A 57,671-nucleotide genomic window follows, 5' to 3' on the forward strand; every position below is an offset into this window, starting at 1 on the left:
CGCGGCCCGTGGGGTGCGCCGCCGCGAGCTGTTCCGTACCGCCGCCGTGGACATCGTCGGCTCCTACGGGACCGAGACCCAGCCCGCCGAGGCCGACCAGGGCGCCCTGGTGGACCGGGTCGGCGGTGCGGTCTCCGACCTGACGGCCGCCACGCTCGCGGGCACCTTGCGCGCGGTCGTCCGCGACACCTGGGGCGACACCCTGCCGACCCGGTTCGCCGTCATCGGCATGGGGCGCTTCGGCGGCCACGAACTCGGCTACGGCTCCGACGCGGACGTCCTGTTCGTGCACGAGCCCCGCAACGGCGTGCCAGAGCAGTCCGCCTCCGAGGCCGCGAACAAGGTCGTCTCCGAGATGCGCCGCCTGCTGCAGATCCCGAGCGCCGACCCACCACTGCTGATCGACGCCGACCTGCGCCCGGAGGGCAAGTCCGGCCCACTCGTACGGACGTTGAAGTCCTACGAGGCGTACTACCGCCGCTGGTCCCTGGTCTGGGAGTCGCAGGCGCTGCTGCGGGCCGAAGTCGTCGCCGGTGACGAGGACTTGGGGCGGCGTTTCATCGAGCTGATCGATCCGCTGCGGTATCCGGCGGAGGGGCTCGGTGACGATGCCGTGCGGGAGATCCGGCGGCTGAAGGCGCGGATGGAGTCCGAGCGGTTGCCGCGTGGAGCCGACCCGAAGCTCCACACCAAGCTGGGGCCGGGGGGTCTGTCGGACGTCGAGTGGACGGTGCAGCTCTTCCAGCTGCAGCACGGGTGGGCGGAGGCCGGGCTCAGGACGACCCGGACGCGGGAGGCGCTTGCGGCGGCGTGTGCGGCTGGACTCATCGCCGGTGAGGATGCCGAGATCCTCGATGAGGCCTGGGTGTTGGCCACGCGGGTGCGTAACGCCGTGATGCTGGTGCGGGGGCGGGCCGGGGACACGTTTCCGTCCGACCCGCGTGAACTCGCCGCGGTGGGGCGGTACTTGGGGTACGGGCCGGGGCATGTGGGGGACATGCTGGATGACTATCGCCGTACGGCGCGCAGGGCGCGGGCTGTTGTGGAGACGTTGTTCTACGGGGCGTGAACCGTTTTCGGCTGCGGCGCCGTGGGGGCTGGTCGCGCCCGCGCGGCGGTAGCCGCAGATTCAACACTGCCCCGCGCCCCTTTCACGCGGGTCATGGCGACCCCTGTCAGGACGATCGCCATGCCGATCAGCACCCTCAACCCCACCGTCTCGTCCAACAGCGCCGCACCTAGCGCCACCGACACCACCGGCAACAGGTAACCCACCGTCGCCGCCGCTGTCGCACCCTCGTCGGCTACCAAACGGTAGTTGAGATAGAACGTCACGCCCGTTCCCAGCACGCCCAACGCCGTGACCGCCACGAGTGCCGTGACGTCGGCGTCCACCGGCCCCGCCACCGGCAGGGACAGCGTCGTCCACCCCGTCGCCACGAACAGCTGCGCCGCCGACATCGCCATCGGCGCCCGCTTGTCGGTCAGCTTGCGGGCCATGTACGCGAAGGCCACCGCGTAGCTCGCCGCCGCCCCCAGCAACGCCAGCGCGCTCCAGCTCAGCAGGCCCGAGCGGTGCCAGGGAGCGAAGATCAGGACCGTGCCGGCGAAGCCGAGGAGCAGGCCGGTCAGGCGTACGGGGTGCAGGCCGCGGTCGGTGCCCAGGAGGAGGCCGATCAGCAGTGACCACAGGGGAGTTGTGGCGTTGAGGACGCCCGCGATGCCCGAGTCGAGATGCTGCTCGCCGACCGCGAACAGCGCGAACGGGATCGCGTTGCAGAACAGCGCGGCCACGACCAGATGACCCCAGGTGGCCCGTGTGCGGGGGAGCCGCTGGCCGGCCCGGCGGGCCAGGGCCAGCAGGGTCAGGGTGCCCAGTGCGCAGCGGGCGATGGTGATCTGGGCGGGGGAGAGGCCGTGGTTGAGGGCGAGTTTGATCCAGAGGAAGCCCGAGCCCCACAGAAGGGCCAGGGCCGCCATGCGGAGCGTGGAGGCGGGAGACATGTCTCTACGGTCCGGGAGAAGACGTGTGAGGACAAGTGAAGGGTTCTTGATGTGTTGTTAAGCTTGGCTACATGCTGGATGTGCGTCGGATGCAGGTGCTGCGGGCCGTGGTCAGCAGCGGGTCGGTGACAGGGGCGGCCGCCGTGCTGGGGTACACGCCCTCGGCGGTGAGTCAGCAGATCGCCGCGCTGGAGAAGGAGGCGCGGACGGATCTGCTGGAGCGGGTGGGGCGGGGGGTGCGTCCCACGGCCGCCGGGCTGCTGCTGACCGAGTACGCGGACACCATCAGCCGCCAGGTCGCCGAGGCGGAGACGGCCCTGGCCGATCTGCTGGCCGGGCGGACGGGACGGCTGTCGGTGCGGTACTTCGCCACCGCCGGGGCGTCTCTGGTCGCTCCGGCCGTGGCGCGGCTGCGGACGGACCATCCCGGCGTACAGGTCGAGCTGAAGCTCATCGACCCGGAGGACCCCTTGCCGGACGTCCGGGAGGGGCGGGCGGACCTGGCGCTGGTGGTGGGGTCACGGGCCTCGGCCCACGACGGCGTACGGCTGCTGCATCTGCTGGACGACCCGTATCTCGCGGTACTGCCCGAGGGGCACCCGCTGGCGGCTGCCGAGGTGCTGGAGATGACCGACCTCGCCGGGGAACCCTGGGTCGGCAGCGAATGGCCCGGACCGTGTCTCGACGCCCAGCTCCGCGCCTGCGACGCCGCCGGGTTCCGGCCGCGGTTCGTGGTCGAGAGCGAGGACTACGTCACCGCGCAGGGGTTCGTCGCGGCGGGGCTGGGGGTGAGCATGATCCCCCGGCTGGGACTGGGGGTCGGCCTGCGGCCAGGGGTGGTCGTACGGGAGCTGCGGGGACCGGAGCCCTCGCGGTCGATCTACGCGGCGGTCCGGGAGACGGCCCCGCCGCAGCCGGCGTTGCGGGCGTTCATCGCCGCGATGCGGGCTGCGGCCGAGGCCGGGGCTGCTTGACGGGCGGCACCAGCTGCGGCAGGCGGTACGGCAGGGCGCCGTACCAGAGGCGGGCGACCGTGAAGCCGAAGGCCAGGCAGATCATGCCGCCGACCGCGTCGAGCCAGAAGTGGTTGGCCGTGGCGACGATGACCACCAGCGTGGCCGCCGGGTAGAGCAGGCCCAGGACCTTCACCCACGGGACCGAGGCCAGCGCGAAGATCGTCAGGCCGCACCACAGGGACCAGCCGATGTGCATGGACGGCATCGCGGCGTACTGGTTCGACATGTTCTTCAGGTCGCCGGAGGCCATCGAGCCCCAGGTCTGATGGACCAGGACCGTGTCGATGAAGTCGCCGCCGTTCATCAGCCGGGGCGGGGCCAGCGGATACAGGTAGTAACCGACGAGGGCCACACCGGTCGTGGCGAAGAGGACCATGCGGGTCGCCGCGTAGCGGCCGGGGTGGCTGCGGTAGAGCCAGACGAGGACACCCAGCGTCACCACGAAATGCAGCGTCGCGTAGTAGTAGTTCATGCCGACGATCAGCCAAGTCACCGAGTTCACGGCGTGGTTGACCGACTGCTCGACCGCGATCCCCAGGTCGTTCTCGACCCGCCAGATCCAGTCGGCGTTGCGCAGCGCCTCGGCCTTCTGCTCCGGGACCGCGTTGCGGATCAGTGAGTAAGTCCAGTAACTCACCGCGATCAGCAGGATCTCGAACCAGAGGCGGGGGCGGCGCGGGGCGCGCAGCCGGCTCAGGAGGCCCGGCCTCGTTCCGGCCGCGACAGGCTGTGGAACGGCCTCTTCGCGGCCTTCCAGTGTCGTCACGGTCGTCTCACCCATGGACACAGAGTCTGCCAGAAAAGCCCTTGCCCCCAGATCATCCCTCCGGCCGGTCCTGGTCGCACGTTCTACGGCGGGACGAGTCCTCGGACTCCTACCAGCGCATGCCTCGAAGCCCCCGATTCTCCGCCTCAGGGACGAGTGCGGTTCCTACGGGACGAAACAGGCGCCGAAGCCGTCGACCCCCGCACCACCAGCTCCGGCATGAACACGAACTCGCTGTGCGGCGCCGGCGTCCCGCCGATCTCCTCCAGCAGCGTGCGCACCGCGGCCTGGCCCATCGCCGGCACCGGCTTGCGCACGGTGGTCAGCGGCGGGTCGGTGAAGGCGATCAGCGGCGAGTCGTCGAAGCCGACCACCGAGACGTCCTTCGGCACCTCCAGACCGAGCTGCCGGGCCGCCCGTATCGCGCCCAGCGCCATCATGTCGCTCGCGCAGACCACGGCCGTGCAGTCGCGGCCGATCAGCGCCGTGGCGGCCGCCTGACCGCCCTCCAGGGTGTACAGCGAGTGCTGGACGAACTCCGTCTCGACGGTGTCCGTGGCCAGGCCGAGCTGGTCCTGCATCGCGCGGACGAAGCCCTCGATCTTGCGCTGGACCGGGACGAACCGCTTGGGGCCGAGGGCCAGGCCGATCCGTGTGTGCCCCAGCGACACCAGATGCGTCACCGCCAGCGTCATCGCCGCACGGTCGTCGGGGGAGATGAACGGCGCCTGCACCTTCGGCGAGAAACCGTCCACGAGCACGAACGGCACGCCCTGGCCGCGCAGCTGCTCGTAGCGCTGCATGTCGGCGGAGGTGTCCGCGTGCAGTCCGGAGACGAAGATGATGCCCGCCACGCCCCGGTCGACGAGCATCTCCGTGAGCTCGTCCTCGGTGGAGCCGCCGGGCGTCTGGGTGGCGAGGACCGGTGTGTACCCCTGTCGCGTCAGCGCCTGCCCGATGACCTGGGCGAGCGCCGGGAATATGGGGTTCTCCAGCTCCGGGGTTATCAGGCCCACCAGGCCCTCACTGCGCTGCCGCAGACGCACCGGGCGCTCGTAGCCCAGCACGTCGAGTGCGGCCAGCACGGACTGGCGGGTGGTGGCGGCGACGCCCGGCTTCCCGTTGAGGACCCGGCTGACGGTCGCTTCGCTCACCCCCGCTTGCGCAGCGATGTCAGCAAGCCGTGTGGTCACGGGGTTGGACTGTACCGGCCAGGTCTGCCCTTGCACACCAAATGGACGTCGCGGCCGACCTGTTGGCCGGCCGGGTCCGGGTTGCCGCGTCATCGCGCCCCCTCATGAAAGTCTTGGCAAGAGCTTGCAGAGTCTTGCACAACCCACCCTGTGCCGCCCCACCGCTGGAAACAAGCGTCTCACGGTGGTTGCCCACAGGTCACGCGCGGATAACTTCAGCGACGTCTTGCACTTTTTTGCTGCAAGGTCTTTCGCAACGCTTACATCGCTGTTACGTTCGGCCACGCCCGGCGGCGGCAACGGCGCGGTCGGCAAGTCGGCAGTGGATGGCAGACGGGGCCACCCCTGCACCGCAGGACGGCGGACGGGACCGCCCCCTGCACTACACGGGCTTTCACCCTCAAGGAGAACTCATGCGGCGTGGCATAGCGGCCACCGCGCTGGTGGCGTCCCTCGCCCTCACGGCGACGGCCTGCGGCGGGGACGACGACAGCAGCGACTCGAGCGGTCCGACCACCATCACCTGGTGGGACACCTCCAACGCCACCAACGAGGCGCCGACGTACAAGGCCCTCATCAAGGAGTTCGAGGCCGCGAACAAGGACGTCAAGGTCAAGTACGTCAACGTCCAGTTCGACCAGGCGCAGAACAAGTTCGACACCGCCGCCGGTGCCTCCGGTGCCCCGGACGTGCTGCGCTCCGAGGTCGGCTGGACCCCCGCCTTCGCCAAGAAGGGCTACTTCCTGCCGCTCGACGGCACCGAGGCCCTCGCCGACCAGAGCAAGTTCCAGCCCAACCTGATCGAGCAGGCCAAGTACGACGGCAAGACCTACGGCGTCCCGTTCGTCACGGACACCCTCGCGCTCGTCTACAACAAGGAGCTCTTCGCCAAGGCAGGCGTCGAGGCACCCAAGACCTGGGACGACCTGAAGAAGGCCGCCGCCACCATCAAGGACAAGACCGGCGTCGACGGCTACTGGGGCTCCACCCAGGCCTACTACGCCCAGTCCTTCCTCTACGGCGAGGGCACCGACACCGTCGACGCCGCCGCCAAGAAGATCACGGTGAACTCGGACGCCGCGAAGAAGGCGTACGGCACCTGGCTGAGCCTCTTCGACGGCAAGGGCCTGCACAAGGCCGACACCACCGCCGACGCCTACGCCCACATCCAGGACGCGTTCGTCAACGGCAAGGTCGCCGCGATCATCCAGGGCCCGTGGGAGATCACCAACTTCTACAAGGGCTCCGCGTTCAAGGACAAGGCCAACCTCGGCATCGCCACCGTCCCGGCCGGCTCCACCGGCAAGGCGGGCGCCCCGACCGGCGGCCACAACCTCTCGGTCTACGCCGGCTCCGACGCCGCCCACCAGAAGGCCGCGCTGAAGTTCGTCAACTTCATGACCTCCGCGAAGTCCCAGTCGACCATCGCGCTGAAGAACTCCACGCTGCCCACCCGTGACGACGCCTACACCGCCGAGGTCAAGGCCGACCCGGGCATCGCCGGCTACGGCCAGGTCCTGCCCGCCGCCCAGCCGCGCCCGGCGCTGCCCGAGTACAGCTCCCTGTGGGGCCCGCTGGACACCGAGCTGCCGAAGATCGCCGGCGGCAAGGAGTCCCTGGACAAGGGCCTGAGCAACGCCGAGACCGCCATCGCCAAGCTGGTGCCGGAGTTCAGCAAGTAAGCCCGAGCGGCCGCCGGATCTCCCGATCATGGGGGGAGGGATCCGGCGGCCATCGGCTGTGGCCGCCGTACACCCCTTGAACCGCCGAATTCCGAGAAGGTTGTCGAACCATGACAGTCGCCATCGATCGCGCGACCGGCAAGCGCCGCGATGACCGCGGGCCACGCTCCGGGCCGGTGCAGCGCCTGAAGCGCAGCTGGCAGAAGTACTGGTACGCGTACGCCATGATCGCCCCCGTGGTGATCGTCCTCGGCGTCCTCGTGCTCTACCCGCTGGCGTACGGCCTGTACCTCACCCTCACGGACGCCAACAGCCTCAACTCGGCCCGCACCATCGGCGTCAACCACATCGACGCCACCTACAAGTTCATCGGGTTCGACAACTACGCCGAGATCCTCTGGGGCGACCTCGCCTACGACCGCTTCTGGTCGCACTTCATCTGGACGATCTTCTGGACCGCCGCCTGTGTGGCCCTCCACTACGGCATCGGACTCGGCCTTGCCCTCCTGCTCAACCAGAAGCTGCGCGGCCGGACCTTCTACCGGCTGATCCTCGTCCTGCCGTGGGCCGTGCCCACCTTCGTGACGGTGTTCGGCTGGCGGTTCATGCTCGCCGACGGCGGCATCATCAACAGCTTCCTGGACACGCTGCACCTGCCGACGCCGCTGTGGCTGGAGGACACCTTCTGGCAGCGGTTCGCCGCGATCATGGTCAACACCTGGTGCGGTGTGCCGTTCATGATGGTCTCGCTGCTCGGCGGACTGCAGTCCATCGACGACTCCCTGTACGAGGCAGCCGAGATGGACGGCGCGAACGCCTGGCAGCGGTTCCGGCATGTGACGCTGCCCGGCCTGAGGTCCGTCAGCTCCACCGTCGTACTGCTCGGCGTCATCTGGACGTTCAACCAGTTCGCCATCATCTTCCTGCTGTTCGGCAACACCGCGCCCGACGCGCAGATCCTCGTCACCTGGGCGTACTTCCTCGGCTTCGGACAGCAGCCGCGCGACTTCGCCCAGTCCGCCGCCTACGGCATCCTGCTGCTGGGCATCCTGATCGTCTTCACCTCCTTCTACCGCCGCTGGCTGAACCGCAATGAGCAGCAGCTCGCGATCTGAGGCAGGAGCTCCCATGAGTACGACCACCGCCCCGAACTCCGCCGGCGCGACCAAGGCCGGGCCGGCGCGGAAGACGGGACCGAGCATGGCGCGCGGGCGCGGCCGGCGCAGCCCTCTCGCCTCGCTTCTCTCCCACGGCCTGCTGATCGTCGCGAGCCTCGTCGCGCTGTTCCCGATCGCCTGGCTGGTGTACCTGTCCCTCGGCCCGGACAAGGACGACTACCTCCACCCGGGCGGCATCTGGGACAAGATGACGCTGGACAACTACTCGTTCGTCCTCCAGCACACCGCGTTCTTCGACTGGCTGAAGAGCTCGCTGATCGTCTCCCTCGGCACCACGGTCATCGGCGTCCTCGTCGCGGCCACCACCGGCTACGCCGTCTCGCGCATGCGGTTCCCGGGCTACAAGAAGTTCATGTGGGTGCTACTGGTCACCCAGATGTTCCCGATAGCCGTACTCATCGTGCCGATGTACCAGTTGCTGTCGGAACTCCAGCTCATCGACAGCTACTTCGGTCTCGTCCTCGTCTACTGCGCTACCGCGGTCCCCTACAGCGCCTGGCTGCTGAAGGGCTACTTCGACACCATCCCCTTCGAGATCGACGAGGCCGGACGCGTCGACGGGCTCACTCCCTTCGGCACGTTCTTCCGGCTGATCCTGCCGCTCGCCAAGCCGGGTCTCGCGGTCGCCGCCTTCTACAACTTCATCACCGCGTTCGGTGAGGTCGCCTTCGCCACCACCTTCATGCTCGACGACCAGAAGTACACCTTCGCCGTCGGCCTGCAGAGCTTCATCAGCGAGCACGACGCCCAGCGGAACCTGATGACCGCGGCGGCGGTGCTGATCGCGATACCGGTGGCGGCGTTCTTCTACCTCGTGCAGAAGAACCTGGTGACCGGCCTGACGGCGGGTGGAACGAAGGGGTGACAGCCCCGCGCCCCTTGTGGGGGCGCTGCCCCCACACCCCCTCAAACCCGAGGCGGCCGCGGTGTCCATCCGACCCCGCTGACACCGCGGTCGTCTCGCCATCACCGTATGCACACCTGACCCCATGACCTCATTACGTACCAAGGACGCCATGAGCCAGCAGCACTCCGCCCTCGCCCCGGCCCCGAACCCCGCCAAAGTCCAGCGCGGCGACTGGTGGCGGGACGCGGTGATCTACCAGGTCTATCCGCGCAGCTTCGCCGACAGCAACGGCGACGGCATGGGCGATCTGGAAGGCGTACGCTCCCGACTCCCGTACCTGCGCGACCTCGGCGTGGACGCCGTGTGGCTCAGCCCCTTCTACGCCTCCCCGCAGGCCGACGCCGGCTACGACGTGGCCGACTACCGGGCCGTGGACCCGATGTTCGGCAACCTGCTGGACGCGGACGCGCTGATCCGGGACGCGCACGAGCTGGGCCTGCGGATCATCGTCGACCTGGTTCCCAACCACTCCTCGGACCAGCACGAGTGGTTCAAGCGGGCGCTGCGCGAAGGGCCCGGCTCGCCCTCGCGGGAGCGCTACCACTTCCGCCCCGGCAAGGGCGAGAACGGCGAACTCCCGCCCAACGACTGGGAGTCCATCTTCGGCGGCCCGGCGTGGACGCGGGTCACCGAGCCCGACGGCACCCTGGGCGAGTGGTACCTGCACCTCTTCGCGCCCGAACAGCCCGACTTCAACTGGGAACACCCGGCGGTCGGCGACGAGTTCCGCTCCATCCTGCGCTTCTGGCTCGACATGGGCGTCGACGGTTTCCGTATCGACGTGGCGCACGGCATGGTCAAGGCGGAGGGCCTGCCGGACATCGGCGGCAGCGGCGATCAGCTCAAACTGCTGGGCAACGATGTCATGCCGTTCTTCGACCAGGACGGCGTCCACGCGATCTACCGCCAGTGGCGCACGATCCTCGACGAGTACTCCGGAAGTAAGAAGGGGCCCGAAGGGCCTTCCGCAGAAGGGCGGGGGTGGGAGACGGGCGGGCGCATCTTCGTCGCCGAGGCCTGGACGCCGACGGTCGAGCGCACCGCCAACTACGTCCGCCCGGACGAGCTCCACCAGGCCTTCAACTTCCAGTACCTCGGCACCGAATGGGACGCGGAGGAGCTCCGCAAGGTGGTCGACCGCACCCTGGACGCGATGCGCCCGGTGGGCGCCCCGGCGACCTGGGTCCTCTCCAACCACGACGTCACCCGCCACGCCACCCGCTTCGCCAACCCGCCGGGCCTGGGCACCCAGATCCGCACGGCGGGCGACCGGGAGCTGGGCCTGCGGCGCGCTCGTGCGGCCACTCTGCTGATGCTGGCGCTGCCCGGCTCGGCCTACGTCTACCAGGGCGAGGAACTGGGCCTCCCCGACGTGGTGGACCTCCCCGACGAGGTCCGCCAGGACCCCGCGTACTTCCGGGGCGAGGGCCAGGACGGCTTTCGCGACGGCTGCCGGGTGCCGATCCCCTGGACGCGCGAGGGATCGTCGTACGGCTTCGGCGCGGGCGGCAGCTGGCTGCCGCAGCCGGCGGAATGGGCCGAGCTGAGCGTGGAGGCCCAGACCGGGGTCGAGGGCACGACCCTGGAGCTGTACCGCACCGCCTTCGGCATCCGCCGCACCCACCCTGACCTGGGCGCCGGCGAGTCGGTGGAGTGGCTGCGGGCACCGGAGGGCGTACTGGCCTTCCGGCGCGGCGAGTTCGTCTGTGTCGCGAACACCAGCGGCGAGTCGGTGACGACCCCGTCGTACGGCCGCGTGCTTCTGGCGAGCGGCGAGATCACCGAGGCGGACGGCGAGACGAAGGTCCCGTCGGACACGACGGTGTGGTGGACGACGGCCTGACGGTTGTTCGCCCCCGGAGAGGGCCCGCTGCCTGTCGAGGCGGCGGGCCCTCTCCGGTTGCCATGAAATCCCTTGCTGTGAGTTTCAAGACCCTTGCTGTAAACCTTGCGTTAGGGGTACGTTCGCGCCGGCGCCGGGCAAAGACGCCCGGCCGTCACGCAAGGAGCCCCCACGTGATACCGAGATGGTCCGCAAGCGCATCCCTCACCGCGCTCGCCGCAGCCGCGGCCCTCATCACCCCCGCCGGGACGGCATACGCCTCCCCGCCCGGCACCAAGGACGTCACCGCCGTCCTCTTCGAGTGGAACTTCGCCTCCGTCGCCAAGGAGTGCACCAACACCCTCGGCCCCGCCGGTTACGGCTACGTCCAGGTCTCCCCGCCCGCCGAGCACATCCAGGGCGCGCAGTGGTGGACGTCGTACCAGCCTGTCAGCTACAAGATCGCCGGACGCCTCGGCGGCCGTACGGCCTTCCAGGACATGGTCAACACCTGCCACGCGGCCGGCGTGAAGGTCGTCGTCGACACGGTCATCAACCACATGTCGGCGGGCAGTGGCACCGGCACCGGCGGTTCGTCGTACACGAAGTACAACTACCCGGGCCTGTACTCGTCGTTCGACTTCGACGACTGCACGAGCCAGATCACCAACTACCAGGACCGCTGGAACGTCCAGCACTGCGAACTGGTAGGTCTCGCCGACCTGGACACCGGGGAGTCCTACGTCCGCGGCGCCATCGCCGGATACATGAACGACCTGCTGTCGCTCGGGGTGGACGGCTTCCGTATCGACGCGGCCAAGCACATGGACGCCGCCGACCTGGCCAATATCAAGTCCCGGCTGAGCAATCCGTCGGTGTACTGGAAGCAGGAGGTCATCTACGGCAGCGGAGAGGCCGTCCAGCCCACCGAGTACACGGGCAACGGGGACGTCCAGGAGTTCCGCTACGCCTACGACCTCAAGCGCGTCTTCAACAACGAGAACCTCGCCTATCTGAAGAACTACGGCGAGGGCTGGGGCTATATGAACAGCTCCGTCTCCGGTGTCTTCGTCGACAATCACGACACCGAGCGCAACGGCTCCACGCTGAACTACAAGGACGGCGCGAACTACACCCTCGCCAACGTCTTCATGCTCGCCCACCCGTACGGCGCCCCGGACATCAACTCCGGGTACGAGTGGTCCGACACGGACGCCGGCCCGCCCAACGGCGGCTCGGTGACGGCCTGTTGGCAGGACGGCTGGAAGTGCCAGCACAAGTGGCCGGAGATCATCCGCATGGTCGCCTTCCGCAACGCCGTGCGCGGCACGGCCGTCACCAACTGGTGGGACAACGGCGGTGACGCGATCGCGTTCGGGCGGGGCGGCAAGGGGTTCGTGGCCGTCAACCATGAGTCGGGCAGCCTGAGCCGGACGTACCAGACGTCGCTGCCCGCGGGGACGTACTGCAACGTTCAGAACAACACGACGGTGACCGTGAACTCCAGTGGGCAGTTCACAGCCACGCTCGGCTCGAACACGGCTCTGGCGATCTACGCCGGGAAGTCGAGCTGCTGAGCTTCGGTCCACCCGTTCTGAAATCTCTTTCCGTTACTTTCACGGCTCTTGCTGTAAACCTTACGGCGGCGATACGGTCGCGCGGGGTCGGACCCACGTAGAGCCGTAATCACAAGGAGCCCATCTGTGATACCGAGATGGCCGACGCCGTCGAGGCGCCGTACCGCCCACGTAGGACGGGTCGCCGCGGTCACCGTGACCGCGCTGGCCGCAGCGCTCGTCCAACCCCTCGCGGCGCAGGCGGACACTCCGCCGCCGCCACCGTCCGACGCCAAGCTCGCCTCGGCGCCCGCCCGGCACGACTCCACCCGTGAGCAGTTCTACTTCGTGCTCCCGGACCGCTTCGCCAACGGTGACACCGGCAACGACAAGGGCGGCCTCACCGGCACCCGCCTCACCACCGGCTACGACCCCACCGACAAGGGGTTCTACCAGGGCGGCGACCTCAAGGGTCTGACCAAGAAGCTCGACTACATCAAGGGCCTGGGCACCACCGCCATCTGGATGGCCCCGATCTTCAAGAACCAGCCCGTGCAGGGCACCGGGGCCAACGCCTCGGCCGGCTACCACGGGTACTGGATCACCGACTTCACTCAGGTCGACCCGCACTTCGGTACCAACAAGGACCTCGAAACCCTCATCTCCAAGGCGCACGCCAAGGGCATGAAGGTCTTCTTCGACGTCATCACCAACCACACCGCCGACGTCGTCGACTACGAGGAGAAGTCCTACGACTACCTCTCCAAGGGCGCGTTCCCGTACCTGACCGAGGACGGCGAGCCCTTCGACGACAGCGACTACGCGGACGGCGAGCGGGACTTCCCGGACGTCGACGCCGACTCCTTCGCGCGTACGCCGAAGGCCACCAGGAACAACAAGGTTCCGTCGTGGCTCAACGATCCCACGATGTACCACAACCGCGGCGACTCCACCTTCGCCGGTGAGAGCGCCGAGCAGGGCGACTTCTCCGGCCTCGACGACCTGTGGACCGAGCGTCCCGAGGTCGTCCACGGCATGGAGAAGATCTACGAGAAGTGGGTCCGCGACTTCGACATCGACGGCTTCCGGATCGACACCGTGAAGCACGTCGATCTGGAGTTCTGGACCCAGTGGGCCACCGCCCTCGACGCATACGCCGCCGAGCAGGGCCGCGACGACTTCTTCATGTTCGGCGAGGTCTACTCCGCCGACACCTCGATCACCTCGCCGTACGTCACCCGGGGCCGCCTCGACGCCACCCTCGACTTCCCCTTCCAGGAGGCGGCACGGCAGTACGCCTCCCAGGGCGGCAGCGCGCGGACGCTCGCGAAGGTCTTCGGCGACGACTACAAGTACACGACCGACAAGGCCAACGCGTACGAGCAGGTCACCTTCCTCGGCAACCACGACATGGGCCGCATCGGGTACTTCCTGAACCAGGACAACCCGAAGGCGACGGACGCCGAGCTGCTGGCCAAGGACGAGCTCGCCAACGAGCTGATGTTCCTCAGCCGAGGCAACCCGGTCGTCTACTACGGCGACGAGCAGGGCTTCACCGGTGCCGGCGGCGACAAGGACGCCCGCCAGACCATGTTCGCGTCGAAGACGGCCGACTACCTCGACGACGACGAGATCGGCACCGACCGCACCCACGCGAGCGACGCCTACGACAAGAGCGCGCCGCTGTACCGGCAGATCGCCGAGCTCTCCGAGCTCCGCAAGGCCAACCCGGCCCTCGCCGACGGTGTGCAGACCGAGCGGTACGCGGCCGACGGCTCCGGCGTCTACGCGTTCTCGCGGACCGACGCGAGGACGGGCGTCGAGTACGTCGTCGCCTTCAACAACGCAGGCGAGGCCAAGTCGGCCACCTTCGCGACCGGTTCGGCCGGGATGACGTTCCGCGGGATCTACGGCGGCGACGCGTCCCTGAAGAGCGCCGCCGACAAGAAGATCACCGTCTCCGTCCCCGCCGGTTCCGCGATCGTCCTGAAGGCGGCCGGCAAGCTCGCCAAGCCCGCCACCGCGCCGGCCCTCACCCTGAAGGCGCCCGGCACCGGCGCCACCGGCACGGTCGAGATCGGCGCCGACGTCGACGGGGGGCAGCTCAACCGGGTCGTCTTCGCCGCTCAGGTCGGCAACGGCAGGTGGCGGACGCTCGGCACGGCCGACCACGCCCCCTACAAGGTCACGCAGTTCATCGGGAAGGACGTACCGGCCGGAACGGCGCTGCGCTACAAGGCAGTTGTGATCGACTCCGCCGGGCGGACCGCTTCGGCGACGGCCGGGTCCACCACCGGCACCCCGCCCGCCGAGGAGATCCCCACCGCCTCCTCCCGCGACTACGCGATCGTCCACTACAAGCGCACCGACGGCGACTACGCGAACTGGGGCCTGTACGCCTGGGGCGACATCGCCGACGGCGAGGCCACCAACTGGCCGGACAGCCACCCCTTCATCGGCCGTGACGCCTACGGGGCCTTCGCCTACGTCAAGTTGAAGCCGGGCGCCTCCGACGTGGGCTTCCTGGTCATCGACAAGGACGGCAACAAGGACGTCTCCGCCGACCGCACGATCGACGTCACCAAGACCGGCGAGGTCTGGATCGAGCAGGGCAGAACGGATGTACTGACGGAGCGGCCGGAGTACCCGGAGCAGGACAAGAGCAAGGCCGTCATCCACTACCACCGGGCCGACGGGAACTACGACGGCTGGGGTCTGCACGTCTGGACGGGCGCCGCGAACCCCACGGACTGGTCGAACCCGCTTCAGCCGGTGAAGACTGACGCCTATGGCGCGGTCTTCGAGGTACCGCTCACCGACGGTGCCGGCAGCCTCAGTTACATCCTCCACAAGGGCGACGAGAAGGACCTGCCCAGCGACCAGTCGCTGGACCTCAGGGCGAACGGCCATGAGGTGTGGCTGTTGAGCGGCCAGGAGAAGTACCTGCTGCCGCAGCCCGCGGGCTCCGCGGCCGCCGTCGACCTGACCACCTCCAAGGCGGTCTGGATCGACCGGAACACGGTCGCCTGGAACGGCTCCGAGGCCGCCGTCTCCACCCAGCTGCTCTACAGCCGCAACGGCTCGATCGTGGCCGAGGAGGGCGCGCTGACCAGCGACGACGAGCGCTGGCTGCGGCTGTCCAAGACGTCCCTGACCGACGCCCAGAAGGCGAGGTTCCCGCATCTGAAGGACTACACCGCCTGGACCGTCGACCCGCGCGACCGCGACCGCGTGCGTGAGGCCCTCAAGGGCCAGATCGTCGCCTCCCAACGGGCCGTGAACGGCGCCGTCCTCGCGGCGACCGGTGTGCAGATCGCGGGTGTGCTCGACGACCTGTACCCGGAGGCGACCAAGGCCGACCTCGGACCGACGTTCAGCAGGAGCGGCCGTCCGACGCTTGCCGTCTGGGCGCCGACCGCACAGTCCGTGCAGCTGGAACTCGACGGCTCCACGGTCAGGATGAAGCGCGACTCCGCCACCGGCGTCTGGTCCGTCACCGGCCCCAGGTCCTGGAAGGGCAAGGAGTACCGGTACGTCGTCAAGGTCTGGGCGCCCAGCGTCCGGAAGGTCGTCACCAACAAGGTCACCGACCCCTACTCGGTCGCCCTGACCACCGACTCCGAGCGCAGCCTCGTCGTCGACCTGGCCGACAAGTCCCTCGCCCCCGGCGGCTGGACGACCTACGCCAAGCCCAAGGCCGTACCGATCAAGGACGCGCAGATCCAGGAGCTGCACGTCCGGGACTTCTCCGTCGCCGACAGGACCGCGAGCAACCCGGGAACCTACCTCGCCTTCACCGACAAGAACAGCGACGGCTCCCGGCATCTGAAGGAGCTCGCGAAGTCGGGCACGTCGTACGTGCACCTCCTGCCGGTCTTCGACATCGCGACCATCCCCGAGAACAAGGCCGACCAGGCGACCCCGGACTGCGACCTGGCCTCCTACCCGGCCGACTCCGACAAGCAGCAGGAGTGCGTGGCGAAGTCCGCCGCGAAGGACGCCTACAACTGGGGCTACGACCCGTACCACTACACGGTCCCCGAGGGCTCCTACGCCACCGACCCGGACGGCACCGCGCGCACGGTCGAGTTCCGGAAGATGGTCAAGTCCCTGAACGAGGACGGCCTCCGCGTCGTCATGGACGTCGTCTACAACCACACGACCTCCAGCGGCCAGGCCGGCACCAGCGTCCTCGACAAGGTCGTCCCCGGCTACTACCAGCGGCTCCTCGCCGACGGTTCGGTCGCCAACAGCACCTGCTGCTCCAACACGGCGCCCGAGAACGCCATGATGGGCAAGCTGGTCGTGGACTCGATCGTCACGTGGGCCAAGGAGTACAAGGTCGACGGGTTCCGCTTCGACCTCATGGGCCACCACCCGAAGGCCAACATCCTGGCGGTCCGCGAGGCCCTGGACGGGCTGACCCTCGCCAAGGACGGCGTCGACGGCAAGAAGATCATCCTGTACGGCGAGGGCTGGAACTTCGGCGAGGTCGCCGACGACGCCCGCTTCGTGCAGGCCACGCAGAAGAACATGGCCGGCACCGGCATCGCCACCTTCTCCGACCGCGCCCGTGACGCGGTGCGCGGCGGCGGCCCCTTCGACGAGGACCCGGGCGTCCAGGGCTTCGCGTCCGGGCTGTACACCGACCCCAACTCCTCGGCCGGCAACGGCACTCCGGCCGAGCAGAAGGCCCGTCTGCTGCACTACCAGGACCTCATCAAGGTCGGGCTGAGCGGCAACCTCGCGAAGTACACCTTCACCGACACCGACGGCAAGGAGGTCACCGGCGCCCAGGTCGACTACAACGGCCAGCCGGCCGGATACGCGGAGGCTCCCGGCGACGCCCTCGCCTACTCCGACGCCCATGACAACGAGTCGCTGTTCGACGCGCTGACGTACAAGCTGCCCGCCACCACGGGCGCGTCCGACCGCGCCCGCATGCAGGTCCTCGCCATGGCGACGGCCGCCCTCTCGCAGGGGCCGTCGCTCTCCCAGGCGGGCACCGACCTGCTGCGCTCGAAGTCCCTGGACCGCAACTCCTACGACAGCGGCGACTGGTTCAACGCCATCCACTGGAGCTGCATGGACGGCAACGGCAACGGCAACGGCTTCGGACGCGGGTTGCCGATGGCCGCCGACAACGAGTCCAAGTGGCCGTACGCCAAGCCCCTGTTGGGCTCGGTCAAGGTCGGGTGCGAGCAGATCGAGGGCACCTCGGCGGCGTACCGGGATCTGCTGAGGATCCGTACGACGGAGGCCGATTTCTCTCTCGACACGGTCGCGCAGGTGCAGTCGAAGCTGTCCTTCCCGCTGTCCGGCAAGGAGGAGACGCCCGGCGTGATCACCATGGAACTCGGTGACCGCGGTGATCTCGTCGTGGTGTTCAACGCCACCCCGCAGGCCCAGGAGCAGCAGGTGGCCGCTCTGGCCGGGACGGCGTATGCGCTGCACGAGATCCAGGCGGAGGGCGCGGACTCTACCGTCAAGGAGTCCTCGTACGAGCGGGTTTCGGGCACGTTCACCGTTCCGGCACGGACTGTGGCCGTATTCTCCCGCAAGCCCTGACAACGGCCTAACCTTGGTGGGGCGGACCCGGGCCCGGGTCCGCCCCGTCGTGTTGTCCAAGGGCGCTGAACACATGGACGTCAACGGAGACCTGACTGGCACGACCGTGATGGTCGTGGACGATGCGGAGGCGAGCCGGTTCGCCATGGGGACGCTGCTGAGCCGTGCCGGCCACCGGGTCGTGCCGGTCGCCAGCGGCGGTGAGGCGCTCGCCGAACTCGACGTACGGCTGCGCAAGGGCACCCTCCCCGACGTGGCCCTCGTCGACGTGGGCCTGCCGGACATGAGCGGCTTCGACCTGTGCCGCCTGTTCAAGGAGCGGCCCCACACCGCCGGGCTGCCCGTCGTGCACTTCTCGGCCGCCAGTGTGGCCCCGGTCAACCGCTGCGAGGGCCTGGACGCGGGGTTCGAGGCCTATCTGAAGGTGCCGGCCGACCCGCTGGAGATCGAGGCCGTCGTCCGGGCCGCCGTGCGCAACGCACAGGTGCGGGCCGGGGACCGGGCCCTCGTACGGCGGCTGACCCTGCTGTCGGAGACGATCGTCACCATCCAGGCGGCCCGCACCCTCCAGGAACTCACCGACGCGTCCGCCGAGGGGGTCTCGCGGCTCACCGGCACACCCGCCGCCGCTTTCGTCCTCGACCAGGACGACCGGCTGTACCGCGGTCTGTCGCGGGACCGCATCCCGGTCGCGCTGCCCGACGACGGAGCCAACCGGGCGGTGGCCGCCCTGCTGCAGCGGCTCACCCGGGGGCAGGGCGGGGTGCAGCTCACGACCGTGCCCGCGCCGATGTGGCCGGCCGGCTACTTCCGGCCCGGCGTGGAGCACGACGCCCGGCTGGCGCTCGTCCGCACGCAGGACGGCAGGGCCGTGGTGTGCCTCGCGGCACCCGCGCGCGGGATGCGCCGCGCGGGCGCCGAGAGCGACGCCCTGCTGGCCCAGCTGACCCAGGCCACCGCGTTCGCCGCCGATCCGCTGCTCATGTACCAGGTGGAGCGACGTGTCGCCCTCACGCTCCAGCACAGCTTCCTGCCCCAGCCGCACAAGCTCCCCGAGCTGCCGGGCATGGACGTCGTGGTCCGCTATGTGCCCGCGTCCCGGGAGACCGAGATCGGCGGCGACTTCTACGCGGTGCTGAGGACCGACGAAGGGGTGCTGGCCGCGGTCGGGGATGTCGTAGGGCACTCGCTGGACGCGGCGACGGTCATGGTGGAGATCCGGCACGCGCTGCGCGCCTACGCCGTGGAGGACAGCGACCCGGCCGTGCTCGCGGAGCGCCTCGACCGGATGCTCCAGCGCTACCACCCCGATCTCACGGCCACTGTCTGTCTGGCGCTGATCGACCCCGGCACCGGGCGCACCCTCATCGCGAACGCGGGACACATCCCCCCGCTGATCGTCCGGGACACCGGCAGCGCCGACTACGTCAAGGCGGCCGGCCCGCTGCTCGGCGTCGGCCTGCCCCACCCGCCGGTCACCGAGCTCTTCCTGGAACCCACCGACCGGCTCCTCATGGTCACCGACGGTCTGATCGAGACCCGGGGTACCGACCTGTCGGCCTCGATGGAACACCTCCGCGCGGCCGCCGCCGGCTCCCTGTCCGGCCTCGACGCCCTGTGCGACACCCTCCTCGCCTCCTTCGGCCACGACCGGGAGGACGACATCGCGATGCTGGCACTGCGACTAGGCTGAACCCAGCTGACCTGGAACAGGAGTGCCCATGCCGCAGATCACCGTCGACCACTCCCGGACGATCACCGCCGTCTTCGACCGGGCCGGTTTCGCCCGGGCCCTGCACGAGGCGACGGTCGAGATCGCGGCGGCGAAGCCGGAGGCGTGCAAGACGCAGTTCCGGGAGAGCGAGTACACGGCTTTCGGGTACGAGGACCCCGATGAGCACGGCCACGCCGTCGTCCACGTCACCCTCGGGCTGCTCGCCGGGCGCACCGACGAGACCAAGGAGAAGCTGACCGAGGCCGTCCTGGAGCTGCTGCGCAAGTACATCGAGGACGAGCCGGGCATCGTGCTGCACGCCTCCGCCGAGGTGCGCGACCTCGACCCGTCCTACCGCAAGTTCTAGGAGGCGAGGGCGATCAGCCGGCCCACCAGGTCGGCGAACGGCCCGTCGGTCGGCTCGTCCTGGAGCATGACCCGCACCAGCGCGGCCATCTCCTCGTCATAGGCCGCGCTCACCGCGGCCAACGCGGCGAAGTCATGGACGAGTTGAACCTCCAGCTCGCCGCGCGGGATGCGCCGGCCGTCCAGCCAGATCAGCGCGGTCGACTCGGCGAGCGAGATCCAGGAGCGGACGACCAGCTCCAGTCGCGCGGGCGGCTCGGCCACCCGCAGATGCGAAAGGATCTGCTCGTACGCGGCCTGCCGTACGGAGTCGATGAGCGCGTTGGTCGCCGACGAGCCCACGGCCGGGCCGCCCCGCATCAGCGCCGCGAAACCGGGGCCGTGCTCGTCGACGAAGTCGAAGAAGCGTCGCATCACCCGCAACAGACGGGCGCCCAGCGGCCCTTCGTGCGCCTCGACGAACCGGCCCGCCAGATCGTCGGCCGCCCGCTTCAACGCGGCCTCGTACAGGCTGAGTTTGCCGGGGAAGTAGTGGTAGACCAGCGGCCGCGAGATGCCCGCCGCGCTCGCTATCTCGTCGATGGACACATCGTCGGGTGAGCGTTGGCTGAACAGTTCGAGGGCGACGCCGATCAACTGCTGCCGCCGCTCCTCGACTCCCATTCTTCGCCGTACCCCGGTAGTCATGCGAACACCTTACCGATCGGATCCGGCCCGGAACGGCCCGGTCCGGCCACGGGTGTTCACATATCCAGCACAATCCGCTCACTTCGCGACCGCGAAACGCAGATGAGCATCGAATCAGCGCGCTCCCCGTCCGTCAGCAACTCGTCCCGGTGGTCCACCTCGCCCTCCAGCACCCGCTGCCGGCAGGTCCCGCAGAAACCCTGCTCACAGGAGTACAGGGTGTTCGGCAGCTCGGCCCGCACGGCCGCCAGTACGGAGGAGTCCGCCGGTACCGTCAACGTCCGCCCGCTGCGCCGGAGTTCGACCTCGAAGGCGGTGCCCGGGGCGGCGGCGCGGGGCGTGAACCGCTCCAGGTGCACCTGCGGGAACCGCTCCTCGACCGCGGCCATCAGCCCCTCGGGTCCGCAGCAGTAGACGGCGGCACCCTCCGGCACGTCCAGCGCGTCGAGTTCGGGCGCCCCGACCACGGCGGTCACCTGATCCAGCGCCTCCAGCTCCTTGAGGAACGGCATCGACTCCCGTGTCCGCCCGCAGTACAGCAGCCGCCACCGCGCCCCGTCCGGCAGCGCCCGCACCATCGACAGGACCGGCGTGATCCCGATCCCGCCCGCGACGAAGACGTACGACGGAGCCTCGACCAGCGGGAAGCGGTTCCGCGGCCCCCGCACCTCCAGCTCCATGCCCTCGGTGATCTGCTCGTGCACCTCGCGCGAACCGCCCCGCCCGTCCGCCACCAGCCGGGTCGCCACCGTGTACGACGAGGTGTCCGCCGGGTCCCCGCACAGCGAGTACTGCCGGACCAGGCCCGACGGCAGAACGAGGTCCAGGTGCGCGCCGGGTGCCCAGCCGGGCAAGTCCCGCCCCTCCAGACGCAGTTGCACGACCCCCTCGGCGACCTCCTCGCGGGCGGCAACCAGCAGCCGCAGCGCCCGCGAGCGAGGGCGCCCGGAGACGGGCTCGTCGAGCGCGGGCATCGGCCACAGGGGCGAGGCCTGGATACGGCGGCGCATCGCCCGCCGGGTGAGGAAGGCGGCCCCGGCGACGACCGCGACGGTCAGCGGTCTGGGCATCACGCGGTGCTCTTCTCGGCGGCGACGGCGGCGGGGGAGGAGGCCAGATAGGCGACGGCCTGCTCGGTGCAGCCCTCCTGTGAGGGGTGGTAACCGCGGCTGAGATAGCGGGGGACGGACTTCAGCAGGTCCCCGGTCGCGGGCAGCGTGCCCTGCCGGCCCTTCAGATAGAACTGCTTGAAGCTCGCCCTGCCGTCGACCAGCGTCGGGTCGTTCTCCATGAAGAACCGCGCCCCGCGCTGCCACAGGAACACCAGCACCGCGAACGCCACGCCCCAAGTCCGCACCCGGCGCCGGTAGTTGCCGTCCACGTGCATGAAGAGGTCGAAGGCGACCGACCGGTGCTCGACCTCCTCGGCGCCGTGCCAGCGCAGCAGGTCCAGCATGGTCGGATCGGCGCCCCGCCGGTCCAGCTCCTCGGCGTTCAGCACCCAGTCGCCGAGGAAGGCGGTGTAGTGCTCGATGGCCGCGATGATCGCCACCCGCTCCAGGAGCCACCACTTGCGCGGCCTGCCCGGCGGCAGGGTCCGGTCACCGAGCAGCTTCTCGAAGAACCAGTCGATCTGCGCGGTGTACGGCGTCGGATCGAGGCCCTGCTCCTTCAGATGCGGCAGGACCTCGTCATGGGCCTGGGAGTGCATGGCCTCCTGGCCGATGAACCCGATGACGTCCTCGCGCAGCCGCTCGTCCTCGATGAGCGGCAGCACCTGCTTGTAGACGTGCACGAACCAGCGCTCACCGGCCGGCAGCAGCAGATGGAGCACATTGATGGTGTGCGTGGTGAAGGGATCGCCGGGCACCCAGTGCAGCGGGGTGTCGTCCCAGGAGAAGGACACCTTGCGGGCTTTGAGGTGCACCCGTTCCTGCGTGTTAGACATGGCGTCAATGTACTGGCGGGTAAGTCTGCGAGGAACCCCCGTGCGAGGACTTGTTGACGCCGGTGTCAGCTAGCGCAGCGCGTCGATCGACCGCCCGCTGTCCAGCGTCCCCTTCAGCCCGGCCTGGGTGCCCTCCTTCGTCCTCACCGCGAGGAGGTTGCCCTGTGCCGAGCCCTTGACGGCGCCCGTCGCGCTGATCGACGCCGTGTCCTTGCTCCCGGCGGCCAGCAGATACCAGGAGCCGTCCCCCGACTTCCACAGCACCCCCGCCAGGACGTTCGGATCACGCGGCCCGCACGCCGGCACGTTCTCGGCCTTCGCCGCGACCGCCCCGTACGCCCCGCCCGGCGTCCGGAACTGCGCCAGCACGCGCGTACCGCCGCCGCGCCAGGTCTCGGCGCGCGTACACAGCCATTGCGCCGTCCCGCTCGCGTCGGGCAGCGACTGCTGGGCGTACGCCCAGGCGTTCACGGTCCGCACACCCGCGGAACGCATCGCCGACAGCGAGCAGGCGTACGGCGCCCAAGTGCGCAGCGCCGCAGCGCCGGACGCCTCGCGGGTCTCGCCGGGACGGCCGGTGGTGAGGCGGGCCGGGACCAGTTCGCCGAGGTCGCTCAGCAGGCGGGTGCCGCCCTGGTCGGTCAGCTGCAGGACGTTCCAGGAGGTGCAGCTGCCGTTCTGCTGGGAGGGGCCGGCCAGCGGTGCGGTGATGCCGTCCTTCAGATCCAGGTCCATCGCACCGGAGGACGGCTTCATCAGGTCCCGCTCGGCGGCCTTCTTCACCCAAGGTGCCGTCAGATAGCGGACGTTGCCGTCGGCACGGCCCAGCACGACCGCGCCCGCCTCCGCCGAGGACGCGCCGTCGACCCGCGCGAAGTCCAGGGCGGCGCCCTGTGTGCCGTCCTTCGGTTCGGCGTAACGGGCGATGCGCAGACCGTCGTAGAGAATCACCACGCGCGCGTTGTCGACACTGCCGGCGTAGAGGAGCTGAGCCGGTCCGGAAGGGCCGCCGGACGGGGTGCCCGGAGTGGCCGAGACCTGGACCGTCTCGCCGGGGCGGGCCCAGACGGCGAGGGCGCGGCGCAGCAGGGCGGTGTCCTCGGTGAGGTCGCCGCGGGCCGGCCAGACGGAGAAGTCGTTGCGCGAGGCGGCCTGCCAGGCGGTGGCCGGAACCCGGATCACCTGGGCCGGGTCGAGGGCGGCCTGGGCGGCCGGGTTCTGCGCGTACGGCGGGGCGGCGGCGCCGTCGGGGCCCCAGCCGTCGCCCGGCAGCCCGAGCAGCGCCCCGCACACGGCGACGGCCGCGACGGCGGCGAGCGCGGCCTTCATGTGCTGGCGGCGGCGCATCAGATCGGTGGGGCGGGCCTGCAGCGAGCAGGGGTCGAACTCGGGGGAGTCGAGGAGCGCGTACTGGGCCGCGACGGTGTCGGCCTCCTCCAGCATCAGGTCCGGCTCCTCGACCCCGGCCGCCGCCAGCACCCGGCGGACATCGCCGTCCGGGAGCCGCTCCAGGCCGCGCAGGACGTAGGCGGCGCGGGCCGGGGCGGACAGGGCGGACAGCTGCTGGTCCAGGGCGAGCTCATCGGCGCCGCCCGAGCGCGGGAAGAGCCTCAGACCCCACACCTGGGGGAGCAGCGGCGGCAGCTGGGAGCGCTTGGGGCGTGCCTTGAAGGTGAGCGGCAGGCCCGCCTCCAGCGCCGAACGCAGCACCTGGAGCCGGACGAAGGCGTACCCGGGGTCGCCGTCCCGGCCGGTCGACTGGGCCGGGATCACGGGTGTGGAGGCTCGGCCCCGCGGCAGCGCGCGCTGGGTGAGGGCATGCGCGGTCAGGACCCGCCGATTGCGGCCGAGACTCGGCGGCAGTACCAGGTAGGCGAGCCGGACGAGCCGTGGGTAGTGCTCGACGAGTGCGGCCTCGGCCTGTTCGACATCGACGAACGGCTCGGGGGAGGCGGCGGCTGCGGGGCGCGGGGCGACATCCTGTGACTGCACGTTCAGCAGAACGAGCGAATCGTGCGTTGGTCACCGCCACCCGGGCGACTCAGCCGTCGGGAGCGACCAGAGCTCGTGCGTAGTTCGCCATCGACCGCTGGTAGCGCGGCAGATGGGGCGCCAGCGCGCCCAGCACGAGCGACAGGCCCTCGCGGTCCCGGCCGAGGCTGGACAGGCACAGGGCGAGGGTGGCTCGTACGGCGTCGTCCAACTCGTCGCAGGGGGCGCCCAGTTCGGGTGTCAGCAGCTTGACGCCCTCCTCTGCCTGACCGATGTTCCTCAGCGAGCTGGCGAGCTGGATCTTGGCGCGGCGGCCCTTGTAGCCGGTCAGGCCGAGCGCCAGGGCCTCGCGGTAGAGCGGCACCGCCTTGTCGGAGTGGCCGGTGGAGTCCCAGGCGCAGGCCCGCTCGAAGGGGGCGTCGGGGCTGTCCTCCGCAAGCTCGGCGACGAGAGTGTCGATCACCGCCCGGAAGTCGGCCGCCCGCTCCTGCGGATACTCGTCGAAGGTGGCCCACGCGGCCGTGACGCGCTGTTCCCAGTCCTTGTTCACCGGCACACTTTCGCACGGGTGTGCCCACTGGGGCAGCGGATTTGAGTACACCTCGCCCCGCAGCCGTATGCAAGGGGACGGGCACCCAGGCCCACGGGAAGGTTCCGGAGGAACAGATGAGGTTGACCCGACCGATGCTCGCGGCGACGGCCGCCGCCGCGCTGCTCGCGCTGGCCGGCTGCGGATCCGGCGATGACGACAAGGCCGCCGCCGTACCGGAGACGGCGACCGGCAGCCTTGAGCACCTGGCCGCCGAGGTGGGCTGCGAGCCGGCCATCCAGATCGACGCCGATGAGATCCGCCAGGCCTCGTGCCGCAAGAGCGACGCCGACGGCAAGTTCATCCTGGCCACCTTCGCCACCGACCGCGGCCAGCGCGAGTGGATCAACGGGGCCAAGGACTACGGCGGTCACTACCTCGTCGGCCGCAAGTGGATCGCCGTCGGTGAGACCCGGACGGTGACCGCGCTGCGCGCCAAGCTCGGCGGTGAGATCGAGGAGGGCCAGGACCACACCTCCCACACGGAGAGCCACCCGACGGGCCACTGAACGCACAGCACGAGACATGAGAGAGCCGGCGGTGGGAATCCCACCGCCGGCTCTCTCATGCTCTAGCTCACTGGCACCGCTGGCCGGTGTTGATGCAGTTGACCATCTTGTTCATCGTCCTCTTCGAGAAGAAGTTGATGAAGTCGTTGTGGTCGGTGATCGGCTTGTGCAGGTTCTCCGGGAAGGTGTCCACCGCGTACGGCTTCACGACCTGCCCGTTCTGGATGGTCGGGGCCGGAACGTTGTAGACCAGCCGGACCTGGAGCTGCGGGATCGCCTTGAAACCGTTGGCGCAGGTGCCGTCCGCCTGGACGAACGCCACGTGCGTACGGTGGTTGGCGCTGTCGATGTTCTGACCGTCCCAGCAGCTCTGGAAGTTGGTCGTACGGACCACCTGGCTGCCCTGCGGGCAGATCGGGTACTTGTCCTTCAGCTGCACCTTGTTCTCGAAGCCGGTGCAGCTCCAGTTGACGTTCGCGTTGGCGTTGCCGTTGACGAAGGCCTTGGCGTCACCGGTGATGATGCGCAGGGCCGTCGGCATCGCGACGACATTGCCCTTCTTGTTGCCGACGAACTTCAGCTGGGCCTGCGCGGGCTGGAGGATCTTGCCCGAGTTGCCCTCGGTGCCACCGCCGGCCGCGTTCTGGTCGAAGTCCTGCGTACCGTCCTGCAGACGCAGCACCGGCCAGAAGTACGACGACTTGTCGCCCTGGTTCTGGCAGGTGGTCTGTGCCGCCGCCAGTTCCTGGTCGCTCGCGAAGGCGTCGTTGCTCTGGTTGCCGACGTAGTCGTGCAGGTGGTGGGCACCGTTGGAGACACCGGGCGCCACGATCACGTTGTCCGTGTTGTGGTTGTCGTTGCCGTTGGTGCCGCACTTGGTGGTGAAGGTGCCTCGCGAACCCGACTGGCCGTTGGCCGGCAGACCGTTCGCGCCGACCCCCAGCTGGGCGTTGGGCTGGACCTTCGTGATGTCCACGAAGTCGGCGGCCGTCGGGCCGTTGCCGCCCTGGCCGTTCTGCTGACCGCCCTGCTGGCCGCCGTTCTGCTGACCGCCGCCCTGCTGCTGGCCACCGCCCTGCTGCTGACCGCCCCCTTGCTGCTGGCCACCGCCCTGCTGGCCACCGGTCTGGCCGGCGTTGGGCTGCGGCTGCTGGGCGGGGACCCCGGTGCACGCGGCGAGCTGACGGAGGTCGGTGTTGGCACCGCCGGCCCGCTGGATGTTGATCCGGATCCGGTCCAGCGCCGCGCCCCGCTTCTCCTTGAGCGGGCCGAGGATCGCGTTCTGCACGAACCCCGGGTCGTTCGCCTGCGCCTGACGGGTGGAGGCGAGCCGGGCGTAGGCCTCGGTGATCTGCTTGTCCAGGTTCGCCAGCTCCGTACTCACGCCGGACCGGGCGCCGTTCGGGATGTTCGTCAGCTTCTGGCCGACGTCCGGGCACTGGATCGTGGCGATCTGCGCCCCGGCGGCCTTCACCTGGTTCTGTCCCGACCCCGACTCATGCGCCGAGGCATAGAAGTTCGCCCAGACAAGCCCGCCCCCACCGAGCGCTAGGGCTGCCGATCCCGCGACGACCTTGGTGGTCATCGACGTACGGCGCTTTCGAATGTTGCGTCCCATGGAACTCCTCTGACTTCCTTGCGGGGCTTCGAGGCGCCCGACAGGAGTGAAGCGGCGTCGTTCCATACGGGCGTGACCCCAGGGGTGTTCAGCCGTCTCACAAACAAATCAGAGGATTACTCGGCCGTCAGGCCTCAACAGCCGCCTGAACAGCGGAGGTTACAGAAAATCAGCACCTGTTCACCGGCCCTGGTCCAGATAGGCGAGGACCGCCAGAACGCGTCGATTGTCGTCGTCCGACACTTCAAGGTCCAGTTTGGTGAAGATGTTGGAGGTGTGCTTGGCAATGGCCCGTTCTGTGACCACCAGCTGTCCCGCGATCGCCGCGTTGGACCTTCCCTGCGCCATCAGCTCCAGCACCTCCAGTTCGCGCGGGGTCAGCCGCCCGAGGGGCTGATCGGCCGCCGCCCGCCGGGTCAGCAGCTGCTGGATCACCTGCGGATCCATCGCCGTACCGCCCGCCGCCACCCGGTGCACCGCGTCCACGAACTGCGCCGCGTCGAACACCCGGTCTTTCAGCAGATACCCCACCCCGCCGGTCCCGTCCGCCAGCAACTCCCGCGCGTACAGCTGCTCCACGTGCTGCGACAGCACCAGCACCGGCAGTCCGGGCCGCGCCCGCCGGGCGTCGAGCGCGCACTGCAGCCCCTCGTCGGTGTGCGTGGGCGGCAGACGTACGTCGACCACGGCGACGTCCGGCTCCAGCTCGGCCAGCGCACGGGCGAGCTCGGGGCCGGACTCGACGGCGGCGGCGATCTCGAAGTCGTGGGCTTCCAGCAGCCGGACCAGTCCGTCACGCAGCAGGAACAGGTCCTCGGCTAGGACAACACGCAAGGGATCTCCATGGTCACCATGGTGGGACCGCCCGCGGGGCTGCTGACGGCCAGGACGCCGTCGAATGTACCCAGTCGCCGCTCGACACCGGCCAGCCCCGAGCCCGCCCCGATCACCGCGCCGCCCCTGCCGTCGTCGGTGACGGTGATCCGCAGCATCCCCTCGGCGTGATGCAGATCGACCCAGAGCCGGTCGGCACCCGAGTGCTTCACCGCGTTGGTGAGCACCTCGCTGATCGCGAAGTACGCCGCCGACTCCACCGGAGCGTCCGCCCGCCCGTCCAGCTCCACCGTCACCTCCGAGGGCAGCGGCAGCCGCAGCGCCAACGCCCGTACCGCGTCCCCGAGTCCGCGCTCGGCCAGCACCGGCGGATGGATCCCGCGCACCAGGTCGCGGAGTTCGGCGAGCGCGTCGACGGAGGACCTGCGGGCCTGCGCGAGCAACTCCCTCGCCTTCTCCGGGTCCTTGTCGAGCAGTATCTCGATGGTGCCGAGGTCCATGCCCATCGCGACCAGCCGGGCCTGCGCCCCGTCGTGCAGATCCCGCTCGATGCGCCGCAGCTCGGCGGCGGAGGAGTCCACGGCGTCCCGCCGGGTCTCGGTCAGCACCCGTACCCGCTCGGCGAGTTCACCCTGATTGGCGCCGAGGACGGTCTTGGTGAGCCGGAAGTGCGCCTGGAGCGCCCGGGGCGCGAAGAAGTGACCGAAAAAGAGGATGACGAGCCCGAGACCGGCGGCGAGGAACGCCGTGCCCTGCCCGGTGACCGGGACGAACCCGTACCAGTACCCGTCCGGGAACACCCGCCACAGCCCCGCCGCCAGGGCGAACCCCTCCAGGGGGTAGATCACGAGCACCGCCGGCAGCAGAGCGGTCACGAAGCCCGCCGTCATGTCGACCGGCAGCCACCGCAGGTCCCGCCAGGTCGCCGGATCGCGCAGCATCGAGAAGGTACGCGTCCACGGGTCGAATCCACCAGGCTCCTCCGGCACCGGCCGGTACGCCGCCGGAATCCGCACCCCGCCCCACTCCGCCGCGAGCACCCGCCGCCAGTTCGCGAACGCCCGTACCCCCGTCAGTACGTACGGCGTGGTGAAGATGCCGACCCCGATCGGGATCAGCGCGATGGACACCAGGGAGAGCGTGAAACAGAGCACGGCCCCCGGCAGCGCGATCAGCGCCAGCCCGAGCCCCCGAAGTGCCGCCCGCCCGATGCCTTTTGCCCTTGCGCGACCGCTGTCGCCGCTGCCGTTCCGCGTGTCGATGTCCATGGCAGCAAGTCTGGCCGAGGGCCGGGACGGGGGCACGGGGCCTGGACACCGGGTCAGGGGGTGGTGCTGGGTACACCCCCGTCGCCGCCCAGCAGCTTCGCCTCCACCTCCGGGTCCAGCCCCACCACGGGCCGGTCGGGCCGCTGCGGCGCGATCCCGCCGATGCGCTGGAGCCAGCTCCAGGTGTCGCCCACGGTCTCCTCGACGGCCCGGCAGCGCAGCCCCGCCCCGATGGCCCGCGACACATCGCCCCCGTGCAGCGCGGCATGCAGCTCGCTGTCCGGCGGCACCCACACCGGCAGCTGCGTCCACGGCTCGATGCCCGCGCCCAGGATCACCTCCGGGTCGGTCCACCGCAGCTCGGCGGCGCCTCCGGTCACCTGCGAACAGGCGTCGAGAAGGCCGCCCATGGTGGTGTGTCCTGGCTCGCTCATCAGGTTGTAGGGACCGCTCAACTCCCCTTCCACGGCATCGAGGACCCACTCGGCGAGATCGCGGACATCGACGTACTGCAGCGGCAGCTCCCGTGGCCCGGGCGCGAGCACCGGACCGCCCCGGGCGATCCGGTTCAGCCACCACGGCAGCCGCCCGATGTTCTCGTACGGCCCCAGGATCAGCCCCGACCGGACGAGCAGCGAGCGGTCCGCGCCGAAGGACCCGGTCGCGGCCAGCTCGCCGCCCAGCTTGTCCCGGGCGTAGTCGGTCTGCCCGGCGTCGGCGGAGGCGCCCGCCACCAGGGGAGCGTCCTCGGTGTAGCCGACCGGCGGGGCCCAGGCGTACACCGAGCAGCTCGACACATACACGTACCGTCCGGCGTGACCCCGCAGCAGTCGCGCCGAGTCCCGTACGACGGAGGGCGCGGCGGACCATGTGTCGACGACGGCGTCCCACGTGCCCTCGGCCCCGTTCGCGGCCTCTTCGAGGGCGGTGAGTCCGTCGGGCGCGGTGCGGTCGCCGTGCAACGACCGCACCCCCGTCACGGGTGCGTGCCGTCCGCGATGGAAGACGGTCACGTCCCAGCCGCGCCCGAGCGCCGCCTCGACGACGGCCCGTCCCACGAACTCCGTACCACCCAGCACCAGAAGTCTCATGGCACAGACTCTGCACGCCGAGGCGGCCGCACGGTACGGATATCTGCCGTCAGCAGACGATGCGGCGGACGACAGGCGCCGTCAGCGCGAGGCCAGCGTGAGGTCAACGCCCGGCCGGGGGAGCGTACTTGTAGCCCACCCGGCGGATCGTCTGGATGGCCTGCCGGTTCTCGGCGCCCAGCTTGCGGCGCAGACGGGCGATGTGGACGTCGACGGTACGGCCGTCGCCCACGTGGCCGTAGCCCCAGACCGTGGTGACCAGCTGGTCGCGGGTGTGCACCCGGTGCGGGTGTGCGACGAGGTGGGCCAGCAGCTCGAACTCCAGGTAGGTGAGGTCGAGTTCGGTGCCGTTCACCTCGGCGGTGCGCTGGACGGTGTCGATGCGGACGAGCGGGTCGCCGTCGGCCTCACCGTCCTGGCCCGCGAGACCCGCGGCCGGGTCCGGGAGGAGCGGCGGCTGCTGGTCGGCCGGGACGAGCACCAGGTAGCCGATCATCGGCGGCTGACCCGGCAGCGTGGGCAGGGTGTGCTGGGGCGCGGGCAGCCAGGTGGCACCCGGCGGCAGGAAGTCCACGACGCTGGGCACGTCGTTGGGGCCCACGGCCCGCAGTCGATGCCGTGGGCCGCTCTCGGACGGGGTGGGGAGAGCGGCGGTGGGCAGGGAACGAGTGGTCGCCATGAGAAGTCAGCTCTTTTCGCGCGAGAAGGTTCGTCGGTGGACGTACGTCGACTGCGCGCTGGCCGAAGGCCGAGGGGGTGTCCGGCTTTAGAGGGCCTGCGCGTTCACCGCGCGGCAACACACCCGGTCGAAGTCATGGTGCTGACGAGACGGCCAGAACGGCTCAAGGTCATGGCGACCTGTCGCACTGGGGTTCCGGAAGCTGGCCATGCGCCCATTGAAGCAGACACAGCCCCGCAACAGGAGACTCCTCTCACTGCTTGGACGCTTCCTTGACGCGAATCCGAGCGTGGTGTGCATCACCCCACCAGGCGTTTGTGCCAGACCAGCGGGGTGACGTCGATCGCCTTGCCCGGATCGCCGTCCCACTTCGTGGACAACCCGGCGGCGTCGAGTGCGGCCACGACCTCGCGTCCGACGGCGGTGGTGGCCTCAGGGGAGTGCTCCAGGCCGCCGTAGTAGAGCGTCAGGCCGTGGCCCTCGGCCGCGCTGCGGGTGCACTGGTAGTGGAAGAAGACGAAGCCTCGGGCGCCCTCCGTGGCCTCCATCTCGTTCACGATGTCCCCCGTGCCGCAGCTGCGGCAGCAGGTGAAGTGCTCCCGGGCGACGATCCCGGCGCGCTCCAGCGCCGCGAACGCCCCCTCCAGCCGGTCCGGATCGGTCGGCCCGGTCCAGCTCCGCTGCTCCTCGACCCGCTCCAGCCACCGGCGCTCGACGATCTGCTCGGCCTGCGCCGGGGTCAGCCGGTCCTCCACGAGGTAGACGGTCTCCCGGACGATGGCGGCGATGTCGAGGTAGCCGTCGGCGAGCATCTCCCGCACATGGAGTTCGGCCTGCGCCGCGACCTCGGGATCGGGTGCGGGAACCGGCGCGGGCGTCGGCAGCTCGTCGCGCTCCCAGACGACTCCCGTGTCCCAGCCCTCCTCCTGCCGCGCCCAGCGCACCATGACGTCCGCGACGAGGTCCGGGTCCGTCACCTCGGTCACCCACATATGGGGGACGGAACCGGTGCGGTGCTGGAACTCGTAGACCCCACCCGGCTCATGGGCGACCTGGATGAACACCTTCGGCCGGTCCGGTATCCGCTGCACGATCAGGAAGTGGTCGCCGCTGCCCCCGATCCGGTGCACCAGCTCCCGCAGCCGCTCGGCGGAAATGCGCCGGTGCGTCTCGTGGTTCTCCGTCTCGACCTTGATGTCGAGCGAACCCCCGTCGATCTTCATGGCCCCACCATGCCACGCCCCACCGACAATGCACCGAGGGGCGCCCACCACGAAGGTGGACGCCCCTCAGGAGCTGGGCGGGATCAGACCTGGCCGGCCTTCTCCAGCGCGGTGCAGCAGGTGTCGACGATCAGCCGCGTCACGACGTACGGGTCGACGTTGGCGTTCGGACGGCGGTCCTCGATGTAACCCTTGCCGTCCTTCTCGACCTGCCACGGGATACGGACCGAGGCACCGCGGTCCGAGACACCGTAGGAGTACTTGTCCCACGGAGCGGTCTCGTGCAGACCGGTCAGACGGTCGTCGATGCCGGCGCCGTAGTTCTTGACGTGGTCGAGGGGCTTGGAGCCCTCACCGAGCGACTCGCACGCGGTGATGATCGCGTCGTAGCCCTCGCGCATCGCCTTGGTGGAGAAGTTGGTGTGCGCACCGGCGCCGTTCCAGTCGCCCTTGACCGGCTTGGGGTCGAGGGTCGCGGCGATGCCGAAGTCCTCGGCGGTGCGGTAGAGCAGCCAGCGGGCCACCCACATGTGGTCCGAGACCTCGAGCGGGGACAGCGGGCCGACCTGGAACTCCCACTGGCCGGGCATGACCTCGGCGTTGATGCCGGAGAGGCCGAGACCGGCCTTCAGGCAGTTCTCCAGGTGCGCCTCGACGACGTCACGGCCGAAGATCTCGTCGGAGCCGACGCCGCAGTAGTAGCCGCCCTGCGGGGCCGGGAAGCCGCCCTTGGGGAAGCCGAGCGGGTAGCCGTCCTTGAAGAACGTGTACTCCTGCTCGATGCCGAAGATCGGCTCCTGAGCGGCGAACTTCTCGGCGACCTCGGTCAGCGCCGCACGGGTGTTGGACTCGTGAGGGGTGAAGTCGATGTTGAGGACCTCACACAGCACCAGGATGTCGTCGCCACCGCGGATCGGGTCCGGGCAGGAGAAGACCGGCTTGAGCACACGGTCCGAGGAGTGCCCCTCGGCCTGGTTGGTGGAGGACCCGTCGAAGCCCCAGATCGGCAGCTCGGCACCCTTGGCGTCGTCGGCCATGATCTTGGTCTTCGAACGCAGCTTGGCCGTCGGCTGGGTGCCGTCGATCCAGATGTACTCAGCCTTGAAGGTCACGGGCCACATCCTTCGGGGGTGGGTCTCTAGGCGCACGCGGGTGCTGCGGCGTTGCGGCACTGAAACGCCGCGCTTGATGCCCGGCAGCCTGTCAACAGCCGATTTCCCGATCATTGCTCCAATGTGAACCCCGTGTTACCTGGCGCTTCTGTGGCCCGTCTCACGCCGTGAGGTCCCCCACCGTGCCCGAACGCACGCAAAAAGCCGGCAGAAACCCCAGCTCACGACCGCACGAAGAACCACTACGGACGACTCGTATGCGATGGGGTTGCGCTGCTCTCCGTGCCCGGACGTGCCGGTCCTGCTGCTCGTGGCCGCGAGCAGCAGGACCTGTGACACGTACGAGGCGATGGCGAGGGCGCCGGACCCGGCCGCCGCCTCAGCGGTTTCCTACGCCCTCGGCCTCACCCCACCTTCTCGATCACGGCCCGCCGGATGAGGAACTTCCCCGGCTCACGGACCTGTTCGAAGGCGGCGTTGTTCAGCAGCACACAGCTGCCGGAGACCGAAGTGACCTCCACCGTCGTGGACTTGTTGTTGTCCAGGTTGGTGACCTTCAGCTTCGTCCCCGCCGGGAACTGGTTGCTGGAGGCGGCAGGCGCCCCGCCCTCGCCGGAGAGCGTGACGGTGGACCCGTTGCAGACCTGCTGCCCGGAGGCGGCGGCACCGCCACCGGCGTTCCCGTTCCCGTTCCCGTTCCCGGCGCCCCCCGCGGCCGCGGCCGGCGAACTCGGTGCCGCAGGTGCCGCCGGAGCCGCCGGCTGTGCCGCCTGGGAGCCCTGAGCCGACTCCCCAACGGCGCACCCGGACGCCTTCTGCTGCACCTTGATCTGCTCGATGACCGCTTCCCGGTTGGCGATCCGCGCCGCGGACTGCGCGTCCGGATCGGCCCGCTGGCCGTCGATGAACTTCTGGTTGTTGCCGAGAGCGGTGGCGAGCCCTTGGCATACGACGGAGTCCGCCGCCTTGGTCTGCGGGGCCTGCGAACCCTGCGAGGCATTGGAGGTGCTCGCCATCACGAAGGCCCCGCCGCCCGCCACCGCCGCCGCACCCACGAACAGCGCGACCTTCTTGCCCGTACTGACAGTTCTCCTGCGCGACATGCGCGCCTCCTGAGAGGTAGGGGAGCGTACGCCGCTATGTACGAGATACCGAACGAAGTTACTCAGCGGTTACAGGAGTCACTCAAGTAACCTGCGTCACACGGCACTTGGATCCTCGTACGCCACGACGTTGTCGTTGCCGTACCGCAGGAGATCCTCGGTCTGCTCGGTGATCGCGGCCTCGTCGGCCTCCGATCCGTCCCCCCACTGCCCGTTGGCGAACACCACGGACCGCACGGTCATCACCCGCCGGAACACCCCGGCCGACCCGGGCGGCACCGTCGGCAGCCCCGCCGACGGCGGTGGATCGAGCGACACCACCTGATAGGTCACCGGGTCCATCGAGGCCATCCCGAACACCGTCGACGCGTCCTGCACGGTCTTGAAGCTCAGCACGGTCACCGTCACCTGCGACCGCCGCTCGGCGTCGGTGAACAGCGCGGCGGTCAGCCGCTCGCACCCCTGCCCCTGCGCGATCAGCGCCGCGAGCTCGGGCGCCATGCCCTCGGAACAGTCCTCGGTGCTGACCAGATCGACCCGCTCGTACCGGGAACCGTCGCTCAGCCGGACGCTCTTCTCGGGAAAGGCCTGCTCCGGCCGGATCACGGGCCGGGCGAGCAGCGAGGGGAGGGAGGAAGGGGCGTCGGAGGGCAGCGAGGCCGTGACGGACGGGACGACCGGCGCGGTCGAGGAGGGGGAGGCGGCGGCCGTCCCGCCCTCGTCCCCGCCCGCGTACATCACACCCCCCGCGGTGATGGCGGCGACGAGCACGACACCCACCCCCGCGGCCACCGCCCGCCGGTTGCGCCGACGCCGGCGTATCCGCTCCTGCTCGACCACCCACTGGGTGTACGGGTCCATGGCCCCGTACGGCGTTCCTTGATCACCGAAGGTCATGGCGGCGGAGGGTAACAGCGCCGACGCCCTCAACTCCCGCCGCCGGACAATCACTTGCCTAACGGGACAGAGCATCCCGTACGGCTTCGTCGGTGCGCCCGATCACCGCCGTGCCGTCGTCCGCGGTGATGATCGGCCGCTGGATGAGCTTGGGGTGCTCGGCGAGCGCCTTGATCCACCGCCCTTGCGTCGCCTCGTCCCGGGCCCACTCCTTCAGTCCGAGCTCCTTGGCGACGGCTTCCTGGGTGCGGGTGATGTCCCACGGTTCGAGCCGGAGCCGGCCGAGCACGTCCCTGATCTCGTCCTCGCTCGGTACGTCCTCCAGATAGCGGCGGACGGTGTACTCGGCACCCTCGGCATCGAGCAGGCCGATCGCACTGCGGCACTTGGAACAGGCCGGGTTGATCCAGATCTCCATGCCGCCCACGGTACCGCTTCGCTTGTTCGAATTTTTCCCGCCTCGCCCACAGCTCGCAGAAGTACCGTGAAGGGACGTCAAATTAACTGCTGACCAGGTCATTTGATGACCCTTGCGGACTCCCTGGATGTCAGTGGCAGGCAGTAAACTGGAAGCAGTGTTCGAGGGTGTCGCCGGGTCCCCGGCGGACGCCCTGACCGCGACAGGAGGATGCCTGTGCCCGCTGCCGCACTGAAGCCGTTGCCCACCCAGTCGACCGCCCAGCACCCGGTGCTGCTGGACCTGCCGTACGCACCCGTGGAGAAGCGCCCGCTGCCGCCGGGCCGCCCTCGCGAGTGGTACATCACCCACAACCGCCGCCTCAAGGCGATGCGGCTCGCCATCGCCCTGCTCGACTCGGGCGTGTACCTGCCCAACCAGGCCCGCAACGAGAAGATACGGAGCACGGCGGAGACGATCGGGGTCCATCCGCCGTCGGACACGACGTGCCACATGGTGCGGGCGTTGATGCGCTACTCCCGGTGAGGGGCTGAGCCCCCTCCGGTGCCGGTGCCGGGCCTCGTCCTCGTCCTCAGCCCGTTCGGCGTTTGAGGGCGAGGCCTCCCAAGGGCCGGATCGGGGCCTGGGGGCGGCAGCCCTCAGGAACCGGGACTGCAGGGGCAGCGCCCCTGCGGACGGATGAGACGGACGGGACGGACGCGACGGGTAGGGGCGGCGGGGGCGAGAAACGCCCGGCCCGCACCCCTGCCCGGTCGACTCCCGCTACCTGGCCAACTCCCGTTACCCCGCCAACTCCCGTTCCATCGGCGTCCGGAACCGCGGCGTCACCCGAGCCGCCCCCAGCCACCCCCGCAACCGCTCCGCCGCCACCCCGATCGCCGCCTCGGCCTCGCGCCCCACACCCTCCTTCTCCAACAGCCGCCACACGATCTCCCCGTCGGCCCGCTGGGCCCAACCTCCCACCACCCGCCCGTCCCACCACACGGTCGGCCCCACGTTCCCGCTGCCGTCGAACAGCAACGGCCGTAGTTCCGGCGCCAGATACCAGTCCCGGTGCTGCCACCCCATCGCCGTCGGATCGAGCCCCGGCAACAGCGCGGCCCACGGCTCCACGGCCCCGGCCACCGGCCCGGCGTCCCCGGCGACGACCCACCCCGTGCCCTCGTCGAGACGCACCGACTCCGCACCGATCGCGCCCAACGCCCGCCGTACGTCGGTCACCTTCCACCCGGTCCACCACTTGAGGTCGTCCTCGGTGGCCGGCCCGCAGGCCGCGAGCCACCGCCCGAGCAGGGCCGCCTGTGCCTCGGCGACATCGAGCTCGGGATGCGGAGGTGCCGGCGCCCACCGGAACTGCGTGGAGGTCCACGACCCGAGCGGCCGCCCCCGTACGACCTTCCCCTCGGTGCCCAGCACCCTCAGCAGCCGTGTCGAGACGGTGTGCACACCCTCGTAGCTCTTCCCGGCCGCGTACACGAACTGCTCCCGCAACCGGGGCTCGTCCTCGGCGAGTTCGGCCGCGGTCGCCTGTCCGCGCCGGGCGAGCGCGGCGAGCGCCGACTCCTCGACCTCGGCCAGCCACCCGGCATCCGGCGCCCCGGCCTTGGCCATGTCCTTGACCAGCGCGGCCCGTTCCCGTGCGGCGACGGTGAGTCCGGTCGAGGCATGCACGACAGCGGTCAGTTCCGTCGGGAAGACGAACACCGTCCGCCGCATGCCGTGCATACGGACCAGCGCACGGTCGTCGTACAACGCCCGCTCGGTCTCACCCACCGTCTTCTGCGGCTCCGCCAACCGCGCCCCCACGGCCAGATACACACTCGCCGGATCGGTCCCGTGCAGCGCGACGAGCCCCCGGGCGACCTCCTCCGGCGTCGCGACCCGGGCCGCCCCCGCCAGCAGCTGCCGCACCCCCAGCCGGGCCCGCCGCTCAGCGACCCCGACGTACCGCTGCGTCCCGCCACCCATACAGGCCTCCACCCGTCACGCCGTCCTCAGGGCATCCTCCCCGACGGCACTGACAATCGGCGGGCACCGGAGAAACCGGCGACAGCCGGAGGCGGCCGTGGCCGTGGCCGTGGTCGTGCCGCCGGGTGTTGTCGGGCGGGGCGGGGGAGGCGTCGGGAGCTTGTGGGGCACGGGGCCGGCAGCGGGCGCACCGGCTGGCAGGGGGTGGCACGCGCCGCAGGGGTGGCACGGACCGTACGGGATGGCACGTGCAGCAGGGGGTGGCACCGTCGGCATGGCCTGGCACGCGCCGCAGGGGATGCCATGGCGTGGCCCGGCTCTCCCGTCCTCCCGTCACCCGATCGCCGTACCCGGCATGCGCCCGCCCCCGTCCCACGCTTCCCTGCGATCAGGAGGTGGCGCGGCGGACCGGGAGGCGTGATGCACAGGCAGGGCGGCGGATGAGCACCCCAGGAACCCCTGCCGACCGTGCCGCCCAGGGCCGTGCCGCCCGTAAACGCGTCGCCCGCTCCGCGCATGCCGTATGGATCCCCGGCATCGACCGCCCGGACCCGGTCGCCGTGCTGGAGCGTCAAGGCAGGGACCGGCTACCGGAGTTGCTGCCGATCCGGTACGGCCGGATGACCGCCTCACCCTTCGCCTTCCTGCGCGGTTCCGCCGCGGTGATGGCCGCCGACCTCGCGGCGCAGCCGCACACCGGCCTCACCGTGCAGCTGTGCGGCGACGCCCACCTGCTGAACTTCGGCCTGTACGCCTCACCCGAGCGCGCCCTCCTCTTCGACCTCAACGACTTCGACGAGACGTTCCCCGGCCCCTTCGAGTGGGACGTCAAACGGCTCGCCGCGAGCGTGGTCGTGGCCGCCCGGGAGAACGGCCACTCCGAGGCGAAGGCACACAGGGCCGCGGTGGAGGCGACGGCCGCGTACCGCACGTCCATGCGCCGGCTCGCACGGCTCGGTGAACTCGCCGTCTGGTACGAGCGCCTCGACGCCGACGCCCTGCTGCCCCTCGTCCGCTCCGCCCGGCACCGCAGGCGTGTGGAGTCGAGCCTGACCCGGGCCCGCCGCCGCACCAGCCTCCAGGCCCTCGGCAAGCTCACTGAGGTCGTCGACGGACGCCGTCGCATCATCCACGACCCACCGCTCCTCGAACCCGCCGGCGCCCCCGACACGGCCGCCCTGCGCAAGATCTTCAGCGACTACCGCTCCACCCTCTCCGAGGAACGCCGCCTCCTGCTCGACCGCTACCGCTTCGTCGACGCCGCCCGCAAGGTCGTGGGGGTGGGCAGCGTGGGCATGCGCTGCTTCATCGTGCTCCTGGCCGGCCGGGACGCGGACGACCCGCTGTTCCTGCAGATCAAGGAGGCGCGGACGTCCGTACTGGAGGAGTACTTGCCACATGGCCCGTACGTCCACCCCGGCCACCGCGTGGTCGCGGGCCAACGCCTCCTCCAGGCGGCGAGCGACATCTTCCTGGGCTGGATGACCGGCCCCCAGGGCCGTGCCTTCTACTGGCGCCAGCTCCGCGACATGAAGGCCTCCGCCGACGTCGCCGGCATGACCCCCGCCGGCCTCACCGCCTACGCCCGCCTCTGCGGCACCGCCCTCGCCCGGGCCCATGCCCGCTCCGGCGACCGCGTCGCCATCGCGGCCTATCTCGGCGCCGCCGACACCTTCGACCGGGCGATCGCCGACTTCGCCCACACCTACGCCACCCAGACCACCAAGGACCACGCCACCCTCAACGCCGCGATCGCCGCCGGCGTACTCAGAGCATCCCCTGACCTCTGACCACCCTTCCCGGCCCCGACGCACCCCTGATCGCCCGGTACGGAGGGGGCCACGATGCACTCCCCACCACCCCCTCATCGCCCCCGGCCCAGGCCGAGACTCAGGCTGGCCTGCTCGCCCCCGTCGCCCCCGTCGGCTGCGCCGCGAACGCCGCTGATCCGTCCGTGACCGCCCCTGCCAGCCGCGCCGCGATCGCTGCCGACGTGGTGCGAGCGACCCCTGAACTCCGACCAGACATCCGTCACCCGCCCCCGGCCAGGCCCACCTCCGCCCACCCACCCCACCTAGCCTGCGCCACCCACCCCACCCAGCCTGCGCCACCCACCCCACCCAGCCTGCGCCCACCCATCCCACCCAGCCTGCGCCACGCACCCCACCTAGCCTGCGGGCATTCGTGCCGCCTAGGCGGCACGGGTGGGCGCAGGCGGCACCCCGTCACGCCGGGCTGCGCACCCACCCCGCCCCAGCCCTCACCCCGGGCAACCACTCGCCCCCGGACAACGCACACCCACCCGACGGGCACCCCGCCCCGCCCAAGTCCCCGTCGCCACCCCCGACCGCCCCGCCGCGGGCCTCTCGCCCACGCCTTGCTCCCCCCGACCAAACCCCGGACAAGCCCCGACCAAACCCCGGACAAGCCCCCGTCCCCCCACCCCACCCCCTCCCGCCCAAGGCATACGCTGACCCCGTGGAGCACACCGCGGACGACCACTTCGATGTCGTCGCCGTAGCCGCCTCCGCCGGTGGTATCACCGGGCTGGTCACGGTGCTCGGTGACCTGGGGGACGGGCTTCCGGTGCCCGTGCTCGTCGTGCAGCATCTCGATCCCCGGCACCGCACGGTCATCGCCGAGGTGCTGGGGCGCCGTACGCCGTTGCGGGTGAAGCTTGCCGAGGAGCATGAGCAGGCCGTCGCCGGCACCGTCTACATCGCCCCGCCCAACCGGCATCTGCTGGTCGCTCCCGGTGGCCGTCTCGCCCTCACCGACACCGAACTCGTGCACTTCGTGCGGCCCTCCGCCGACCTGCTCTTCGAGTCCGTCGCCGGAGCGTACGGGCCACGGGCCATCGCCTGTGTGCTCACCGGGACCGGGAGGGACGGAGCGATGGGCGTGGACGCGGTCAAGCAACGTGGCGGCACCGTGATCGTGCAGGACCCGGCGACGGCCGAATTCAAGGGCATGCCGGAGGCGGCGGTGGGTACGGGCAAGGTTGACTTCGTGCTACCTCTGGAGGAGATCGCCGCGGTGATCCGCGGACTCGTCGAGACCAAGAGGCAGTAACGGCAGTGGTGGCAGGTATGGGCGAGGGACCGGCGGACACGGAGACCGACGAGGAACTGGAAGAACTCCTCGGCTTCCTGAGGGATGCCCGCGGCTTCGACTTCACCGGGTACAAGCGGTCCTCCCTGGGCCGCCGTATCCGCAAACGCATGGCCGACGCGGAGGTGGAGTCGTACGCCGACTACCGCGACCGGCTGGAGACCAACGCGGGTGAGTTCAACGCCCTGTTCAACACCATCCTGATCAACGTCACCTCCTTCTTCCGCGACCCCGAGGCCTGGACCTTCCTGCAGCGCGAGGTGCTCCCGGAACTGCTCGCCCAGAGCGGTACCGACGAGGAGATCCGGGTGTGGAGCGCGGGCTGCTCCAGCGGCGAGGAGGCCTACTCCCTGGCGATCATGTTCGCCGAGGCGCTGGGCCTGGACGAGACCCTGGAACGCGTCAAGATCTACGGCACCGACGTCGACGACGAGGCCCTGCGCGAGGCCCGCTCGGGGCTGTATCCGGCCAAGGCCCTCGCCGCGTTCGACCCCGAACTGCGCGAGAAGTACTTCGAGCCGAACGGCGTCCGCTTCGGCTTCCGCCCCGATCTGCGCCGCCGGGTCATCTTCGGCCGCCACGACATCACCCGCGACGCCCCGATCTCCCGCCTGGACCTGCTGCTGTGCCGCAACACGCTGATGTACTTCAACGTCGAGGCGCAGAACCAGATCGTCGACCGCTTCCACTTCGCGCTCCGCGAGGGCGGCTTCCTCTTCCTCGGCAAGGCGGAGATGCTGCTCAACGACTCCGAGCGGTTCGATGTGATGAGCATGCGGCAACGGGTGTTCCGGCGCCGCCCGGGCAGTTCCGCGTCGCCGTACCAGCCCGCCCCGGTGATGAAGGCCCGGGCCGGTGCGAGCGGTGAACTGCACTCGGTGGCCCGTCACCGGCAGATGCGTGACCTCATCCTCGACGCCGCGCCCAGCGCCACCGTGGCGGTCGACGCGGACGGTGTCGTCGTGCACGTCAACAGCCATGCCCGTGCGCATTTCGGCCTCACCCCGAACGACATCGGGCGCCCCTTCCAGGATCTGGAGATCTCCTATCGCCCGGTGGAACTGCGCTCCATGATCGAGCAGGCCCGTCATGAACGGCGCACGCTGCGCGTCAACGGCGCCGAACGCCGGGCCGGCGAGGACGTGCAGTACTTCGACATCCTGGTCCAGCCGCTGGCCGGCCCCGACGGACTGGCCGCCGCCACGACCATCACCTTCAACGACGTCACGGTCGCCACCCAGCTCAAGGCCGAGATCAAGCGGGTGCGCGAGGACCTGGAGACGGCCTACGAGGAACTCCAGTCCACCAACGAGGAGTTGGAGACCACCAACGAGGAACTCCAGTCGAGCATCGAGGAACTGGAGACCACCAACGAGGAACTCCAGTCCACCAACGAGGAGTTGGAGACCACCAACGAGGAACTCCAGTCCGGCAACGAGGAACTGGAGACCATGAACGAGGAGATGCGGCTGCGCTCCGAGGAGCTCGACGAGGCCCGCACCTTCCTGGAGGCGGTCCTGACCTCCATCGCCGCCGGAGTCGTCGTCCTCGACCAGAACCTGAAGGTCAAGAGCTGGAACCGGGGCGCCGCCGACCTGTGGGGTCTGCGCCCCGAGGAAGTCGTCGACCAGGACTTCTTCGACCTGGACTTCGGACTGCCCACCGAGAAACTGCGGGACACCGTGCAGCGCTGCCTCGACGCCGGCGGGCGCGGCACCCCGGAGCCGGTGACGGCCGTGAACCGGCTGGGCCGGACCATCACCTGCATGGTGCAGTGCAGCCCCTTCGACGGGCACCACGGCGGGGTCGTGCTGCTCATGGAAGAAGGCCGGACAGACACCTCCGCCCAAGCAGGCGGGGCGTAGGATTCCGGTATGGCCAAGGGAGATGGGCCCCTGGAACATCCGGCCTCCGCCGAGCGAAGGGCCGCTGCGGCGCGCGCACGCTTCGCACACGAGACCGCCAACGCCGAGCGGCACGAGCTCCTGGCGGGTCAGGCCGTCTCCGAGCCACTCAGGAACATGCATGTGCGGATCGCCGCGCTGCACCGGTCGAGTGCCGACTGCCACCGGACCGCGGCCCGGCTCCAGGACGAGTACCTGGCCCGCCTGGCGGACTGGGCGGTGGGAGGCGACGTCCCCGAACCCCTGTTCATGAGCGGGGTCGCGGAGGCCTGCGGCACCAGCAGTGCCGCCCTCACCCTGGTCGGCGCGACCTTCGACGACCTCGCCCTGGCCGCGTCCGACGAACCGTCGCGGGCCGCCCAGGAGTTGGAGTTCCTGCTCGGCGAGGGCCCGGCCCGGGACGCCACACGCGGGAACCGCCCCGTCTCGGCGTCCGGCCGGTCCCTGGCCGAGCGCTGGCCCGGCTACGGCCCGGCCGTCCTGGAACTCGGCATCCTGGAGGTGGCCGCCGTACCGCTCTCCATGTCGGACATCTGTGTGGGCGCCCTCGCCGTCTTCGACCCCGGTCCCGGAGTCATCGGTTCGACCGCCTTCATCCGGATCGCCGAGGCGCTCACCCGCACCATGATCCTCAGCCGGGACGCCGATCCCGGCCTGTACGGCGCCACCGATCTGCGGCTGGCGGTCCACCAGGCGGCCGGTATGGTCGCGGTCCAGCTGGAGTGCGGGGTGCACGACGCGCTGGAGCTGATCAAGGCGCGGGCGTTCACGGAGAACACCTCCGCGGGCTTCGTGGCGACGCGCATCATCAGTGGTGAGCTGCGACTTGGCTGAGGCGGGGGAGCGGCCGGGGGCGGACAGGGGAGATTACGGACGGGGGCCCGTGGCCGACGTCCGAGAGGGGAAGCGAAGCTCATGAGCATGCCGGTGTCGCAGCAGCAACTCGCGCAGGCCTTCGTCGACCTGGCGGCCTGCGAGGTCACCGAACCCGACCGGCTGCTCGCGGTGCTCGCGGAGCACGGCAGCGGGCTGCTCGGCAACGTTGCCGCGATCGTGCTGTACGCGCCCGACGAGCGGGCGCCGGTCGAATTCGCGGGAACCGGGGAGGAGTTGATCCGGTTGGCGCAGGACGCCGTCGAGTGGGGCGAGGGCCCGGGGCCGCAGGTCCGCCGCACCGGCCGCCCGCTTCCGGACACCGCGCTCGACGCCGAGGCGACCCGCCGCGACTGGCCTCGCTACACCTCCCGCGCCCTGTCCCTGGGCTACGGACGGGCCGCCGCGCTTCCTCTTCACGTCGGCGCGGAGACCCAGGGTGCCCTGGTGCTGCTCGGTCGCGGCCGCACCCCCCTCGACCCCGCCCTCCTGGACCTCGCCCAGTGCCTCACGGACGCCGCCGGCTGGGCCCTGGAGCGCGACCGCGCCCTGCGCGAGAGCCGGGCCCTGGCCGACCAGCTGGGCCAGGCCCTGACCAGCCGCATCATCATCGAACAGGCCAAGGGCATGCTCGCCGCCCGGCTCTCCGTCACGGTCGACGAGGCCTTCGACATCCTCCGCACCCATGCCCGCTCCCAGCGCCGCCGCCTGCCGGAGGTGGCGGGCGAGGTCGTACGCAGGCAACTGGACCTGCGCCCCACCCGCTGAGCCGCCCGCGCCCATCCCTCAGGCGTACCGCTCCAGCAACCCGCCCACATAGGCCTCCAACCGCCCGCCCAGCACCTCGGGCGTCAGATCGGTGCGCCCCAACTCCTGCCACGGCCCCGCCAGTTTCGCCGCGTCCGGTGCATAGGCGAGGGAGTCGAGAAGCCGCCAGTACAAGTGCTCGGGCCCGTCCGCGAGCCGACGGCCGCCCTGCGCCTCGTAACGGTCCCGGAAGCCGAGCCCGTGCTCCGGCCCGTGCAGCAGCGCCAGCGCGGTGGAGCAGTGGGCGACATCCAGATCGGCCGGCCCCCAGGAGGTCTCGACCCAGTCCACGACCCCACCGATCCGCAGGTCGTCCGTGAAGAGCACGTTCCCGGGATGGAAGTCCCGGTGCAGAAAGACCCCTTCGTACGACGGCGGATCGCGCCGGATGACCTCCACGGCCCGCTCCCACAGCGCCCCGTGCGGCGCACGCACCTGCTCCGGGGACGTCCACGCCTGATAGGTGCGCGGCCGCTCGCGCGGTACGACCTCGTGGATCCGCACGAGTTGTGCCGCCAGCAGGTCCAGTCGCCGTACGAGGTCCTCCTCGTCGACCCGCACCCGGCCCGGCAGCCGGGACATCAACAGGCTCGGATGGTCGGCGTGTTCGGCGGTGGCGTCCACGGCGATCGGTTCGGCGGCCGGGATGCCGTCCTCGTCGGCCAGCAGAGCGAGGACGGCCGCCTCGCGGTTCAGGAGGCCGGGCGCGTGGCGGCGGAAGAACGGTTTCACGAAGGACCGCAGGACCAGTTCCGTGCCGTCGTCGAGGGTGAGTCCGCGCATCTGCGCACTCCAACCGCCCGACAGGAAACGCGTGGTGGCGACCGTACGGCCCTCGGGCAGCTGCTTGGCCACCCAGGTGCGGGTCGCCGTCCAGCCCTCGGTCAGCAGCAGGTCGACGAACTCCCGCCGGGCGCCCGCGTGATCGCGCAGCCACAGGCCCAGGAAGTGGTCGGCGTCGGGGAGTTCGAACCGGGTGTACTGGGAACGTGCGGCCAGCGCGTCCTGGACCGCCTCGGTCACCTCCGGCGGAATGACCGTGTCGTTCCCCGGGACCGCGAGCACCGCCCGCCCCTCGTACCCCCGCAGCACCCCGAGTGCGGGCGCCTCGCACCAGCTGTCCGGCGTACGGATGATCTCGCTGAACAGTCCGTCCCCGTCCCCGAACGGCACGTCCCACGCCTGTGCGGCGTACACCGCGGGCGCGCACAGCCCGATCGCCGCCACCCGCTCCCCGTAGTGTCCGGCGAGATCCGCCACCGTCTGTCCGCTCATGCTGAACCCCACCAGGATCAGCGGCCCCTCGGCGGGCACCCGGGCGTCGATCACCGCGACGGCCTGCTCGAACCGGCGTCTCAGGCTCAACTCCCGCAGCTCGCCGGTGGATTCGCCGTGTCCGGAGAAGTCGAGGGCGAGCGCGGCGCAGCCGCGGTCCGTGAACTCCTCCAGGAGGGGCACCAGCCGCTCCTTGCTGCCGTTGCCGGCCCCGTGCAGCAGAACGGCGGTGGCTCGCCCCGAGCCACCGCCGCCGTACACCCCGCTGAGCCGTTCCGCGCCGTGATCGAACGTGAAGTTGGAGAGCATGCCCTCATACGATCATGCCCTCATGCGATCACGCCCGCGTTCGATCATGCCGGCTCGGCTCAGGCAGCCGACTTCTGCGCCGCCTTGATCGCCTCGCGCAGATGGTCCTCGTCGGCCTGGCTGAGCGAGGTCTGCACCAACTGGCCGCCGAACGGCGTGAGTTGAGGGATCACCTTGTCCTGGGCGGCCTGCTTGACCAGGACGAAGAGGGCCGCGGCGCCCGGACGCAGATTCTGGCTCAGCTCCTTCATGAAGTTGTCGTTGATGCCCGTGTCGGTGACCGCGCCCCCGGCCGCACCGGCCGCCGCGCCCACCGCCGCCCCGAGCAGCGGGGCGAGGAACAGCAGCCCGATCACCCCGCCCCACAGCGCTCCGCCGGCCGCCCCGACGGCGGTGTGGTTGACGGCCTGGTGCAGCTTGATCCTGCCGTCGTCGCGGCGCTCGACGACCACGATGTCCTCCAGCTCGACGAGATGCTGCTTCGACAGCTCGACGACCTTGTCGCGGACCTGGTTCGCGGTGGCGAGGTCGTCGTAGGCGACGACGAAGAGATCACTCATCCGAATTGCCCCTTATGTAGGGAATGGTTCTCTTCGTCGACTCTAGGCCGCGGGAAAAGGAGATGCACACCGAGTGACCGTCTCCCTACGCTGGACAAGCATTGCGGAGCTGCTCCTTACCGCTTGCCGCAGGACCGGCGTCACTCTCCGGAACCGGGGCTACTCTGCTGCTCACCCACCCACGCACACGGAGGCCCGTGATGGGCACCATCGTCATGGCCGGGGCCGCGGTCCTGGTCGTCCTAGGATTCGGAAACAGCGTCTACTGGCTCGCCGCCGCGGCCGTCCTCTTCCTGTACCTGCAGTACGGGCGGGGCGCGTCCTCGACCTCGTCGTCCAGGGGCGGTTCCTCGTCCGGGGTCATGCCCGGCGACTACCGCACGTACCGGGACCGCCGCGACAAGCAGGCCAAGTGGGACCGGCGCTACCGCCGCGAGCGCCCCTTCGAGGCCCGCCGTCAGGAGCGCGAGAAGCGGGGCAAGTGACCCTCGCCCCCCGGGCCGCCCCCGGTCACAGCCCGGGGGCGCCCCACACCGGGAACCAGCGGCTCAGGTCCTGCTCGACCCGCAGATCGTTCCCGAGCGCCGCCTTGACCTGCAGTTCCAGCGCGTTGTCGCGCCGCTGCCCCGCACCGGGCAGCGGCGCGAACGGGAACCACGTACCGCGCTTGTAGAGATAGACCAGCGCGAGCGTACGGCCCTCGCCGTCCCGGAAGCCCGCCAGCGAGCACAGCAGCTGCGGGCCGAAGCCGTTGACCTCCATCGAGGCGTTCACGGCGTGCAGGTCGTTCACGAGAAGGTGCAGCTCGTCGGGGGAGCGCTCGGAGACCAGCCAGGAGTAGCCGTACTCGTCGCGCTGCAGCCGCACGGGCGGTCCGTCGCGGTCGGCATCCGCGTCGAGCAGCGCCTGCACCTCGCGGTGCGTCTGCTCGAACGCCGCCCCCTCGACCGTCGCGAAACACACCGCCCCGCTGCCGGTCGGGGTGAACCCCGAGGCGGCCTCCAGGGTCACGGCCGCCGACGGCAGCCCGAAGAGCTGGTCGAGATCGGGCGCGACCGGCTTGGTCCGCCCGAGCAGGATGTCCAGCAGCCCCATGTCTTCTCAGTCTGCCTTCCTCGGTTCCCCCGGGACCACGGCCTCACCCAACTCGGTCGAGATCCGCCCCAGTTGCTCCAGTCGCTGCTCCAGGCTCGGGTGTGTGGAGAAGAGCCGCGAGACACCGGCCTCGGCCCCGAGCGCCGGGGTGAAGTAGAAGGCGTTGAACGCCTGCGCCGTCCGCAGGTCCTTGCTCGGGATCTTCGCGATGTCCCCGGAGACCTTGGTGAGCGCGGAGGCCAGCACCGAGGGCCGCCCGGTCAACTGCGCCGCGGCCCGGTCCGCGGCCAGCTCCCGGTACCGGGAGAGCGCCCGGATGAGCAGGAAGGAGATGGCGTACACCGCCGCGGAGACCCCCATCACCCCCGCGAAGACGACGGCGGTGTTCTGATCCTTCCGCCCGCCGAACAGCTGCGAGTAGAAGGCGAACCGCACGACGAGCCCGGCGAGCACACCGAGGAACGAGGCGACGGTGATGACGGCGACGTCCTTGTGCGCGACATGCGACAGCTCGTGCGCGAGGACGCCTTCCAGTTCCTCCGGTGACAGCCGCCGCAGCAGCCCGGTCGTCACACACACCACCGCGTGATCGGGATTCCGTCCGGTGGCGAAGGCGTTCGGCATGTCGATGTCCGACACGGCGACCACCGGCTTGGGCATGTCAGCGATGGCGCACAGCCGGTCGACGACTCCGTGCAACTCCGGATACTCCTCCCGCTCCACGACCCGCCCGCGCATCGCGAACAGCGCGACCCGGTCGGAGAACCAGTACTGCGCCCCCAGCACCCCCGCGGCCACGACCACCACGAGGACCCAGGACTTCAGCAGCACGATCAACGCGGCGACGAATCCCACGTACAGCAGTCCGAGCAGAAAGAGCGTGACCGTCATCCGCACGGTCAGCCGCCGATCGCTCCGGAAACGGCTCTGCATCTGCATCACCCCGCAGTCAGGCACTCGTCCCACTGCCAGTGTGCACCCGGCCCCACCATGGACCGATCCCGATCAGCCCTAAGGAGAGCAAAAGAATGGGTACCCAGCGGATCAGAAGTTGGAGATCACGCTGGTGATGACCTGCTCGATGATCTCGGCCTTCTTGGCGTCGTACATCTGCGCACCGGCGGCGTCGGCGATGCTCTCCAGTGCGGTACGGCCCTTCTGGTCCTCCTCGTCCGCCTTGTTGCCGTAGGCGATGGTGAAGATCCGTACCTCGGGCCGGGAGGTGTCACGAATGTGCCGGAGCAGGGTCTCCTCGGACAGACTGCCCTGGTCCTCGTTGCGGCCGTCGGTCAGCAGGATGATCGCGTTGATGGCCTTCGGGTCGTAGTCCGCGCGCATCGAGGTCAGAGCCGCGTCGAGGCTGTCGTTGAGCCCGGTCGCGCCCTCCGCCTCAAGAGCGCTGAAGTTCTCGGACAGCCGCTTCTCGTCGTAGGGGCCGAGCGGCACCAGCTCCCGGTAGTCCGTCTCGCCGCCCAGGTCCTCGGCGTCGGAGAACTTCCACAACCCGACCCGGTCCGAGCGGGTGAACTCCCCGAGCAGCTCGTCCTCCGCCTGTTTCAGTTGCCCCAGCTTCGAGTCGCCGGTGCTCGCTATCTCCTCGTTCATCGACCCCGAGGTGTCGATGAGCAGCAGCACGTTGGCGCGTCGGCGCAGCGAGGGCCAGATGTCCAGGAGGTGCTTCAGTACGTCGTCCCGGGGCAACGTCAGCGGATCGAGCGGCGTCTCGGGCCGGGCCCCGCTGGCCGGGTCGAACAGCGGCGATCCCTTCGTGATCTCGCCGTCGTGGGTGCGGAAACCGTAGGGAGCGAAGTACTGGTCGAACGTCTCGGGCTGGTGCAGATAGGTGAGGAAGTCGTTCGCCACCGTCCGCTTCGCCGAACCCTCGGGGGCCAGGTTGATGTAGGGGTGGTCGGAGTACAGGGTCCCGTCGGTCGGATAGAACGAGACCAGCGGTGTCTCCGGCTTGCGGGTCTTGGCGCAGTCCTTCTCGTCGCTGAGCGCCCCGCACGGATAACCGGCGTTGTAGGCCGCCACGGAACTCTCCTCCAGGGTGACGGCGGAGATGTACGACATGGCGTTCTGCGCGCTGTCCTTGTCGGCCCGGCGGAGATTGGCGAGGAAGGTGAGCGTGGTGTCGCCGTAGTGCACCGTGGACTGCTCGATGCTCTTGACGAAGTTGCGGTTGCCGGGGTCGTCGAGGCGGGCCTTCGTCAGCTCGCCGCTGGTGCCGGTGTTGGCGTAGAACGCGCCGAGGGTCGCGTTGAGGCCGGAGGTGGAGTACGCGGGGTTGGTCTTGCCGAGCTTGAAGTCCCCCCACTCCGGCTTGCCGCGGTTCTTCGCCCCCCAGAAGCCCTCGGCGTTCGTCGACCAGTCGGCCAGCTCGCCCCAGGTGAACTGGTTCTCGGGCCACTCCAGGACCTCGGCCATGGGCTTGGGCATCGCGACGGTGAGCGGGCTCGTCACGATCGACTCGGCCCGCCGGGGGAACAGGGCCTTGGTCTTGGCGGTCGCGTTGGCACGCGCGAGCGAGAGCCAGGAGGACCCGGCCGGCGCCCACACGTCGGGCGTTTCCCCGTCGTCCTCGTCCCAGCCGCGTGCCAGGGCCCGCATCGCCTCGCCCGAGTTCCCGTCCTCGACCCGGATCTCGACACAGGTGTCGCCGCTGGAGCGGTTGCCGTACTTCGCCGCCGCTTCCCGCAGGGACCTCGACTTGTCCACGGAGGAGGCGATGTAGAGATAGTCGTCAGGGTCGCCGCACGTCGCCAGGGTGGCGGAGGGAGCGACGGACAGCGTCTGGTTCCCCTCGTCGCCCGTGCCGTCGTTACCACACGACTGGAGGGACACGACGAGCGCGACGGCGGTCGTCAGCGCGATCGCGGTGACGGCCAGGGACCGCTTCCCCTGGAGGGCGCCAGGGCGGGCCGACTTCGGCCCGGGCGGTGATGCGGGCGGCTTCTTCGCGATGGGCGCGGCGGGCGGCTTGGGCCTGACCGTCTTCTTGGCCGCCTTCTTGCCGATGGTCACGCCCAGCGGAAGCGTCGGGTGGGTGACGGCGGCGGGGCGAGCGGCCGACTCGATGTCCAGCACCAGAAGGGTGCGGACCGCGACCTGTGCCGCGTTGAGGGCGGCCTGCTCCTGGGCGTCGGCCTCCAGGACCTTCTTCCTGCCGTCGGCCCGGTCGCTGATGCCACGGATGAGCAGCCACCGGAGGCCTTCGTGTTCCTCGACCGCGCTCGCGAAGCCGACGCCCTCGGTCTCGATGGCCGCGGTGTCCTCGTAGCTCGTCGCGATGATCTCGTGATCGGGGGCGTTCAAGGAGTCGATCACGACGTCCCCGGACGCGATCGGCTTGAAGTGGATGTTGTAGGTGATCAGCGGACCGAGTTCGTTGGCCGCCTGCTCCGCGGCATGGACGATGTCACGCGGCGGCTTCCAGCCGTCGGGCCGGGCGTGGAAGCCCTTCTCGGACCGCTTGCCGTGCTGGTACGCGTACACCCGCTGGGCGACGACCACATCCCGCGGACCGGCGTCCTTGCGACCCGCGGCGATGCCGACGAAGAACGCGGCGTCGGGCTGGATCGTGGAGAGGCAGTTGCTCACCGCCGCGGCTGTGGCGGTGTTGCCGGTCCCGGTCCTGGAGAGGTACACCCGCCAGCGGACCCGGCCGCCCACCTCGTAGACCGCCGCACTCACACCCCGGCCGACCTGGACGGTGTCGACGTGCTGCGCTTTGGCGTGCAGGAGATGGGCGGTGACCTTCTCGTACTCCACCCGAAGGGCCGTGAAGATCATCGCTGTGCGCGTGCGGGCTGCTGCCACGGGACCAACCGATCTTGACGCGGACTCCGACGTTGTCGCCCAAGAGGCTCAACAACATCATGCAGCCCAACGGCCCTGGCAGGTACGGGTATTGACAAGAGCGGTCGCTAGTAAGGCGCCCTGAAGTCCGCCCACCCCAGCAACAGGATGACCACCGCCACCGTTCCGAACACCAGTGCGGTCGACGCCCACGGCGATCGCACCCAGGCCCGCCCCTGCACCCGCACCCGTCCCCGCCTGCGCCGCCTCTCCGGCTCCGCCCGGAACGGCTGCGGCCCGGGCGGGTTCTCCTTCCACCGCGCAGCCAGCATCCGAGCCCGAGCGGACGGCTCCTTGTGCTCCGCCCCGTCGGCCCACCGGATGTCGAACTCCCGCTCGTCATCGTCCTGTTCGGCCATGTTGAAAACCATACGACGACGCCCCCGCCCTGAGGAACCAGGAACGGGGGCGCCGGAAGAGCCGTGCAGCCGACAGCGGCGGCTACGGTCCGATCACACGTCGAAGTACAGCTCGAACTCGTGCGGGTGCGGACGCAGCTGCAGCGGAGCGATCTCGTTCGCGCGCTTGAAGTCGATCCACGTCTCGATGAGGTCGGACGTGAAGACGTCACCGGCGAGCAGGAACTCGTGGTCGGCCTCGAGGGAGTCGAGGACGGCCGGGAGCGAGGTCGGGACCTGGGCCACGTTCGCGTGCTCCTCGGGAGCCAGCTCGTAGAGGTCCTTGTCGATCGGCTCGGCCGGCTCGATCTTGTTCTTGATGCCGTCCAGACCCGCGAGGAGCAGGGCGGAGAACGCCAGGTACGGGTTGCCGGAGGAGTCGGGCGCACGGAACTCGACGCGCTTGGCCTTCGGGTTGGAGCCCGTGATCGGGATACGCATGGCCGCGGAGCGGTTGCGCTGCGAGTACACCAGGTTGATCGGCGCCTCGAAGCCCGGCACCAGACGGTGGTACGAGTTCACCGTCGGGTTGGTGAAGGCGAGCAGCGACGGGGCGTGCTTGAGGATGCCGCCGATGTAGTAGCGGGCGGTGTCCGACAGGCCCGCGTAGCCGGCCTCGTCGTAGAAGAGCGGGGAGCCGCCCTGCCACAGCGACTGGTGGACGTGCATGCCCGAGCCGTTGTCACCGAAGATCGGCTTCGGCATGAAGGTCGCGGTCTTGCCGTTCTTCCAGGCCACGTTCTTCACGATGTACTTGAAGAGCTGGAGGTCGTCGGCCGCGGCGAGCAGCGTGTTGAACTTGTAGTTGATCTCGGCCTGGCCGGCGGTGCCCACCTCGTGGTGCTGGCGCTCGACCTGGAGGCCGGAGGCCGCGAGCTGGAGGGAGATCTCCGCGCGCAGGTCGGCGAAGTGGTCGACCGGCGGGGTCGGGAAGTAGCCGCCCTTGTAGCGGACCTTGTAACCGCGGTTGTCCTCGATCGCACCGGTGTTCCAGGCGCCCGCCTCGGAGTCGATGTGGTAGAAGGACTCGTTCGCGGAGGTCTGGAAGCGCACGCTGTCGAAAACGTAGAACTCGGCCTCGGGACCGAAGTACGCGGTGTCCGCGATACCGGTCGACGCGAGGTAAGCCTCGGCCTTCTTGGCCACGTTGCGCGGGTCACGGGAGTACTGCTCGCCCGTGATCGGGTCGTGGATGAAGAAGTTGATGTTGACCGTCTTGTCGCGGCGGAAGGGGTCGACCCGGGCGGTCGACAGGTCCGCGCGCAGCGCCATGTCGGACTCGTGGATGGCCTGGAAACCACGGATCGACGAGCCGTCGAACGCGAGCTCCTCGTCCGGGTCGAACGCCTCGACGGGCAGCGTGAAGTGCTGCATGACGCCCGGCAGGTCGCAGAAGCGGACGTCGACGAACTTGACGTCCTCGTCCGCGATGAACTTCTTGGCCTCGTCGGCGTTCTGGAACATCCAGCTCCTCCTACTCCCGGCCCGTCCGCGCCGGGGTGGTAGTTCGTTCGTGCGGCCAGTGCGGTGGCACACGCTGACCTCGACAGTAGGGACGCGTGATTTCTCGGGCGTGACCCATTTGTTTCGCACAAGTTAACCGGACATCCCGCACCGCACCCCACCTGTCCGTATCCCGAAACGGGCGCAGTACCGTGGACGGGTGGACAAGAGGGAAGCAATCGGATCGTGGCTCTCGGGCCCCCGCGCGGCCGCCGAGCAAGCCGGTGTCGACTTCGGATACCGGGGTGAGCAGCTGGGCCTGCCCGAGGAGGGGCCGGGCTCCATCGCCCGCCCGGGCCGCAGGATCGGCGCACTGGTGGTCGACTGGGGCCTCTGCCTCTTGATCGCATACGGCCTGATCGCGGACAGCTACAACGAGGCGGCCCAGATCTGGGCCCCGATCGTACTCTTCGTCCTCATGGTCCTCACGGTCGGCACCCTCGGCTTCACCCCCGGCAAGCGCCTCTTCGGCCTCCGCGTGGTCAGCCTGGCCACCGGCACCGTCAACCCGCTGCGCGCCCTGCTCCGCACGGTCCTGCTCTTCCTCGCCGTCCCGGCCCTGATCTGGGACCGCGACGGCCGCGGCCTCCACGACCAGCTGGCCCGCACGGTCGAGGTCCGCATCTGAACATCTCCGCTACGACGAAGAGGGCGCCCGGATCACACCGGGCGCCCTCTTCGTCGTAGCGGGTAAATCTCGTGGCAGGTGAATCAGCGAGCCTTCGGGCCGCCCTTCGGCAGCTTCATGCCCTTCGGCATCGGGCCCTTCGGCAACGGCATGTTGCTCATCAGGTCGCCCATGGCCCGCAGCCGGTCGTTGGTGGCGGTCACCTGGGGACCGGTCAGCACGCGCGGCAGCTTCAGCATCGAGGTCCGCAGCTTCTTCAGCGGGATCTGGCCCTCGCCCGTGCCGACGATCAGGTCGTGCACCGGTACGTCCGCGACGATCCGGTTCATCTTCTTCTTCTCGGCGGCCAGCAGGCCCTTCACCCGGTTCGGGTTGCCCTCGGCGACCAGCACGATGCCGGCCTTGCCGACGGCCCGGTGCACCACGTCCTGGCTGCGGTTCATCGCCACCGCGGGGGTCGTCGTCCAGCCCCGGCCGATGTTGTCCAGTACGGCGGCCGCAGCGCCCGGCTGCCCCTCCATCTGTCCGAACGCGGCCCGCTCGGCCCGGCGCCCGAAGACGATCGCCGTCCCGAGGAGGGCGAGCAGAAGGCCCAGGATGCCCAGGTAGACCGGGTGGCCGATCAGGAAGCCGATCGCGAGAAAGACACCGAGGATGAGGATGAAGACGCCCGAAAGAACAAGGCCGATCTTCTTGTCGGCCCTGCGGGTCATCTTGTACGTCAGGGCGATCTGCTTCAGTCGCCCGGGGTTAGCGGCATCGGCCGCACTGTCACTTCTCGCCATGCCACGAAGTCTACGTGGCCCCAGGAGCGCCGACGACGGCAGTGCCCCGGAGGAAAACGTTCAGGAACGACCGGCGAGCGACTGCTCCAGGACCCGCTGCGCCTCGACCCTGTCCTTGGCTCGGCGGCGGTCCTCCAGGACGGACGTCCAGGCGTTGCGGCGGGCGGTGCGCTGACCGCTGCTCATGAGCAGCGACTCGACGGCACGGAGTGCATCGGTGAGCGATGGAATGGCGGTGGCGCGTACGGGCGCGGCCTGCATGATGGAGGTCCCCCCTCAGGGATAAGCAGCTCTGGTGAGTGGTGCACGGGCTGTACAACCAGGGTCACTGATTGGTGTTACCAGGGCGTGACCGACCGGTCAAACACCAATGAAGCCTTGATACCCAGGCCGAAAACACTGACGCGGCCCTGACGGCGTCCTCATCTGCGAGGACGCCCGGGGCCGCGTCAACCGGCCACTACCGGACGGTAGCTGCTTGTGCTCGGATTCACACGCGCTGGGTGGCACGCAGTGCCATCAGACGGCCTGGGAGGCCACGTACGCGCCTCGCTTCTCCACGGCCATCTGGTACAGCCGGCCCGCGCGGTACGAGGACCGGACCAGCGGACCGGACATCACACCGGAGAAGCCGATCTGGTCGGCCTCCTCCTTCAGCTCCACGAACTCCTGCGGCTTGACCCAGCGCTCCACGGGGTGGTGGCGCACCGAAGGCCGCAGGTACTGCGTGATGGTCACGAGTTCGCAGCCCGCGTCGTGCAGCTGCTTCAGCGCCTCGCTGACCTCCTCGCGGGTCTCGCCCATGCCGAGGATCAGGTTGGACTTGGTCACCAGGCCGAAGTCGCGGGCCTCGGTGATGACCTTCAGGGAGCGCTCGTAACGGAAGCCGGGGCGGATCCGCTTGAAGATCCGCGGCACCGTCTCGACGTTGTGCGCGAAGACCTCGGGGCGGGACTCGAAGACCTGCTGGAGCAGCTCCGGCACCGCGTTGAAGTCGGGGGCGAGCAGCTCGACCTTGGTGTGGCCGCCCTCGCGCTCCGCGGTCTGCTGGTGGATCTGGCGCACGGTCTCGGCGTACAGCCAGGCGCCGCCGTCCTCCAGGTCGTCGCGGGCGACGCCGGTGATGGTGGCGTAGTTCAGGTCCATGGTGACCACGGACTCGCCGACCCGGCGCGGCTCGTCACGGTCGAGGGCCTCGGGCTTGCCGGTGTCGATCTGGCAGAAGTCGCAGCGCCGGGTGCACTGGTCACCGCCGATGAGGAAGGTCGCCTCGCGGTCCTCCCAGCACTCGTAGATGTTGGGGCAGCCGGCTTCCTGGCAGACCGTGTGCAGGCCCTCGCTCTTCACGAGCTTCTGCATCGCGGTGTACTCGGGACCCATTTTCGCCCGCGTCTTGATCCACTCGGGCTTGCGCTCGATGGGGGTCTGGGCGTTCCGGACCTCCAGGCGCAGCATCTTGCGTCCGTCGGGTGTGACTGCGGACACAGCGGCTCCCTGCTGATTGACTAACGAAGCATTCGATTCTTCGGCGTACACCAGGGTACGCCCGTGCTTACCAAGCCTTGCTGTTAGGCCAACCCCGGCGCTTCAGGGCTGATTCCCGACCTCAGGCGGTCGCCTTCTCGATCTCCCGCGGCTTCAGATCCGCGTTCTCGAGGACGTCCTTCAAGTGCCGCTCCACCACCGGCAGTACCTCCGCGATCGTGACGTCCCGACCGAGTTCGCCCGCCAGCGAAGCGACCCCCGCGTCCCGGATCCCGCACGGGATGATCCGGTCGAACCACCGGTTGTCGGGGTTCACGTTCAGCGCGAAGCCGTGCATCGTGACCCCCTTCGCGACCCGGATCCCGATCGCCGCGATCTTGCGGTCCTCGCGCCGCTGGCCCGCGTTGGACGGGGCGTACTCCGGCCCGTTCATCCGCGGGTCGAACTCCTCGTCGTGCAGACGGGGGTCGAAGTCCAGCGACAGTCCGCCGATGGACGGACGCTGTTCGATCGGGTCGCCGAGCACCCACACCCCGCTGCGCCCCTCGACCCGGCTGGTCTCCAGGCCGAACTCCGCGCACGTGCGGATCAGCGCTTCCTCAAGGCGTCGTACATGCGCCACGACGTCCACCGGACGTGGGAGCTTCTGGATGGGGTAGCCCACCAGCTGGCCCGGGCCGTGCCAGGTGATCTTGCCGCCGCGGTCGACGTCGATGACCGGGGTGCCGTCGAGAGGACGTTCGCTGTCCGCCGTCCGCCGTCCGGCCGTGTAGACCGGCGGGTGTTCGAGCAGCAGGACGGTGTCGGGGACCTCGTCGGCGAACCGCGCCGCGTGCACCCGGCGCTGCTCGTCCCACGCCTCCTGGTACTCGACGGCGTCCGCGCCGAACCCCATGCGGACGAACCGCAACTCACTCACGGCAAGCGCCTCCCTGGCGAGTCGTAAGGCACGAACTGTGCCTACGCCACTGTACGACTGTCGGTCGCGCGTCAGCCGTGCGGTCAATCCTCACACGATCGGATGAACGAACGTCGAAGTGTGCGATCGTCTGCTCACTCTCCGCTACATTCGCGCCGTCCTATAGAGGCCATAAGGGCTGCTCACAGGCAATCCGGGCAGGAGACACCACCCCAGATGACGGAACGACCCGCGCAGCGCACTCCCAACCGCCAGCTCGCCGCGCTCATCGCAGAAGCGGGGTTCTCCAACGCGGGGCTCGCCCGTCGAGTGGACCAGCTCGGTCTCGAACACGGGCTTGATCTGAGATACGACAAGACATCCGTCACCCGGTGGCTGCGCGGTCAGCAGCCCCGGGGGACCACCCCCGCCCTCATCGCCGAGGTCTTCACCCGCCGGCTCGGGCGCCGGCTG

The 57,671-nt window shown here is 69.9% G+C and carries 50 protein-coding genes (2 of these 50 running past the window's edge); 20 read left to right on the forward strand and 30 right to left on the reverse strand.

What is annotated here, in order from left to right; translation table 11 throughout:
- Positions 1–1,069, forward strand: partial view of a bifunctional [glutamine synthetase] adenylyltransferase/[glutamine synthetase]-adenylyl-L-tyrosine phosphorylase gene (locus PH203_RS02055; protein ID WP_289915368.1) — the 3' portion only. 1,928 nt of this gene lie to the left of the window's left edge; only the last 1,069 of its 2,997 coding nucleotides appear in the window; its start codon lies beyond the left edge, outside the window; its stop codon occupies positions 1,067–1,069.
- Here PH203_RS02055 and PH203_RS02060 read toward each other — a convergent pair.
- A complete protein-coding gene (locus PH203_RS02060; protein ID WP_289915371.1) occupies positions 1,057–2,004 on the reverse strand; it encodes a DMT family transporter in 948 nt (315 codons plus the stop codon). The genes PH203_RS02055 and PH203_RS02060 overlap by 13 nt on opposite strands.
- A 71-nt stretch (positions 2,005–2,075) precedes the next feature.
- Here PH203_RS02060 and PH203_RS02065 point away from each other — a divergent pair, with 71 nt between their 5' ends.
- Positions 2,076–2,978 (forward strand): LysR family transcriptional regulator, encoded by a 903-nt coding sequence (locus tag PH203_RS02065; protein ID WP_289915373.1) that lies wholly within the window; start codon positions 2,076–2,078, stop codon positions 2,976–2,978.
- Here PH203_RS02065 and PH203_RS02070 read toward each other — a convergent pair.
- On the reverse strand, positions 2,935–3,801 hold the full coding sequence (locus PH203_RS02070; protein ID WP_289915374.1) for a phosphatase PAP2 family protein: 867 nt from the start codon (positions 3,799–3,801) through the stop codon (positions 2,935–2,937). The two genes, PH203_RS02065 and PH203_RS02070, sit on opposite strands and share 44 nt — an antisense overlap.
- 131 nt (positions 3,802–3,932) lie before the next feature.
- Entirely contained in the window at positions 3,933–4,979 is a 1,047-nt protein-coding gene (locus PH203_RS02075; RefSeq protein WP_289915376.1) for a LacI family DNA-binding transcriptional regulator, read from the reverse strand.
- 413 nt (positions 4,980–5,392) lie between these two features.
- Here PH203_RS02075 and PH203_RS02080 point away from each other — a divergent pair, with 413 nt between their 5' ends.
- The 8 genes from PH203_RS02080 to PH203_RS02115 all read left to right on the forward strand — a co-directional run bounded on the left by PH203_RS02080 (position 5,393) and on the right by PH203_RS02115 (position 19,773).
- Positions 5,393–6,661: an extracellular solute-binding protein gene (locus PH203_RS02080; RefSeq protein ID WP_289915379.1), complete on the forward strand. Its 1,269-nt coding sequence runs from the start codon at positions 5,393–5,395 to the stop codon at positions 6,659–6,661.
- Positions 6,662–6,771: 110 nt separating this feature from the next.
- Entirely contained in the window at positions 6,772–7,776 is a 1,005-nt protein-coding gene (locus PH203_RS02085; protein ID WP_289915380.1) for a sugar ABC transporter permease, read from the forward strand.
- Between the two features lie 13 nt (positions 7,777–7,789).
- Positions 7,790–8,704, forward strand: coding sequence for a sugar ABC transporter permease (locus PH203_RS02090; protein ID WP_289915381.1), 915 nt, complete (start codon positions 7,790–7,792; stop codon positions 8,702–8,704).
- A gap of 151 nt (positions 8,705–8,855) precedes the next feature.
- Positions 8,856–10,589, forward strand: a complete 1,734-nt coding sequence (locus tag PH203_RS02095) for a glycoside hydrolase family 13 protein (RefSeq protein WP_289916600.1) — start codon at positions 8,856–8,858, stop codon at positions 10,587–10,589.
- A 173-nt stretch (positions 10,590–10,762) separates the two neighbouring features.
- Positions 10,763–12,145 (forward strand): alpha-amylase family protein, encoded by a 1,383-nt coding sequence (locus PH203_RS02100; RefSeq protein WP_289915383.1) that lies wholly within the window; start codon positions 10,763–10,765, stop codon positions 12,143–12,145.
- 126 nt (positions 12,146–12,271) lie between these two features.
- A complete protein-coding gene (pulA, locus tag PH203_RS02105; RefSeq protein ID WP_289915385.1) occupies positions 12,272–17,692 on the forward strand; it encodes a pullulanase-type alpha-1,6-glucosidase in 5,421 nt (1,806 codons plus the stop codon).
- Between the two features lie 73 nt (positions 17,693–17,765).
- A complete protein-coding gene (locus PH203_RS02110; protein ID WP_289915388.1) occupies positions 17,766–19,385 on the forward strand; it encodes a fused response regulator/phosphatase in 1,620 nt (539 codons plus the stop codon).
- Positions 19,386–19,413: 28 nt separating this feature from the next.
- Positions 19,414–19,773, forward strand: coding sequence for an isomerase (locus PH203_RS02115; protein ID WP_289915390.1), 360 nt, complete (start codon positions 19,414–19,416; stop codon positions 19,771–19,773).
- On the opposite strand, the gene PH203_RS02120 is transcribed toward PH203_RS02115, so the two are convergent.
- The 5 genes from PH203_RS02120 to PH203_RS02140 form a co-directional block, all read right to left on the reverse strand.
- Positions 19,770–20,459, reverse strand: a complete 690-nt coding sequence (locus tag PH203_RS02120; RefSeq protein ID WP_289915392.1) for a TetR/AcrR family transcriptional regulator — start codon at positions 20,457–20,459, stop codon at positions 19,770–19,772. The genes PH203_RS02115 and PH203_RS02120 overlap by 4 nt on opposite strands.
- Before the next feature lie 56 nt (positions 20,460–20,515).
- Positions 20,516–21,529, reverse strand: a complete 1,014-nt coding sequence (locus PH203_RS02125) for a PDR/VanB family oxidoreductase (protein ID WP_289915396.1) — start codon at positions 21,527–21,529, stop codon at positions 20,516–20,518.
- Positions 21,529–22,407, reverse strand: a complete 879-nt coding sequence (locus PH203_RS02130) for a metal-dependent hydrolase (protein ID WP_289915398.1) — start codon at positions 22,405–22,407, stop codon at positions 21,529–21,531. The genes PH203_RS02125 and PH203_RS02130 overlap by 1 nt, the downstream gene beginning before the upstream one ends.
- Positions 22,408–22,476: 69 nt before the next feature.
- A complete protein-coding gene (locus tag PH203_RS02135; protein ID WP_289915400.1) occupies positions 22,477–24,399 on the reverse strand; it encodes a hypothetical protein in 1,923 nt (640 codons plus the stop codon).
- 49 nt (positions 24,400–24,448) lie between these two features.
- A complete protein-coding gene (locus PH203_RS02140) occupies positions 24,449–24,949 on the reverse strand; it encodes a tetratricopeptide repeat protein (protein ID WP_289915402.1) in 501 nt (166 codons plus the stop codon).
- 116 nt (positions 24,950–25,065) lie between these two features.
- Here PH203_RS02140 and PH203_RS02145 point away from each other — a divergent pair, with 116 nt between their 5' ends.
- Complete coding sequence (locus tag PH203_RS02145) at positions 25,066–25,497, forward strand: hypothetical protein (RefSeq protein ID WP_289915404.1); 432 nt, start codon at positions 25,066–25,068, stop codon at positions 25,495–25,497.
- Between the two features lie 67 nt (positions 25,498–25,564).
- On the opposite strand, the gene PH203_RS02150 is transcribed toward PH203_RS02145, so the two are convergent.
- The 10 genes from PH203_RS02150 to PH203_RS02200 form a co-directional block, all read right to left on the reverse strand.
- A complete protein-coding gene (locus PH203_RS02150; RefSeq protein WP_289915406.1) occupies positions 25,565–27,115 on the reverse strand; it encodes a DUF1996 domain-containing protein in 1,551 nt (516 codons plus the stop codon).
- Positions 27,116–27,295: 180 nt separating this feature from the next.
- Positions 27,296–27,949, reverse strand: a complete 654-nt coding sequence (locus PH203_RS02155) for a response regulator transcription factor (protein WP_289915407.1) — start codon at positions 27,947–27,949, stop codon at positions 27,296–27,298.
- A complete protein-coding gene (locus tag PH203_RS02160) occupies positions 27,934–29,217 on the reverse strand; it encodes a sensor histidine kinase (protein WP_289915408.1) in 1,284 nt (427 codons plus the stop codon). The genes PH203_RS02155 and PH203_RS02160 overlap by 16 nt, the downstream gene beginning before the upstream one ends.
- 53 nt (positions 29,218–29,270) lie before the next feature.
- Positions 29,271–30,308 carry an SDR family oxidoreductase gene (locus PH203_RS02165; RefSeq protein WP_289915409.1) on the reverse strand — a complete coding sequence of 346 codons (1,038 nt, stop codon included), beginning with the start codon at positions 30,306–30,308 and terminating at the stop codon, positions 29,271–29,273.
- A 103-nt stretch (positions 30,309–30,411) separates the two neighbouring features.
- Positions 30,412–30,987, reverse strand: a complete 576-nt coding sequence (locus PH203_RS02170) for a winged helix-turn-helix domain-containing protein (RefSeq protein ID WP_289915410.1) — start codon at positions 30,985–30,987, stop codon at positions 30,412–30,414.
- Between the two features lie 299 nt (positions 30,988–31,286).
- Positions 31,287–32,210 (reverse strand): hypothetical protein, encoded by a 924-nt coding sequence (locus PH203_RS02180; protein WP_289915413.1) that lies wholly within the window; start codon positions 32,208–32,210, stop codon positions 31,287–31,289.
- 83 nt (positions 32,211–32,293) lie between these two features.
- The gene (gene glnII, locus PH203_RS02185) at positions 32,294–33,322 is read right to left on the reverse strand and encodes a glutamine synthetase (RefSeq protein ID WP_289915414.1); all 1,029 of its coding nucleotides are present in this window, start codon (positions 33,320–33,322) and stop codon (positions 32,294–32,296) included.
- Positions 33,323–33,726: 404 nt separating this feature from the next.
- On the reverse strand, positions 33,727–34,425 hold the full coding sequence (locus PH203_RS02190; RefSeq protein ID WP_289915415.1) for a hypothetical protein: 699 nt from the start codon (positions 34,423–34,425) through the stop codon (positions 33,727–33,729).
- A gap of 96 nt (positions 34,426–34,521) precedes the next feature.
- The gene (locus PH203_RS02195) at positions 34,522–35,322 is read right to left on the reverse strand and encodes a hypothetical protein (RefSeq protein WP_289915416.1); all 801 of its coding nucleotides are present in this window, start codon (positions 35,320–35,322) and stop codon (positions 34,522–34,524) included.
- 58 nt (positions 35,323–35,380) lie between these two features.
- On the reverse strand, positions 35,381–35,740 hold the full coding sequence (locus PH203_RS02200; RefSeq protein ID WP_289915417.1) for an arsenate reductase family protein: 360 nt from the start codon (positions 35,738–35,740) through the stop codon (positions 35,381–35,383).
- 216 nt (positions 35,741–35,956) lie between these two features.
- Between PH203_RS02200 and PH203_RS02205 the strand changes: the two genes are divergently transcribed.
- Complete coding sequence (locus tag PH203_RS02205; RefSeq protein WP_289915418.1) at positions 35,957–36,265, forward strand: hypothetical protein; 309 nt, start codon at positions 35,957–35,959, stop codon at positions 36,263–36,265.
- Positions 36,266–36,520: 255 nt separating this feature from the next.
- Here the strand turns inward: PH203_RS02205 and PH203_RS02210 are convergent, their stop codons facing one another.
- On the reverse strand, positions 36,521–37,708 hold the full coding sequence (locus PH203_RS02210) for a winged helix DNA-binding domain-containing protein (protein ID WP_289915420.1): 1,188 nt from the start codon (positions 37,706–37,708) through the stop codon (positions 36,521–36,523).
- 440 nt (positions 37,709–38,148) lie between these two features.
- On the opposite strand from PH203_RS02210, the gene PH203_RS02215 reads away from it, so the two are divergent.
- The 5 genes from PH203_RS02215 to PH203_RS02235 all read left to right on the forward strand — a co-directional run bounded on the left by PH203_RS02215 (position 38,149) and on the right by PH203_RS02235 (position 44,364).
- Positions 38,149–39,498, forward strand: a complete 1,350-nt coding sequence (locus tag PH203_RS02215) for a DUF2252 domain-containing protein (protein WP_289915421.1) — start codon at positions 38,149–38,151, stop codon at positions 39,496–39,498.
- Between the two features lie 688 nt (positions 39,499–40,186).
- A complete protein-coding gene (locus tag PH203_RS02220) occupies positions 40,187–40,780 on the forward strand; it encodes a chemotaxis protein CheB (RefSeq protein ID WP_289915422.1) in 594 nt (197 codons plus the stop codon).
- A gap of 17 nt (positions 40,781–40,797) precedes the next feature.
- Positions 40,798–42,684, forward strand: a complete 1,887-nt coding sequence (locus PH203_RS02225; RefSeq protein ID WP_289915423.1) for a CheR family methyltransferase — start codon at positions 40,798–40,800, stop codon at positions 42,682–42,684.
- A gap of 9 nt (positions 42,685–42,693) precedes the next feature.
- Positions 42,694–43,557 (forward strand): GAF domain-containing protein, encoded by an 864-nt coding sequence (locus PH203_RS02230; RefSeq protein ID WP_289915424.1) that lies wholly within the window; start codon positions 42,694–42,696, stop codon positions 43,555–43,557.
- A gap of 81 nt (positions 43,558–43,638) precedes the next feature.
- The gene (locus PH203_RS02235) at positions 43,639–44,364 is read left to right on the forward strand and encodes a GAF and ANTAR domain-containing protein (RefSeq protein ID WP_289915426.1); all 726 of its coding nucleotides are present in this window, start codon (positions 43,639–43,641) and stop codon (positions 44,362–44,364) included.
- Between the two features lie 18 nt (positions 44,365–44,382).
- Here the strand turns inward: PH203_RS02235 and PH203_RS02240 are convergent, their stop codons facing one another.
- Both PH203_RS02240 and PH203_RS02245 read right to left on the reverse strand, forming a co-directional pair.
- A complete protein-coding gene (locus PH203_RS02240) occupies positions 44,383–45,987 on the reverse strand; it encodes an alpha/beta fold hydrolase (RefSeq protein ID WP_289915428.1) in 1,605 nt (534 codons plus the stop codon).
- Positions 45,988–46,046: 59 nt separating this feature from the next.
- Positions 46,047–46,547: a DUF1269 domain-containing protein gene (locus tag PH203_RS02245; RefSeq protein ID WP_289915429.1), complete on the reverse strand. Its 501-nt coding sequence runs from the start codon at positions 46,545–46,547 to the stop codon at positions 46,047–46,049.
- A 200-nt stretch (positions 46,548–46,747) separates the two neighbouring features.
- On the opposite strand from PH203_RS02245, the gene PH203_RS02250 reads away from it, so the two are divergent.
- The gene (locus PH203_RS02250; protein ID WP_289915431.1) at positions 46,748–47,032 is read left to right on the forward strand and encodes a hypothetical protein; all 285 of its coding nucleotides are present in this window, start codon (positions 46,748–46,750) and stop codon (positions 47,030–47,032) included.
- A gap of 25 nt (positions 47,033–47,057) precedes the next feature.
- Here the strand turns inward: PH203_RS02250 and PH203_RS02255 are convergent, their stop codons facing one another.
- The 5 genes from PH203_RS02255 to glnA form a co-directional block, all read right to left on the reverse strand.
- Positions 47,058–47,642 carry a hypothetical protein gene (locus PH203_RS02255; RefSeq protein ID WP_289915433.1) on the reverse strand — a complete coding sequence of 195 codons (585 nt, stop codon included), beginning with the start codon at positions 47,640–47,642 and terminating at the stop codon, positions 47,058–47,060.
- Between the two features lie 6 nt (positions 47,643–47,648).
- Positions 47,649–48,575 carry a zinc metalloprotease HtpX gene (gene htpX / locus PH203_RS02260; protein WP_289915436.1) on the reverse strand — a complete coding sequence of 309 codons (927 nt, stop codon included), beginning with the start codon at positions 48,573–48,575 and terminating at the stop codon, positions 47,649–47,651.
- 111 nt (positions 48,576–48,686) lie between these two features.
- Entirely contained in the window at positions 48,687–51,434 is a 2,748-nt protein-coding gene (locus PH203_RS02265; RefSeq protein ID WP_289915437.1) for a substrate-binding domain-containing protein, read from the reverse strand.
- A gap of 134 nt (positions 51,435–51,568) precedes the next feature.
- A complete protein-coding gene (locus PH203_RS02270) occupies positions 51,569–51,859 on the reverse strand; it encodes a hypothetical protein (RefSeq protein ID WP_289915438.1) in 291 nt (96 codons plus the stop codon).
- 93 nt (positions 51,860–51,952) lie between these two features.
- Complete coding sequence (gene glnA / locus PH203_RS02275; protein ID WP_289915439.1) at positions 51,953–53,362, reverse strand: type I glutamate--ammonia ligase; 1,410 nt, start codon at positions 53,360–53,362, stop codon at positions 51,953–51,955.
- Positions 53,363–53,561: 199 nt separating this feature from the next.
- Here glnA and PH203_RS02280 point away from each other — a divergent pair, with 199 nt between their 5' ends.
- Positions 53,562–54,029, forward strand: a complete 468-nt coding sequence (locus tag PH203_RS02280) for an RDD family protein (protein ID WP_289915440.1) — start codon at positions 53,562–53,564, stop codon at positions 54,027–54,029.
- Positions 54,030–54,112: 83 nt separating this feature from the next.
- On the opposite strand, the gene PH203_RS02285 is transcribed toward PH203_RS02280, so the two are convergent.
- The 4 genes from PH203_RS02285 to lipB form a co-directional block, all read right to left on the reverse strand.
- Positions 54,113–54,814, reverse strand: coding sequence for a DUF4191 domain-containing protein (locus tag PH203_RS02285; RefSeq protein WP_289915442.1), 702 nt, complete (start codon positions 54,812–54,814; stop codon positions 54,113–54,115).
- 60 nt (positions 54,815–54,874) lie between these two features.
- Entirely contained in the window at positions 54,875–55,075 is a 201-nt protein-coding gene (locus PH203_RS02290; protein WP_289915444.1) for a hypothetical protein, read from the reverse strand.
- A gap of 258 nt (positions 55,076–55,333) precedes the next feature.
- Positions 55,334–56,299 (reverse strand): lipoyl synthase, encoded by a 966-nt coding sequence (lipA, locus tag PH203_RS02295; protein WP_289915446.1) that lies wholly within the window; start codon positions 56,297–56,299, stop codon positions 55,334–55,336.
- A gap of 121 nt (positions 56,300–56,420) precedes the next feature.
- Positions 56,421–57,218 carry a lipoyl(octanoyl) transferase LipB gene (lipB, locus tag PH203_RS02300; protein WP_289915448.1) on the reverse strand — a complete coding sequence of 266 codons (798 nt, stop codon included), beginning with the start codon at positions 57,216–57,218 and terminating at the stop codon, positions 56,421–56,423.
- Positions 57,219–57,434: 216 nt separating this feature from the next.
- On the opposite strand from lipB, the gene PH203_RS02305 reads away from it, so the two are divergent.
- Positions 57,435–57,671, forward strand: partial view of a regulator gene (locus PH203_RS02305; RefSeq protein ID WP_289915450.1) — the beginning only. 1,197 nt of this gene lie beyond the right edge of the window; the window shows 237 of its 1,434 coding nt (coding positions 1–237); its start codon is at positions 57,435–57,437; its stop codon lies off the right edge, out of view.

This window comes from Streptomyces sp. S.PB5, from assembly GCF_030403745.1.
Classification (GTDB): Bacteria; Actinomycetota; Actinomycetes; order Streptomycetales; family Streptomycetaceae; genus Streptomyces.

What these genes read in the sequence shown, in the direction of transcription:
- PH203_RS02145 (WP_289915404.1), top strand. Translation starts at nt 25,066, where the DNA reads ATGAGGTTGACCCGACCGATGCTCGCGGCGACGGCCGCCGCCGCGCTG.
- PH203_RS02190 (WP_289915415.1), bottom strand. Translation starts at nt 34,425, where the DNA reads ATGTCGCGCAGGAGAACTGTCAGTACGGGCAAGAAGGTCGCGCTGTTC.
- PH203_RS02195 (WP_289915416.1), bottom strand. Translation starts at nt 35,322, where the DNA reads ATGACCTTCGGTGATCAAGGAACGCCGTACGGGGCCATGGACCCGTAC.
- PH203_RS02170 (WP_289915410.1), bottom strand. Translation starts at nt 30,987, where the DNA reads ATGGCGACCACTCGTTCCCTGCCCACCGCCGCTCTCCCCACCCCGTCC.
- PH203_RS02085 (WP_289915380.1), top strand. Translation starts at nt 6,772, where the DNA reads ATGACAGTCGCCATCGATCGCGCGACCGGCAAGCGCCGCGATGACCGC.
- PH203_RS02290 (WP_289915444.1), bottom strand. Translation starts at nt 55,075, where the DNA reads ATGCAGGCCGCGCCCGTACGCGCCACCGCCATTCCATCGCTCACCGAT.
- PH203_RS02285 (WP_289915442.1), bottom strand. Translation starts at nt 54,814, where the DNA reads ATGGCGAGAAGTGACAGTGCGGCCGATGCCGCTAACCCCGGGCGACTG.
- PH203_RS02150 (WP_289915406.1), bottom strand. Translation starts at nt 27,115, where the DNA reads ATGGGACGCAACATTCGAAAGCGCCGTACGTCGATGACCACCAAGGTC.
- PH203_RS02110 (WP_289915388.1), top strand. Translation starts at nt 17,766, where the DNA reads ATGGACGTCAACGGAGACCTGACTGGCACGACCGTGATGGTCGTGGAC.
- PH203_RS02060 (WP_289915371.1), bottom strand. Translation starts at nt 2,004, where the DNA reads ATGTCTCCCGCCTCCACGCTCCGCATGGCGGCCCTGGCCCTTCTGTGG.
- PH203_RS02250 (WP_289915431.1), top strand. Translation starts at nt 46,748, where the DNA reads ATGGGCACCATCGTCATGGCCGGGGCCGCGGTCCTGGTCGTCCTAGGA.
- PH203_RS02095 (WP_289916600.1), top strand. Translation starts at nt 8,856, where the DNA reads ATGAGCCAGCAGCACTCCGCCCTCGCCCCGGCCCCGAACCCCGCCAAA.
- PH203_RS02255 (WP_289915433.1), bottom strand. Translation starts at nt 47,642, where the DNA reads ATGGGGCTGCTGGACATCCTGCTCGGGCGGACCAAGCCGGTCGCGCCC.
- PH203_RS02065 (WP_289915373.1), top strand. Translation starts at nt 2,076, where the DNA reads ATGCTGGATGTGCGTCGGATGCAGGTGCTGCGGGCCGTGGTCAGCAGC.
- glnA (WP_289915439.1), bottom strand. Translation starts at nt 53,362, where the DNA reads ATGTTCCAGAACGCCGACGAGGCCAAGAAGTTCATCGCGGACGAGGAC.
- PH203_RS02125 (WP_289915396.1), bottom strand. Translation starts at nt 21,529, where the DNA reads ATGCCCAGACCGCTGACCGTCGCGGTCGTCGCCGGGGCCGCCTTCCTC.
- PH203_RS02230 (WP_289915424.1), top strand. Translation starts at nt 42,694, where the DNA reads ATGGCCAAGGGAGATGGGCCCCTGGAACATCCGGCCTCCGCCGAGCGA.
- PH203_RS02270 (WP_289915438.1), bottom strand. Translation starts at nt 51,859, where the DNA reads ATGGCCGAACAGGACGATGACGAGCGGGAGTTCGACATCCGGTGGGCC.
- PH203_RS02115 (WP_289915390.1), top strand. Translation starts at nt 19,414, where the DNA reads ATGCCGCAGATCACCGTCGACCACTCCCGGACGATCACCGCCGTCTTC.
- PH203_RS02210 (WP_289915420.1), bottom strand. Translation starts at nt 37,708, where the DNA reads ATGGGTGGCGGGACGCAGCGGTACGTCGGGGTCGCTGAGCGGCGGGCC.
- PH203_RS02120 (WP_289915392.1), bottom strand. Translation starts at nt 20,459, where the DNA reads ATGACTACCGGGGTACGGCGAAGAATGGGAGTCGAGGAGCGGCGGCAG.
- PH203_RS02235 (WP_289915426.1), top strand. Translation starts at nt 43,639, where the DNA reads ATGAGCATGCCGGTGTCGCAGCAGCAACTCGCGCAGGCCTTCGTCGAC.
- PH203_RS02130 (WP_289915398.1), bottom strand. Translation starts at nt 22,407, where the DNA reads ATGTCTAACACGCAGGAACGGGTGCACCTCAAAGCCCGCAAGGTGTCC.
- PH203_RS02240 (WP_289915428.1), bottom strand. Translation starts at nt 45,987, where the DNA reads ATGCTCTCCAACTTCACGTTCGATCACGGCGCGGAACGGCTCAGCGGG.
- PH203_RS02265 (WP_289915437.1), bottom strand. Translation starts at nt 51,434, where the DNA reads ATGATCTTCACGGCCCTTCGGGTGGAGTACGAGAAGGTCACCGCCCAT.
- PH203_RS02160 (WP_289915408.1), bottom strand. Translation starts at nt 29,217, where the DNA reads ATGGACATCGACACGCGGAACGGCAGCGGCGACAGCGGTCGCGCAAGG.
- PH203_RS02090 (WP_289915381.1), top strand. Translation starts at nt 7,790, where the DNA reads ATGAGTACGACCACCGCCCCGAACTCCGCCGGCGCGACCAAGGCCGGG.
- PH203_RS02165 (WP_289915409.1), bottom strand. Translation starts at nt 30,308, where the DNA reads ATGAGACTTCTGGTGCTGGGTGGTACGGAGTTCGTGGGACGGGCCGTC.
- PH203_RS02215 (WP_289915421.1), top strand. Translation starts at nt 38,149, where the DNA reads ATGAGCACCCCAGGAACCCCTGCCGACCGTGCCGCCCAGGGCCGTGCC.
- PH203_RS02070 (WP_289915374.1), bottom strand. Translation starts at nt 3,801, where the DNA reads ATGGGTGAGACGACCGTGACGACACTGGAAGGCCGCGAAGAGGCCGTT.
- PH203_RS02080 (WP_289915379.1), top strand. Translation starts at nt 5,393, where the DNA reads ATGCGGCGTGGCATAGCGGCCACCGCGCTGGTGGCGTCCCTCGCCCTC.
- htpX (WP_289915436.1), bottom strand. Translation starts at nt 48,575, where the DNA reads ATGCAGAGCCGTTTCCGGAGCGATCGGCGGCTGACCGTGCGGATGACG.
- PH203_RS02225 (WP_289915423.1), top strand. Translation starts at nt 40,798, where the DNA reads ATGGGCGAGGGACCGGCGGACACGGAGACCGACGAGGAACTGGAAGAA.
- PH203_RS02180 (WP_289915413.1), bottom strand. Translation starts at nt 32,210, where the DNA reads ATGAAGATCGACGGGGGTTCGCTCGACATCAAGGTCGAGACGGAGAAC.
- PH203_RS02245 (WP_289915429.1), bottom strand. Translation starts at nt 46,547, where the DNA reads ATGAGTGATCTCTTCGTCGTCGCCTACGACGACCTCGCCACCGCGAAC.
- PH203_RS02200 (WP_289915417.1), bottom strand. Translation starts at nt 35,740, where the DNA reads ATGGAGATCTGGATCAACCCGGCCTGTTCCAAGTGCCGCAGTGCGATC.